This window comes from Streptomyces sp. WAC 01529 (assembly GCF_003945545.1).
Classification (GTDB): domain Bacteria; phylum Actinomycetota; class Actinomycetes; order Streptomycetales; family Streptomycetaceae; genus Streptomyces; species Streptomyces anatolicus.
On sequence record NZ_CP029617.1, the window covers coordinates 285621 to 339819 of the forward strand.

57 protein-coding genes and 1 riboswitch (2 of these 58 only partly in view) are annotated in these 54199 nt (G+C 71.5%); of the genes, 31 read left to right on the forward strand and 26 right to left on the reverse strand.

The features are described 5' to 3' along the window. Positions 1-1545, reverse strand: the 5' portion of a protein-coding gene (locus tag DMA15_RS01240; RefSeq protein ID WP_240659643.1) for a hypothetical protein. Its footprint begins 1236 nt before the window's first position; the window shows 1545 of its 2781 coding nt (coding positions 1-1545); its start codon is at positions 1543-1545; the stop codon falls past the left edge of the window. 150 nt (positions 1546-1695) lie between these two features. Here DMA15_RS01240 and DMA15_RS01245 point away from each other — a divergent pair, with 150 nt between their 5' ends. From DMA15_RS01245 to DMA15_RS01255, 3 genes are all read left to right on the forward strand, one after another. Then, positions 1696-2139, forward strand: coding sequence for a DUF3093 domain-containing protein (locus tag DMA15_RS01245; RefSeq protein ID WP_125510807.1), 444 nt, complete (start codon positions 1696-1698; stop codon positions 2137-2139). A 4-nt stretch (positions 2140-2143) separates the two neighbouring features. Then, on the forward strand, positions 2144-3289 hold the full coding sequence (locus DMA15_RS01250; protein ID WP_125510808.1) for a diaminopropionate ammonia-lyase: 1146 nt from the start codon (positions 2144-2146) through the stop codon (positions 3287-3289). 289 nt (positions 3290-3578) lie between these two features. Next, complete coding sequence (locus DMA15_RS01255) at positions 3579-4019, forward strand: subtilase-type protease inhibitor (RefSeq protein WP_125510809.1); 441 nt, start codon at positions 3579-3581, stop codon at positions 4017-4019. A 148-nt stretch (positions 4020-4167) separates the two neighbouring features. Here DMA15_RS01255 and DMA15_RS01260 read toward each other — a convergent pair whose 3' ends face one another. From DMA15_RS01260 to DMA15_RS01270, 3 genes are read right to left on the reverse strand one after another with little or no spacing between them, the layout of a single operon-like run. After that, positions 4168-4950: an aminoglycoside phosphotransferase family protein gene (locus DMA15_RS01260; protein ID WP_125510810.1), complete on the reverse strand. Its 783-nt coding sequence runs from the start codon at positions 4948-4950 to the stop codon at positions 4168-4170. After that, on the reverse strand, positions 4937-5386 hold the full coding sequence (locus DMA15_RS01265; RefSeq protein WP_240660148.1) for a hypothetical protein: 450 nt from the start codon (positions 5384-5386) through the stop codon (positions 4937-4939). The genes DMA15_RS01260 and DMA15_RS01265 overlap by 14 nt, the downstream gene beginning before the upstream one ends. Positions 5387-5433: 47 nt before the next feature. Next, positions 5434-6654 (reverse strand): CoA transferase, encoded by a 1221-nt coding sequence (locus DMA15_RS01270; RefSeq protein ID WP_125510811.1) that lies wholly within the window; start codon positions 6652-6654, stop codon positions 5434-5436. Positions 6655-6810: 156 nt separating this feature from the next. Between DMA15_RS01270 and DMA15_RS01275 the strand changes: the two genes are divergently transcribed. Next, positions 6811-7332 (forward strand): GNAT family N-acetyltransferase, encoded by a 522-nt coding sequence (locus tag DMA15_RS01275; protein ID WP_125510812.1) that lies wholly within the window; start codon positions 6811-6813, stop codon positions 7330-7332. Between the two features lie 83 nt (positions 7333-7415). On the opposite strand, the gene DMA15_RS01280 is transcribed toward DMA15_RS01275, so the two are convergent. Continuing rightward, the gene (locus DMA15_RS01280) at positions 7416-8291 is read right to left on the reverse strand and encodes a TauD/TfdA family dioxygenase (RefSeq protein WP_125517167.1); all 876 of its coding nucleotides are present in this window, start codon (positions 8289-8291) and stop codon (positions 7416-7418) included. Positions 8292-8740: 449 nt separating this feature from the next. Here DMA15_RS01280 and lpdA point away from each other — a divergent pair, with 449 nt between their 5' ends. Next, on the forward strand, positions 8741-10144 hold the full coding sequence (lpdA, locus tag DMA15_RS01285; protein ID WP_125510813.1) for a dihydrolipoyl dehydrogenase: 1404 nt from the start codon (positions 8741-8743) through the stop codon (positions 10142-10144). A 131-nt stretch (positions 10145-10275) separates the two neighbouring features. Beyond that, positions 10276-12441, forward strand: a complete 2166-nt coding sequence (locus DMA15_RS01290; RefSeq protein ID WP_125510814.1) for an MMPL family transporter — start codon at positions 10276-10278, stop codon at positions 12439-12441. 34 nt (positions 12442-12475) lie between these two features. Here the strand turns inward: DMA15_RS01290 and DMA15_RS01295 are convergent, their stop codons facing one another. Continuing rightward, positions 12476-14566, reverse strand: coding sequence for a pectinesterase family protein (locus DMA15_RS01295; RefSeq protein ID WP_125510815.1), 2091 nt, complete (start codon positions 14564-14566; stop codon positions 12476-12478). A gap of 269 nt (positions 14567-14835) precedes the next feature. Between DMA15_RS01295 and DMA15_RS01300 the strand changes: the two genes are divergently transcribed. Both DMA15_RS01300 and DMA15_RS01305 read left to right on the forward strand, forming a co-directional pair. Beyond that, a complete protein-coding gene (locus DMA15_RS01300) occupies positions 14836-15249 on the forward strand; it encodes a YciI family protein (protein WP_125510816.1) in 414 nt (137 codons plus the stop codon). Beyond that, positions 15246-16478: a sigma-70 family RNA polymerase sigma factor gene (locus DMA15_RS01305; protein ID WP_206302904.1), complete on the forward strand. Its 1233-nt coding sequence runs from the start codon at positions 15246-15248 to the stop codon at positions 16476-16478. Before DMA15_RS01300 ends, DMA15_RS01305 begins: the two co-directional genes overlap by 4 nt. Here the strand turns inward: DMA15_RS01305 and DMA15_RS01310 are convergent. Beyond that, a complete protein-coding gene (locus tag DMA15_RS01310; protein WP_125510818.1) occupies positions 16448-17380 on the reverse strand; it encodes a LysR family transcriptional regulator in 933 nt (310 codons plus the stop codon). The genes DMA15_RS01305 and DMA15_RS01310 overlap by 31 nt on opposite strands. 170 nt (positions 17381-17550) lie before the next feature. Between DMA15_RS01310 and DMA15_RS01315 the strand changes: the two genes are divergently transcribed. Then, positions 17551-18306 (forward strand): sulfite exporter TauE/SafE family protein, encoded by a 756-nt coding sequence (locus DMA15_RS01315; protein WP_125510819.1) that lies wholly within the window; start codon positions 17551-17553, stop codon positions 18304-18306. Positions 18307-18539: 233 nt separating this feature from the next. Continuing rightward, a complete protein-coding gene (locus tag DMA15_RS01320) occupies positions 18540-18815 on the forward strand; it encodes a hypothetical protein (RefSeq protein ID WP_125510820.1) in 276 nt (91 codons plus the stop codon). Positions 18816-18830: 15 nt separating this feature from the next. On the opposite strand, the gene asnB is transcribed toward DMA15_RS01320, so the two are convergent. Further along, on the reverse strand, positions 18831-20672 hold the full coding sequence (gene asnB / locus DMA15_RS01325; protein WP_125510821.1) for an asparagine synthase (glutamine-hydrolyzing): 1842 nt from the start codon (positions 20670-20672) through the stop codon (positions 18831-18833). Between the two features lie 268 nt (positions 20673-20940). Continuing rightward, positions 20941-21498, reverse strand: a complete 558-nt coding sequence (locus DMA15_RS01330) for a TetR/AcrR family transcriptional regulator (protein WP_125517169.1) — start codon at positions 21496-21498, stop codon at positions 20941-20943. 312 nt (positions 21499-21810) lie between these two features. Between DMA15_RS01330 and DMA15_RS01340 the strand changes: the two genes are divergently transcribed. Next, positions 21811-22755 (forward strand): DMT family transporter, encoded by a 945-nt coding sequence (locus DMA15_RS01340; RefSeq protein ID WP_125510822.1) that lies wholly within the window; start codon positions 21811-21813, stop codon positions 22753-22755. On the opposite strand, the gene DMA15_RS01345 is transcribed toward DMA15_RS01340, so the two are convergent. Beyond that, entirely contained in the window at positions 22706-23302 is a 597-nt protein-coding gene (locus tag DMA15_RS01345; RefSeq protein WP_240659644.1) for a TetR/AcrR family transcriptional regulator, read from the reverse strand. The two genes, DMA15_RS01340 and DMA15_RS01345, sit on opposite strands and share 50 nt — an antisense overlap. Positions 23303-23487: 185 nt before the next feature. Between DMA15_RS01345 and DMA15_RS01350 the strand changes: the two genes are divergently transcribed. From DMA15_RS01350 to DMA15_RS01365, 4 genes are all read left to right on the forward strand, one after another. Further along, positions 23488-24378, forward strand: a complete 891-nt coding sequence (locus DMA15_RS01350; protein WP_125510823.1) for a Gfo/Idh/MocA family oxidoreductase — start codon at positions 23488-23490, stop codon at positions 24376-24378. A gap of 256 nt (positions 24379-24634) precedes the next feature. Continuing rightward, positions 24635-25621, forward strand: a complete 987-nt coding sequence (locus DMA15_RS01355) for a helix-turn-helix domain-containing protein (protein WP_346428900.1) — start codon at positions 24635-24637, stop codon at positions 25619-25621. A 112-nt stretch (positions 25622-25733) separates the two neighbouring features. Then, a complete protein-coding gene (locus DMA15_RS01360; protein ID WP_125510824.1) occupies positions 25734-26774 on the forward strand; it encodes a PhlD in 1041 nt (346 codons plus the stop codon). Positions 26775-26834: 60 nt separating this feature from the next. Further along, positions 26835-27620, forward strand: a complete 786-nt coding sequence (locus DMA15_RS01365; RefSeq protein WP_125510825.1) for a GNAT family N-acetyltransferase — start codon at positions 26835-26837, stop codon at positions 27618-27620. Between the two features lie 22 nt (positions 27621-27642). Here DMA15_RS01365 and DMA15_RS01370 read toward each other — a convergent pair whose 3' ends face one another. Continuing rightward, a complete protein-coding gene (locus DMA15_RS01370; RefSeq protein WP_125510826.1) occupies positions 27643-28869 on the reverse strand; it encodes an acyl-CoA dehydrogenase family protein in 1227 nt (408 codons plus the stop codon). Positions 28870-29036: 167 nt separating this feature from the next. On the opposite strand from DMA15_RS01370, the gene DMA15_RS01375 reads away from it, so the two are divergent. Continuing rightward, a complete protein-coding gene (locus DMA15_RS01375) occupies positions 29037-29687 on the forward strand; it encodes a TetR family transcriptional regulator (protein WP_125510827.1) in 651 nt (216 codons plus the stop codon). A gap of 59 nt (positions 29688-29746) precedes the next feature. Here DMA15_RS01375 and def read toward each other — a convergent pair whose 3' ends face one another. Further along, positions 29747-30286, reverse strand: a complete 540-nt coding sequence (def, locus tag DMA15_RS01380) for a peptide deformylase (RefSeq protein WP_206302612.1) — start codon at positions 30284-30286, stop codon at positions 29747-29749. Positions 30287-30427: 141 nt separating this feature from the next. Here def and DMA15_RS01385 point away from each other — a divergent pair, with 141 nt between their 5' ends. The 5 genes from DMA15_RS01385 (at position 30428) to DMA15_RS36480 (ending at position 34944) form a co-directional block, all read left to right on the forward strand. After that, complete coding sequence (locus DMA15_RS01385; RefSeq protein WP_030777505.1) at positions 30428-31666, forward strand: MurT ligase domain-containing protein; 1239 nt, start codon at positions 30428-30430, stop codon at positions 31664-31666. 40 nt (positions 31667-31706) lie between these two features. Then, a complete protein-coding gene (locus DMA15_RS01390) occupies positions 31707-32435 on the forward strand; it encodes a glutamine amidotransferase (protein ID WP_125510828.1) in 729 nt (242 codons plus the stop codon). A 178-nt stretch (positions 32436-32613) separates the two neighbouring features. Beyond that, positions 32614-33639, forward strand: coding sequence for a 6-phosphofructokinase (locus DMA15_RS01395; RefSeq protein WP_125510829.1), 1026 nt, complete (start codon positions 32614-32616; stop codon positions 33637-33639). A gap of 108 nt (positions 33640-33747) precedes the next feature. Next, positions 33748-34698 carry a cytochrome c oxidase assembly protein gene (locus DMA15_RS01400; RefSeq protein WP_125510830.1) on the forward strand — a complete coding sequence of 317 codons (951 nt, stop codon included), beginning with the start codon at positions 33748-33750 and terminating at the stop codon, positions 34696-34698. An 87-nt stretch (positions 34699-34785) separates the two neighbouring features. Next, on the forward strand, positions 34786-34944 hold the full coding sequence (locus tag DMA15_RS36480) for a hypothetical protein (RefSeq protein ID WP_164551661.1): 159 nt from the start codon (positions 34786-34788) through the stop codon (positions 34942-34944). A gap of 79 nt (positions 34945-35023) precedes the next feature. Here DMA15_RS36480 and DMA15_RS01405 read toward each other — a convergent pair whose 3' ends face one another. Then, on the reverse strand, positions 35024-35416 hold the full coding sequence (locus DMA15_RS01405; RefSeq protein WP_125510831.1) for an SSI family serine proteinase inhibitor: 393 nt from the start codon (positions 35414-35416) through the stop codon (positions 35024-35026). A 223-nt stretch (positions 35417-35639) separates the two neighbouring features. Here DMA15_RS01405 and DMA15_RS01410 point away from each other — a divergent pair, with 223 nt between their 5' ends. Both DMA15_RS01410 and DMA15_RS01415 read left to right on the forward strand, forming a co-directional pair. Continuing rightward, positions 35640-36434 carry a lysophospholipid acyltransferase family protein gene (locus DMA15_RS01410; protein WP_240659645.1) on the forward strand — a complete coding sequence of 265 codons (795 nt, stop codon included), beginning with the start codon at positions 35640-35642 and terminating at the stop codon, positions 36432-36434. After that, positions 36431-36919 (forward strand): YbaK/EbsC family protein, encoded by a 489-nt coding sequence (locus DMA15_RS01415; protein ID WP_125510832.1) that lies wholly within the window; start codon positions 36431-36433, stop codon positions 36917-36919. The genes DMA15_RS01410 and DMA15_RS01415 overlap by 4 nt, the downstream gene beginning before the upstream one ends. Positions 36920-36937: 18 nt before the next feature. Here the strand turns inward: DMA15_RS01415 and DMA15_RS01420 are convergent, their stop codons facing one another. From DMA15_RS01420 to DMA15_RS01460, 9 genes are all read right to left on the reverse strand, one after another. Next, entirely contained in the window at positions 36938-38587 is a 1650-nt protein-coding gene (locus tag DMA15_RS01420) for an alpha/beta hydrolase (RefSeq protein ID WP_125510833.1), read from the reverse strand. A gap of 129 nt (positions 38588-38716) precedes the next feature. Then, a complete protein-coding gene (locus tag DMA15_RS01425; RefSeq protein ID WP_125510834.1) occupies positions 38717-39178 on the reverse strand; it encodes a hypothetical protein in 462 nt (153 codons plus the stop codon). A 66-nt stretch (positions 39179-39244) separates the two neighbouring features. Beyond that, positions 39245-40042 (reverse strand): urease accessory protein UreD, encoded by a 798-nt coding sequence (locus DMA15_RS01430; RefSeq protein ID WP_125510835.1) that lies wholly within the window; start codon positions 40040-40042, stop codon positions 39245-39247. Continuing rightward, positions 40039-40722, reverse strand: a complete 684-nt coding sequence (gene ureG / locus DMA15_RS01435; protein ID WP_125510836.1) for an urease accessory protein UreG — start codon at positions 40720-40722, stop codon at positions 40039-40041. Before ureG ends, DMA15_RS01430 begins: the two co-directional genes overlap by 4 nt. A gap of 123 nt (positions 40723-40845) precedes the next feature. Further along, positions 40846-41520 (reverse strand): urease accessory UreF family protein, encoded by a 675-nt coding sequence (locus DMA15_RS01440; RefSeq protein ID WP_125510837.1) that lies wholly within the window; start codon positions 41518-41520, stop codon positions 40846-40848. A 29-nt stretch (positions 41521-41549) separates the two neighbouring features. Then, complete coding sequence (locus tag DMA15_RS01445; RefSeq protein WP_125510838.1) at positions 41550-43271, reverse strand: urease subunit alpha; 1722 nt, start codon at positions 43269-43271, stop codon at positions 41550-41552. Continuing rightward, positions 43264-43608 carry an urease subunit beta gene (locus DMA15_RS01450; RefSeq protein ID WP_125510839.1) on the reverse strand — a complete coding sequence of 115 codons (345 nt, stop codon included), beginning with the start codon at positions 43606-43608 and terminating at the stop codon, positions 43264-43266. Before DMA15_RS01450 ends, DMA15_RS01445 begins: the two co-directional genes overlap by 8 nt. Positions 43609-43625: 17 nt before the next feature. Beyond that, positions 43626-43928: an urease subunit gamma gene (locus DMA15_RS01455; RefSeq protein WP_125510840.1), complete on the reverse strand. Its 303-nt coding sequence runs from the start codon at positions 43926-43928 to the stop codon at positions 43626-43628. Positions 43929-44126: 198 nt separating this feature from the next. Next, positions 44127-44747, reverse strand: a complete 621-nt coding sequence (locus tag DMA15_RS01460; protein ID WP_125510841.1) for a TetR/AcrR family transcriptional regulator — start codon at positions 44745-44747, stop codon at positions 44127-44129. A 193-nt stretch (positions 44748-44940) separates the two neighbouring features. Between DMA15_RS01460 and DMA15_RS01465 the strand changes: the two genes are divergently transcribed. Further along, entirely contained in the window at positions 44941-45912 is a 972-nt protein-coding gene (locus DMA15_RS01465) for an ABC transporter permease (protein WP_125510842.1), read from the forward strand. A 115-nt stretch (positions 45913-46027) separates the two neighbouring features. Here DMA15_RS01465 and DMA15_RS01470 read toward each other — a convergent pair whose 3' ends face one another. Continuing rightward, complete coding sequence (locus DMA15_RS01470) at positions 46028-46312, reverse strand: type II toxin-antitoxin system Phd/YefM family antitoxin (protein WP_125510843.1); 285 nt, start codon at positions 46310-46312, stop codon at positions 46028-46030. 115 nt (positions 46313-46427) lie between these two features. Between DMA15_RS01470 and DMA15_RS01475 the strand changes: the two genes are divergently transcribed. From DMA15_RS01475 to DMA15_RS01485, 3 genes are all read left to right on the forward strand, one after another. Next, positions 46428-47081 carry an ATP-dependent Clp protease proteolytic subunit gene (locus DMA15_RS01475; RefSeq protein WP_125510844.1) on the forward strand — a complete coding sequence of 218 codons (654 nt, stop codon included), beginning with the start codon at positions 46428-46430 and terminating at the stop codon, positions 47079-47081. Between the two features lie 7 nt (positions 47082-47088). Continuing rightward, complete coding sequence (locus tag DMA15_RS01480; protein ID WP_125510845.1) at positions 47089-47415, forward strand: hypothetical protein; 327 nt, start codon at positions 47089-47091, stop codon at positions 47413-47415. 347 nt (positions 47416-47762) lie between these two features. Next, a riboswitch (cyclic di-AMP (ydaO/yuaA leader) is annotated at positions 47763-47939 on the forward strand. 3 nt (positions 47940-47942) lie between these two features. Continuing rightward, positions 47943-48416, forward strand: coding sequence for a C40 family peptidase (locus DMA15_RS01485; RefSeq protein ID WP_125510846.1), 474 nt, complete (start codon positions 47943-47945; stop codon positions 48414-48416). A 47-nt stretch (positions 48417-48463) separates the two neighbouring features. Here the strand turns inward: DMA15_RS01485 and DMA15_RS01490 are convergent, their stop codons facing one another. Next, positions 48464-49081, reverse strand: coding sequence for a LysE family translocator (locus DMA15_RS01490; protein ID WP_125510847.1), 618 nt, complete (start codon positions 49079-49081; stop codon positions 48464-48466). Between the two features lie 150 nt (positions 49082-49231). On the opposite strand from DMA15_RS01490, the gene DMA15_RS01495 reads away from it, so the two are divergent. Further along, positions 49232-50149, forward strand: coding sequence for a LysR family transcriptional regulator (locus DMA15_RS01495; RefSeq protein ID WP_125510848.1), 918 nt, complete (start codon positions 49232-49234; stop codon positions 50147-50149). A gap of 18 nt (positions 50150-50167) precedes the next feature. Here the strand turns inward: DMA15_RS01495 and DMA15_RS01500 are convergent, their stop codons facing one another. Next, positions 50168-50620: an ATP-binding protein gene (locus DMA15_RS01500; protein WP_125510849.1), complete on the reverse strand. Its 453-nt coding sequence runs from the start codon at positions 50618-50620 to the stop codon at positions 50168-50170. Positions 50621-50894: 274 nt separating this feature from the next. On the opposite strand from DMA15_RS01500, the gene DMA15_RS01505 reads away from it, so the two are divergent. Beyond that, positions 50895-51761: a helix-turn-helix transcriptional regulator gene (locus DMA15_RS01505; protein ID WP_125510850.1), complete on the forward strand. Its 867-nt coding sequence runs from the start codon at positions 50895-50897 to the stop codon at positions 51759-51761. Between the two features lie 9 nt (positions 51762-51770). Continuing rightward, positions 51771-51995, forward strand: coding sequence for a DUF397 domain-containing protein (locus DMA15_RS01510; protein ID WP_125510851.1), 225 nt, complete (start codon positions 51771-51773; stop codon positions 51993-51995). Between the two features lie 35 nt (positions 51996-52030). Here DMA15_RS01510 and DMA15_RS01515 read toward each other — a convergent pair whose 3' ends face one another. Continuing rightward, positions 52031-53239, reverse strand: coding sequence for an 8-amino-7-oxononanoate synthase (locus DMA15_RS01515; RefSeq protein WP_125510852.1), 1209 nt, complete (start codon positions 53237-53239; stop codon positions 52031-52033). A gap of 120 nt (positions 53240-53359) precedes the next feature. On the opposite strand from DMA15_RS01515, the gene bioB reads away from it, so the two are divergent. Beyond that, on the forward strand, positions 53360-54199 hold the 5' portion of the coding sequence (gene bioB / locus DMA15_RS01520; RefSeq protein WP_125510853.1) for a biotin synthase BioB. It continues 399 nt past the right edge of the window; 840 of the gene's 1239 nt are visible here — the first part of the coding sequence; it begins with the start codon at positions 53360-53362; the stop codon falls past the right edge of the window.

The following is a 54199-nucleotide window of genomic DNA, read 5'->3' on the forward strand; positions in this document are numbered from 1 at the left end:
TCCGCCCTTGACCTTGGTCGAGGCGTCCGGCAGGAAGGCCTCGGTGCGGCGCGCGCCGACGGCGTGGCTCAGCACGCGGGCGGGGTCCGCCGAGGGGGCGCGGCGGTTCGAACCGTCCAGGAGAGGACGCGCCCGGTCGTCGCCCGCGACGAACAGCCGGGCCGCCGCGGCGATGTACGTGGCGCCCGCGGCCTGCTGCTGCTTGGCGGTCAGGCGGGTCCCCTTGCCGGGCGAGCACACGGGGTCCGAGCCCTCGGACGAGAAGTCGTCCTGGGCGGGCGCCTTCGCCTGTCCGGGAGTCCACTCGCTGTTGAAGAAGTTGTGGTTGGCGCCGACCATGTAGAGCGCGCTGTGCAGGGCGGTGCCGCTGCTGACGCGGCGCGTCCCGTCGACGTAGATCTCGCCCTGGAGGTCGGAGACGTCTCCGTCGCAGCCGGGCAGGATCGTCGCGGAGGGGACGTCGGGTGCCGGGTTCTGCCCGAAGATGGTCGGGCCTATCAGGACGTTGCCCCGTATCTTCCAGCGCACCGGACCGCGGTAGCCGTCCTGGTCGGCGGGGGGCGCGTAGAGGCTGTCGAGCGCGGCCCTGTTGACGCCCTCGCCGCCGCGGGAGTGGCCGACGAGGAGCACCCGCTCCAGGTCGGCGGGCGCGATGTCGCGCACGGCCTTCGGGGCGCTCTCCCGCTGCTCGGCCCACTCCGCCCAGCGGGCGAGGTGCAGCCGTACCAGCGAGGAGCGGGCCTGCGCGCCGCCGTCCTCGGCGAGGTGGTCCTGGCCGTTGATGCCGTTGGCGGCTATGGACACCGTGACGTATCCCTGGGAGGCCAGCAGCTTCTGGGCCTTCTTGTAGCCGTCCTGGCTCGGCACCGGCTTCGTGCCCGCCTTGCAGGGCCACCCGCCGCCCTCCGCGTCCCCGGCGCCGTAGCAGGTGTAGTGGCGGCCGTGCAGGAAGAGGGCGAGCGGGCGCTTGCCCGGCGCGTCGGCGGGGCCGACGACGTGGGCCCGCATCTCCACGGGCTCCGGGAAGCCGGGCAGCCGCTCGGACTTGAGGGTGTACGCGCCGCTGACCGTGCGGTAGCGGCCCGCCTTGCCGGGGTCGACCTCGTTGGCGGGAGGCAGGGCCGCGGGGGACACGGGGCGGGGCGCGCTCGACCCGGTGCCGGATCCGGCCTCGTCCAGGCGGCGCCCGCCGGCCAGTACGCGCAGCTTCTTCACGGACCCGAGGCGCGCGCCGTTCAGCGGCAGGCGGAAGGAGCGGCGGTCCTGCGCGGCGTCGGGCCTGCCGAGGAGCTTGTCCCCGGAGTAGAACTCGACGCGGGCGTCTCCCATCGGCACCGGTTCGGGCGAGACCCAGACCAGTTCCTTCCCGCTGCCCTCGCCCGCCAGCCGCCAGCCCTCGGGAAGGCCGTCGTCGCTGCCGGGCGGGGTGGGCGCCGCGGGCGGCGGGGCGTCGGCGGACGGCAGTGCGTGGGCGGCCCCGGGGGCCGCCGCCGCGAGCGCGAGTACCGCGAGCGCCGTGGTCGCCACTCTTGAGACACGTCTCAAAGTGGTCCTCCTCCTGATCATTCGTCACAGGACACAGAAACGAACTCATGTGCCCCTCTTGCCTCTTCGAGGACGGCAACAGAGGCCTTCGCGTTGCCTCTGGGCGAACCCTCTTCTCGCGGTGGCGGGCGCTCCTGCCAGGATTCGGTCATGCACATCTACGAAGAGCGGCTGAGCGTGCCCCGCTCCTGGTGGGCCCTGGTGGTACTGGGCGGAGCCGGACTCGCGGTCGGGGCGATTCCCTTCGGCGTGGTCGCCGCGGCGACCGTGGCCACGCTCGGCATGGCGGTGGCCGCCGCGATCGTGCACGCGCACGGCAGGGTGCGGATCGTCGTGACGCCGGGCTCCCTCGTCGTCGGCAAGCGGACCATTCCGATCGAGGCGCTCGGCATGACGGAGATCCTCGACGAGCGGGAGGCCTTCGAATGGCGCACGGCGAGGGCGAATCCGTACGCCCTGCTGCTCCTGCGCTCCTACGTGCCCACCGCGCTGCGCATCGAGTTGAGGAACTCCTACGGGGGCGCGCCGTACATCTACGTCTCGACCCGGCAGCCGATGAACTTGGCGGCGGTCCTGGCCTTCTCGCGGAGCTGACTGCGTGGCGGAAACCCCCTCCCTTCCCTGGTACGCCCGTCCCGTCGCACGGGAGTGGACCTGCGCGCCGCCTACGGCAAAGGCGCGCTCGTTCCACACCGCCCTGCCTGATTACGCGCCCACGGCCCTGCGTGAACTCCCCGACCTCGCCGCCGAGTTCGGCGTGGAGCGGATCTTCGTCAAGGACGAGTCGGCCCGGCTCGGCCTGCCCGCGTTCAAGGCGCTCGGCGCGTCCTGGGCGATCCACCGGATCCTGGCGGGGCGCGAGAACGGCACGGCGGCGGAATCGGCTCCGGCTCCGCTGTGCCTCATCACCGCCACCGACGGCAATCACGGCCGGGCCGTGGCCAGGATGGCGAGACAACTCGGCCAGCGCGCACACGTCTTCGTGCCCAAGGGCGTCCACCCGGCGGCGGTGGCCGCCATCGAGGGTGAGGGCGCCGAGGTCACGGCCGTGGCCGGTTCCTACGACGCGGCGGTGCGCGGGGCCGCGGACGCGGCCGGGGCCGGGGCGCCGGGTGCGCTGCTGATCCAGGACACGGCGTGGGACGGCTACGAGGAGATCCCCGCACTGATCGTCGAGGGGTACGAGACGCTGTTCGCCGAGGTCGACGCCCAACTGGCCGCGGCGGGCGCCGGGTGGCCCTCCCTGGTAGCCGTCCCCGTGGGGGTGGGGTCGCTCGCCCAGGCCGCCGTGACGCACTACCGCGGCCGACGGGACACCACGGCCGGCCCGCCTCCCGCGCTCCTCACGGTCGAACCCGAGGCGGCCGCCTGCGTGCTGGCCAGCCTCCGCGCGGGGCGCCTCACCAGCGTCACGACCGGCACCACCGTGATGGCCGGCCTCAACTGCGGCACGCCCTCGTCGCTCGCCTGGCCCGTGCTGCGCGACGGCCTGGACGCGGCGGTGGCCGTCAGCGAAGCCGCCGACGCGGCGGCCGAGCGCGACCTGGCCGCCCTGGGCGTCTCGTCCGGACCGTGCGGCGCCGCTTCCCTCGCCGGGGTGCGCGCCGCCCTCAGCGGCCCGGGAAGCGCCGAGCGCCGGGCCGAGTTGGGAGTGGGGCCCGCTTCGACCGTCGTACTGATCAGTACCGAGGGTACGGCGGCCAACCCGCCGCGGGCCGAGCGGACGCGGGAGAGCCCGATTTAACCCCGGTCCAGCGATGATTTCCGGTCGATGCGAGTGGTCGAAGGAAGAACCAATTTCTTATTACCGCAGGTCAGAGCGTAGTTAGCGTTTATACCAATCGCGGAAGTCCACATGCTGGACAGCCCTCGCGCGGCGATTCCACCGCTCCTGAGCTGCCCGAACGCCCGTACGGGCACCGCCCACCGGACGCACACATCCGGAAATCGACCATCCGTTTGGCACTCACTCTCCGCACCGGCAAGACTCCCCACCGCAGTCATCAACCGCATCGAGCGAAGGAGAGTCCACCATGCGTCGCACCCTCAGGACGATAGGGGCAACCGCTGCGGCGGCCACCTGCGTCCTCGCCGCGACATCAGGCACCGCGCAGGCCGAGGCCCCCGGGCCCAAGAGCCTCTACGCGCCGTCTGCCCTGGTGCTCACGGTTGGCCAGGGCGAGGACGCCAACTCCGCGGCGGTCGAGCGCGCCGTGACGCTGACCTGCGCGCCCCGGCCCGCAGGAAGCCACCCCTCGCCGGCCGCCGCTTGTGCCGAACTCACGAAGGTGGGAGGCCAGTTCGCGCAACTCGTGAACGACAGGCCCGACGCCATCTGCACCAAGGAGTGGCGGCCGGTCACGGTGACCATCAACGGCGTCTGGAACGGCAAGCACGTCAGCTGGGCCGCCACCTTCTCCAACCGGTGCACGATGAAGGCGAGTCTCGGGGAGGGTGCCACATTGTCCTTCTGACGAGATCTGAACCCTGATCCACACTCAGGGGAGTCCCGGTGACCTTTCGTGGGGGAAGGCAGCCGGGACGCGGGGCGGCCCCCGGTGTCCTGGACACCGGGGGCCGTAGTGTCTTCTCCTGGATGATCACGGCACCCCACGGACACGCTCAGCCAGCCAGCAGCGCGCGCAGCCACTGGTCTTCGCGTTCCTCGATGTACTCGGAATCGCTTCGCCAGACATCGCCGTGCCCTTCGACCCACAACCCGGCCCAGGGCCGCACGCCACGGGCGGCCTGGTCACGCAGAAAGTCGTGCATGGAACGCGTTCGGCGCCCCAGCATCGGGACCAGCCGCCGACGCTCAGCTTCGTCGAGACCGTAGGCATCGACGAAGCCGCGCACCCGGTCTGCCGCATCGGGGCGCTGCCAGTTCGGATCGGCGGACAGCGGAATGAACCCGTGGAGCGCGTACGCGACGTCCCACAGGCGGGAACCGGGTCCTGCGCCGTCCCAGTCGATGAAGGCCCACTGGTCTTCGTCTCCGACCACGAGGTTCCAGGGAGCCAGGTCGTGATGGGCGATGATGTCGCTGCCCTCGGCGGGGATCAGCCCCTGCCAGCGCGCGTCAGGCGGCGGCGTGAAGTCCTGCACGGCATCGTGGAAGTCCCGGATCAGCCGTGCCACGCGCGCCAGTTGCCGAGCAGGCTCCAACAGTGAGAACTGACCGGGCCACACCACCTGTCCTGGCAGGAAGGACAGGACCTCGCGCCCTTGGTCGTCGACGCCCAGCGGGTGGGGCGCCGCATGGAATCCCACCGCATGCAGGTGAGTGAGCAGGGCATGGACCGCAGGAGTCCACGGCCCCGTGGGACGACGGACGGTGTCACCGACCCGGACAACGCCCTCGTTGACATTGCCCCCGGCCAACGGCTGTTCCTCATCGCGCTGCATCAGGCCAGTGTGCCGAAGCTTCCGTCCGCGAAACCTCACATTCCCGGTCGCGGGCCAGCGCGTCCAGCCGCTTCAGCACACGGCCGCGCAGCAGTTCGTACTCCTCGCGGCAGCGGCGTATCTCCGGTGGCCGGGTCAGGGGGACGCCGTCCGTCAGCGTCTCGCCCGGCAGGAACTGGCCACGGGTGAGGTCGATTTCCATCCCCGAGGCCAAGCGGTTCCACCAGTGATAACCCGTCCGCTCGCCGTCGACATGCACCTCGCCGAGCATCAGATCACCCCCCAGCAGATCGTTCACGACGAGCGCGGTGACGCCGCACTGGTCACGTTCGGGGTTGTCCGGGGGCCATGTCTCGCTGGAGCCGGGATCGGCGGTGTCCGCGCCCCAACTCTCCCGCACAGCCGTCTCGATGTCGCTCAGGAGGACTGGTGTCATGACGCTCACCTTCGCACCCGCCACTGACAATCAGCCGTCCCCCCAGCTCAGGGAGAGTCCGCCGCCCGTACGACACCGGCCTCGACCGCCCTGTCGATGGTCTCGCCGTCGTATCCCGCCGCGTCGAGCACGTCCCGTGTGTCCGCGCCGGCGGCCCGCACCTCGGGGCGTACCCGCGCCGGGGTGCGGGAGAGGGAGACGGGTGAGGCGAGTCCGCGGTAGTCGTCGGCCTCGACGACCAGGCCGCGGTGGCGTACCTGCGGCGAGGTCAGTGCCTCGGCGACGTCGTGCACCGGCGAGGCCGGGACGCCGCGGGCGGTGAGCTGTGCGGCGAGTTCGGCGCGAGGGCGTGCGGCGATGGTCTTCTCCAGGGCGGCGCGCAGGGCCCTTCGGTGGCGTACGCGCTCCAAGTTCGTGCGGAAGCGGGGGTCGGCCGCGAGTTCCGGTGCCCCGAGTACGTCGGTGAGCGCGCCGAACTGCCGGTCGTTGCCGACCGCGATGAAGACCGGCCCGTCGGCGGCGCCGAAGGAGTCGTAGGGGGCGATGGACGGGTGCGCGGAGCCGGTGCGCCGCGGCACGGCGCCGCCCGCGAGCCACGAGGCCGAGTGCGGGTGGAGCAGGCTGACCGCGGTGTCCAGGAGGGTGCAGTCGACGAGCTGGCCGAGGCCCGAGCGGTGGCGTTCGTGCAGGGCGAGCAGGATGCCGGAGAAGGCGAGGATGCCGGTGACCTGGTCGACGACCGGCACGCCCACGCGCAGCGGGGGCCCGTCCGGCTCGCCGTTGACGCTCATCAGCCCGCCGTACGCCTGGAGCACGGCGTCGTAACCGGGCTGCCCGCCGAGCGGACCGTCGGTCCCGAAGCCGGTGACGCGGCAGTGGATGAGCGCGGGGAAGCGGCGGCGCAGCTCCTCGTCGGGGTAGCCCCACTTGGCGAGGGTGCCCGCCTTGAAGTTCTCGACGAGGACGTCGGTGTCGCACAGCAGGGTGTCGAGGATGTCGCGCCCCTCGGGCACGGCCAGGTCGACGACGATGTTCTTCTTGGCGCGGTTGAGGTTCTGGTAGTACGCGGAGGTGTCCGGCGCGACGAACGGCGGCCCCCAGCCCCGGGTCTCGTCACCGGCCGGGGGTTCGACCTTGATGACGTCGGCGCCGTGGTCGGCGAGCATCTGCGCGCAGTAGGGCCCGGCGAGGACCCGGGACAGATCGAGCACCTTGAGCCCGGCGAGAGCCCCGCCGGAGGCGTTCGGTGTGGCGGGCGGGGTCGTCATCAGGGGGCCCACTTCGTCTGCGCGATCGCGGAGTCAGTAAATCGCGGAGTCGGTAATCGGTATCGGTATCGGTGACCCGTGAGGCTAGGAGCCGCATGATCTCCCGGTCAAGGGGTTCCGGGCCCCCGAGCGGCCGGCTCCCCGCACAATGACCCCATGCACCCCACCCCCGCCCCGATCCGCACGGCCCGGCTCGACCTCGTACCGCTCCGCGTCGAGCACACCGACGAGATGGCGGTCGTACTCGGCGACCCGGCCCTGCACACCTTCATCGGCGGCTCCCCCGCCGACGCCGACGCACTGCGCGAGCGCTACCGGCGGATACTCGCGGGCCCGCCCGAACCGGGCGTCTCCTGGTGCAACTGGGTCATCCGGCTCCGCGACGACCGGCCGCCCCGCCTGGCCGGGACCGTACAGGCGACGATCACCCACGAGGCGAACGGGCCCCTCGCCGAGATCGCCTGGGTGGTCGGGACGCCCTGGCAGGGGCGCGGATACGCCTCGGAGGCCACCCGGGGCCTGGTGGAGTGGCTCGCGGGGCAGGGCGCGCGGGCGGTCGTCGCGCATGTCCATCCCGATCACACCGCCTCCGCGGCCGTCGCGGCGGCCGCCGGTCTCGCCGCCACCGACGTGGTCCATGAGGGCGAGACCCGCTGGGAGTTGGCCTTGCGGAGCTGAGACCGGCACGGGCCGGACATCAGCACGGGCCGACGTCAGTACGAGCCGACGTCAGTAGGGGCCGACGTCAGTAGGGGCCGACGTCAGTAAGGGCGGTCGCCCGCGATCGCGACCCGCTCCGCCACCCGGCGATGCGGCGCGTAGTCGTCGACGGCGTAGTGCTGGGTGGCGCGGTTGTCCCAGAACGCGACGTCGCCCGCCTGCCAGTGGAACCGCACCTGGTACTCCGGCACATGGGCCTGCCGCACGAGGAAGCCCAGCAGCCGGTCGCTCTCCTCGCGGTCCATGCCGACGATGTGCGTGGTGAAGGAGGTGTTGACGAAGAGCGTCCGCCGCCCGGTCTCGGGGTGCGTGCGCACCACGGGGTGGGTGACGGGCGGGAAGCGGTCCTGGAGCGGGGCGAGCTTGTCGGGGCCGTAGAAGCGGGCGAAGCCGGGAATGAAGTCGTGCACGGCCCGCGCACCCTCCACGCGCGCCTTCACCTCCTCGGGGAGGTTGTCGTACGCGGCCGCCATGTCGGCCCACATCGTGTCCCCGCCGTACGGCGGCACCTCGCGCAGCTGCAACACCGCGCCGAGGGCCGGGCGTTCGCGGAAGGTGACATCCGCGTGCCAGACGTTCTCGTACGTCGGGACCGCGCTGCCCCCTTTGTCGAACCGGACGACGTCGTCGGCGGAGCCGCGCGCGAGCAGGGGATTCGTCTCCAGCTCGCCCCAGTGGAGGGCGAAGGCGCGCTGCTGCTCGGCCGTGATGCCCGCGCCGCGGAAGAACAGCACCTTCCACTCCAGCAGGGCCCGGTTCAGCTCCTCGCGCAGGGCGGGGGTGAGGGGCTGCGCGAGGTCGACGCCGCGGATCTCGGCGCCGATGAGGCGGCCCTGGGGCACCACGTCGATCAGCTCGTAGGGTCGCTCCTGCCATCCCTCAGGGAGGCGGCGCAGGGTGCGGCGGCCTTCGTACATGCCGTCGGCGGGGACGCGGGCCTCGCGCAGGGCGGCCGGGGAGAGAGGGGTGCGGTCGGTGACAGACACAGGAGGGTGATCCTTCGGGAAGCGAGAACGGGCGGGCGGGAGTGCCCCCGCACCAGGGATGCCGAGCGGACTTCCGCACGGCTAGCGGCCCGATCGCTCGCACCCGCACCGCCACGGGACGTTGAACGTCCGTGCGACGGCGGTCAGGTGCTGGATCATGGTGGTCATTGTGGGGCGCGGGACGCCCTTGGTCAACCGCCCTCGAACTCCGTACGGGGTATGGCGGTTGGGAGGATGGCAAGGCGCGCGTTCGCCGGAGTCCGCCCGGGCTGGCAGTGGCGTGCGCCACCCGCCCGCCGCCCGGGCCTTCGCATGGCGCATGATCGTGGCACAGAGCCATCCGCACCACTGGATCCGTTCCACCCAGAGAGGACCTCCCCATGGAAGACCGCTTCGACGTCGTCGTGCTCGGAGCAGGACCTGGCGGCTATGTGGCCGCCATTCGCGCCGCCCAGCTGGGCAAGCGCGTAGCGGTCGTCGAAGAGAAGTACTGGGGAGGTGTCTGCCTCAACGTCGGCTGCATCCCGACCAAGGCGCTGCTGCGCAACGCCGAGCTGGCCCACCTCTTCACGCACGAGCAGAAGACGTACGGCATCAAGGTCGACGGCACGGTCTCCTTCGACTACGGCGAGGCGTTCAGCCGCAGCCGCACGGTGGCGGACGGCCGCGTCAAGGGCGTCCACTTCCTGATGAAGAAGAACGGCATCACGGAGTTCGACGGCCGCGGCACGTTCCTGGACGCGAACACCCTCCAGGTGGCGAAGTCCGACGGCACCACCGCCACGATCGGCTTCGAGAACTGCATCATCGCCACGGGCGCCACGCCCCGCCTGCTGCCCGGCACCAGCCGCAGCGAGCGCGTGGTGACGTACGAGGAGCAGATCCTCGCCGACTCCCTGCCGGAGTCCATCGTGATCGCGGGCGCGGGTGCGATCGGCATCGAGTTCGCCTACGTCCTGCACAACTACGGCGTGAAGGTCACGATCGTCGAGTTCCTGGACCGTGTCGCCCCGCTGGAGGACGCGGACGTCTCCAAGGAGCTGGCGAAGCAGTACCGCAAGCTCGGCATCGACGTGCTGACCTCGACACGCGTGGAGTCGATCGACGAGTCGGGCGAGCAGGTCAAGGTGACCGTCACCGGCAAGGACGGCAAGCAGCAGGTCCTGGAGGCGGACAAGGTCCTCCAGGCCATCGGCTTCGCGCCGAACGTCTCCGGCTTCGGTCTCGAGGCGACGGGGGTGGCGCTCACCGAGCGCGGCGCGATCGACGTCGACGGCCGCTGCCGTACGAACGTCCCGCACATCTACGCCATCGGTGACGTCACGGCGAAGCTGATGCTGGCGCACACCGCGGAGGCCATGGGCGTGGTCGCCGCGGAGACCCTCGCGGACGCCGAGACGATGGAACTCGACTACCCGATGATCCCGCGCGCCACCTACTCGCAGCCGCAGATCGCGAGCTTCGGCTGGACGGAGGCGCAGGCCAAGGAGAAGGGCTTCGACGTCAAGGTCGCGAAGTTCCCGTTCCAGGCCAACGGCAAGGCGCACGGCCTCGGCGACACCGTCGGTTTCGTCAAGGTCATCAGCGACGCGAAGTACGGCGAGATCATCGGCGCCCACCTGATCGGCCCCGACGTCACCGAGCTGCTGCCCGAGCTGACCCTGGCCCAGCAGTGGGACCTCACCGTCCACGAGGTGGCGCGCAACGTCCACGCCCACCCGACGCTGGGCGAGGCCGTCAAGGAAGCGGTGCACGGTCTGGCCGGGCACATGATCAACTTCTGACGTCCGCCGGGGGCCCCGCCACGAGACGGGTGGCCGAATTCCGGTCGCCCGAGTGGCGGGGCCGCCCGACCCGTCGGATGCTGGGCGGAACACGACTGTGATGCCTCGGGGGCGAGGAGAGGCAGTAGCCGATGTTCTCTGGTCTGGGTCGATTCGTGGTCCGCCGCCCATGGTGGATCATCCTGGCGTGGGTGGTGGTGGCCGGCGCGGTGATCTCGCTGGCGCCGAAGCTCACCTCCAGCAGCGACGAGGCGAGTTTCCTTCCCGGCCATTACGAGTCGATCCGCGCCGCCGAAGTGCAGGAGAAGGAGTTCCCGAAGCAGCAGAACGTCGGCGCCATCATCGTCTTCGAGCGGTCCGACGGCGAGAAGCTGACGGCCGCCGACTCCGCCGACGTCGACCGTGTCTCCAAGGATCTCCAGGCGAAAAAGATCCCGGAAGTGCAGGCCGTCGTGCCCGGCGAGGTCTCGCCCAACAAGCTCGTGAAGACGTCGGTCATCGCCATGCCGAGGCTCACCGACCCCGAGGACACCTCGCAGCAGGACGCGGTGAAGCAGCTGCGGTCCGATCTCGGGCCGGAGCTGAAGGGCACGGACCTGTCGGCCGGGATCACCGGTACTGCGGCCCAGGCGCTCGACGAGAGCGACGCGTCCGAGCGGGCGGGCCTGCTCGTCGGAGTCGGCACGATCGTGATCATCATCGCGCTGCTCCTGGTCATCTTCCGCAGCCCCATCATCGCGCTGCTGCCCGTCGTCCTCATCGGACTGATCTCGCCGATGGCGACCGGCTTGATCGCCTCCGCCAACAAGGCGTTCGACATGAAGGCGGACTCCTCCATCCAGGAGCTGCTGACCGTCGTCCTGTTCGGCGTCGGCACGGACTACATCCTCTTCCTGCTCTTCCGCTACCGGGAGGCGCTGCGGGCGGGCGAGGATCCCAAGAGCGGCATGGTGCACGCCGTGGAGCGGGTCGGCGAGGCCATCACGTCGGCGGCGGGCGCCGTCATCGTCGCCTTCGCCGCGCTCACGCTCTCCTCGCTCGGCATGCTGCGCTCGATGGGGCCGGCGCTCGCCATCGCGGTCTTCGTGACGCTGCTGGCCGGCCTCACCCTCGTACCCGCCGTTGTCTCGCTGCTCGGCACGAAGGTGTTCTGGCCGTCGAAGTCCTGGCAGCGGGAGCCGCACGGCACCGGTTTCGCCCGGCTCGGCACGTCGATCGCGCGCAAGCCCGCGGTGTGGGCGATCGTCTCGGCGGTGTTCATGGGCGCGCTGGCCCTCGGCGCGTTCGGCTACAAGGCCAACTTCGACCTCGCCGGGTCCTCGCTGCCCAAGGACAAGGAGTCGATGGTCGCCATGGAGGACCTCCAGCGGGGGTTCCCGGCGGGCACCACCGACCCGACCTCCGTCTACCTCTCCTCGACGACGGACGCACCGGTGACCGAGCGGCAGGCCGACGCCTTCCGCGAGCGGCTCGCCGATGTCCGGGGCGTGGGCGAGGTGGCGGCGCCGCGGCTGAGCCCGGACCGTACGACGGCCTCGTACTCGGTGATCCTCTCCGACCCGCCGGCCTCCGACAAGGCCCTGTCGACCCTCAAGGACCGGCTGCGGCCCGCCGCCCACGAGGACGCCCCGGACGGCTCGCGGGCGCTGGTCGGCGGCACGACGGCGGTGTACGTCGACATCAACAAGGCGGTGGACCGCGACTATTCGGTGGTCTTCCCGGTGGCGGCCATCGCCATCATGGTGATCCTCGGCCTGCTGCTGCGCTCCCTCGTGGCGCCGTGGTATCTGATGCTGTCGGTCGCGCTCGGCTTCGGCGCGACGCTCGGCGCGACCTCACTCCTCTTCCAACAGCTCGGCAGCCAGCCCGGGTTGATGTTCATGCTGCCGGTGATCATGTACTTGTTCGTCGTCGCGCTCGGCACGGACTACAACATCCTCATGGTGTCGCGGCTCCGCGAGGAGGCCCGCGAGGGCCGAGACCCGCACGACGCGGCGGGCACGGCCGTCCGGCACTCGGGCCCGACGATCGGCTCGGCGGGCGTGATCCTCGCGGGTACGTTCGCGACGCTGATGCTGGCGGGCAACTCCACGCTCTCCCAGATGGGCTTCTCCCTCTCCTTCGGCATCCTCATCGCCGCGTTCATCATGGCGACGGTCTTCACCCCCGCGCTGACGGCACTCATCGGGCACGCGGCCTGGTGGCCGGGGCACGGGGACGAGAGGCGAAACGGCGGCGGGGCGCCGCCGCCGGGTGCCGAGGAGGAGCGGGTGGGGGGTGTGACGGGGAGGCGGTGAGGGGGCGGGACGTGGAGCCCCGGAGCCCGCCGGGTCAGACGGCGGGCTTCCAGTCCCCGAGCCAGTCCGCCCTCTCCTGCCCGGCCGCCTGAGCGTCCGTCAGGTGCGGGCGATCGCCGCTGGCGGCTCCGGCCCCCGGCCCGGTGTTCTTGTACTCGGCGAAGCGGTCGTCCTTCCAGGAGAAGCCGCCCATGTCGGTCCAGGGGGCCGCCTTGACGGCCGCGCCGAGTCTGCTGTCGCGGACGGTGGTCTGCGGATCGAGGCTCGCGTCACCGCCCGCGTGCCAGGGGCGGCCGAGGTGGAAACTCCCGGCGGACACATCGCCGTCGATGGTCGAGCGGGTGAGGAGGAAGCCCTTGCGGCCGGCGGGTGTGCTGGGCGCGGTGACGTATCCGGCCGAGGTGCCGTTCCAGCGCTTCTTCAGGGTCAGGACGGACTTGTCGATGACCGCGGTGGCGCGGCCGAAGACGAAGTCGGTGTTGCCGATGACGTAGGAGTCGCTCAGGTACACCCGACCCGTCTTCTCCTTGGCGGCCGTGTCGAGGAGCAGGGTGTCCTGGTCGCCGCTGATGATGAGCGCGTCCAGGCGGACGCGGTCGGCGGCGGTGCGCAGTGCCACCGCTTGGTGGCCGTTCAACTGCTGGTTGCGCGCCTCGTCGAAGTCGTTGGAGATGGTGAGGTTGCGGGCCCGGAAGTCGTCGGCCTCCACGGCGACGGTCGCGCTGCCGCTGGTGCCGTACGTTCCCGAACCGTCCGGCCTGGCCATGCCGGCGGCGTGCCCCTCGACGATGACGGTGTCCTTGCGGCTGCGGCCGGTGCCCTCGAAGGTGACGTGCGGCTTGTTCGCCGGGACCTTGACCGTCTCGCGGTACGTGCCGGGCGCGATCCGGATCACGACGCGCGAGGTGTTGCCCGCCGGGACGGCGTCGACGGCCTTCTGCACGCTCGTGTACTGGCCGCTGCCGTCCTTGGCCACGGTGAGCGTGCCTCGCGCGGCGGTCGCCGATCCCGCCGTCGTACCCATCGAACTCCTCGGCCCCGCCCCGGACTTGAGGAGGCGCGGCACGTCGGCGGCCTTGTCGAGGCGGTAGTGGTAGTACGCCTTCGGGTCGAACGCCGTGCCGCCGCTCTCGTTGCGCCCGCTGGTGCCGGAGAAGACGTTGCCGCGCTGCACGAGGGCGGCGGTGCCGTCCTTGATGACGGGGTTGCGCACGCCGTGGAAGTAGCTGTTCTCCAGGACCATCTTCGTCCTGCCGCGCGAGTAATTGCCGTACGACGAGGTGATGTCCGTGCCCGGGTCGTCCTGGAGGTAGTTGTTGTAGAGGTGTGCGTGGGCGACGTTGTCCGTCGAGGGGTTGCGCTGTTCCGTCTCGCGGAACCAGTTGTGGTGAATCGTCAGGTCGGCGGTGGTGTTCTCGGTCCAGCCGATGCCGAACGTCTTGTTGTTGTGGCTCAGCTTGTTCCAGGACACGGTCACATAGGTGGTGTCCTTGCGGCTGTCGATCAGGCCGTCGGCCATGTGCCGCAGATCGTTGTGGTCGATCCACACGTGGTGCGCGCCGTCCATCTGGACGGCGTCCCAGTCGTGCTCCTTGTCGTTCCAGATGCCGTGGTACGCGTCCCGGATGGTGAGGTTCCGGATGATGACGTTGTGTACGCCCCGGCCGAGGAAGAAGCCGCCGCCGACGATCTGCCCCGAGGTGCCCGCGCCCACAATCGTCTTGTCGGAGGCGACCTTGATCTCCTTGCCCTTCGGGTCCATCGCGATCGTCGCGGCCACCACGATGACGTACGGCTCCGGGGCGCTCGCGTATCTCTCCAGGTCGGCGAGGGTGCGTACGGTGACCGTCCGCCCGTCCCGGCCGCCGTACGTCCCCTTCTGCCCGAGGGCGTGGACCGAGGCGAAGCCGTCGGCGGTGTCGTCCGCCCAGGCCGGTGCGGTGGCGGGGGCGTCCGCCCGGGCCGGTGCGGCGGCGGCCCTCGGCTGCGCGTCCTCGCCGAACACCCCGAAGGCCGTGCCGTAGGCCAGGGCCCCGGCCGCCGCCAGCGCCGCAGGGACGCCCGCGGCCAGGGCCGTCCTCCTTCTGCGGTGCCGCGCCCTGCCGTGACCGTGCAGCTCACTCATGCGTCGCTTCCCATCTGTACGTACGTGTGGGGGGCGCCCGTGGAAACGGGCCGCTGAGCAGTCGCCGCGGCACCGCGAAAGGTTGCCGCCCTCCCCGCCGCACTCTCCGCCGCCCTCTCCCCCGCCCCCCCCGGCCCGCTCGCCAGGAAGTCGCCGCCGCGGCTCGATAGCATGCTGGGGACAGCCGGTGTAGAGAACGCGCCGCCCGCTCCGACGTCCCCTGTGAGAGTCGCCCACGAGGGGTGACGGCGCAGCCGAGGAGCGAAGTCATGAAGTATCTGGTGATGGTCCAGGGCTCACAGGCCGACTACGAGGCGATGGCGGGCAAGCCCTCCGAGAACAGCCCGGCCTGGAGCGAGCAGGAACTCCAGGCGATGTTCGCGTTCATGACCGAGGTCAGCAACGACCTCGCCGAGTCCGGGGAACTCATCGACGCGCAAGGCCTCACCGAGCCCGCGCGGACCCGCTTCGTCAGCGCGGGCGAGGACGGCCGCCCGGTGATCACCGACGGCCCCTACGGCGAGACGAAGGAAGTCCTCGCCGGGTACTGGCTCGTCGACTGCGAGAGCCTGGAGCGGGTCACCGAGATCGCCGCGCGCATCACCCGGTGCCCCGGCCCCGAGGGCATGGTCGAGCCGCCCGTCGTGATCCGGCCCGTACAGGACGCGGGAGGCGCGTGCTGAGACCCACGACCGAGGTCGAGGACCTGCTGCGCCTGCACGCGCCGCAGGTCCTCGGCGCGCTCGTACGCCGGTACGGACACTTCGACGCGGCCGAGGACGCCGTGCAGGAGGCGCTGCTCGCGGCGGCGCGGCAGTGGCCGGACCAGGGGCTGCCGGACAATCCGCGGGGCTGGCTGATCCGGGTGGCCTCGCGGCGCCTGGTGGACCAGCTGCGCGCGGACGCGGCACGGCGGCGGCGCGAGGAGGACGCGGCGCTGCTCACGCCCCGCGACGCGTTCACCGCTCCCCCGCCGGGCGAGAGCCGCGCCCCGTCGGACGACGACACGCTCACGCTGCTCTTCCTGTGCTGCCACCCGGCGCTGAACCCGGCCGGGCAGGTCGCCCTCACGCTGCGCGCGGTCGGCGGTCTGACCACGGCGGAGATCGCGCGTGCGCACATGGTGCCGGAGGCGACGATGGCCCAGCGGATCAGCCGGGCGAAGGCGAAGGTCAGGGGCACGCCGTTCCGCCAACCGGGGCCCGCGGACCGTGACGCGCGGCTCGGCGTGGTCCTCCAGGTGCTGTACCTGATCTTCAACGAGGGTTACACGGCGACGTCCGGCGCCGCCCTGCACCGCGCGGACCTCGCGCGGGAGGCGATCCGGCTGACCCGTTCCGTGCGGCGCCTGCTCCCCCGCGAGGGCACGGTGACGGGGCTGCTGGCGCTGATGCTGCTCACCGAGGCGCGCAGCGCCGCGAGGACCGGGCCGCACGGCGAGCTGATCCCGCTGGACGAGCAGGACCGCACCCGATGGGACCGGCGGGCGATCGCCGAGGGCACCGCGCTCGTCGAGGAGGCTCTCTCCCAAGGCCCGCCCGGCGCCTACCAGTTGCAGGCGGCGATCGCGGCGCTGCACGACGAGGCGGAGAGCGCGGATGCCACCGACTGGCCGCAGATCCTCGCCCTGTACGACGTTCTCGTGCGCCGCACTCCCGAACCCATGGCCGAACTGGGACGCGCGGTGGCGTACGCGATGGTGCACGGTCCGCGGGCCGGGATCGCCGAACTCACCGCTCTGGAGGACAGGTTGAAGGGGCACTACCGCCTCGACGCCGTACGGGCCCACCTGCTGGAGAGAGCGGGCGACACCGAAGAAGCGCTCGCCGCCTACCGGTTGGCGGCCAAGGGCACCCTCAGCCGGCCCGAGGCGCGCTACCTTCAGACGCGCGCCGCCAGGCTGCTGCCCTGAGCCGGGACCGGTCCGAGCGGCGCGCAGTGTTCGGCCACGGTGTCGGCGAAGGCGCGGGCCAGCGGAGTGAGCGCCTCCCAGCGGCGCACCGCCCAGCCGACCGAGAGCGGCGGCAGGTCCGGGACCGGGATCAGGCGCAGCCCGGCGGGAGCGCGGCCCCGCCAGCCGGGCAGCGCGGGCACGACGGCCTGGCCGAGGCCCAGCTCCGCGAGGAGCAGCGCCGTGTCCCAGTCCGCGACGCTGGTGCCGGCGGGAAGTACCACGCCCCGCTCGTCCAGGTGGGCGTCGAGTTGTGCGCGGGAGGTCGAGTTCACCGGTGGCGTGATGAGCTGCCCCCCGGCCAGTTCGGCGGGCTCGATGCGCGGCCGGTCGGCGAGCGGGTCGTCGGCGCGGACCGCGAGGACCCAGGGCAGGGCCACGACGGGCCGCTGCTCGATGCCCCGTACGGGCTCTCCGAGGGTGATCCAGGCGAGGTCGAGGTCGGCGGCGGCGAGCGCGTCGAAGCATCCGCTGCTTGAACTCACCGTCTGGAACTCCAGGCTGACGCGCGGATACCGTCCCCGGAAGCCGACGACGGCCTCGGCCATGAAGTGCCGCACGGTGGTGGCGCCGGTGGTGATCCGCACGGTGCCGCCGTCGCCCCGCGCCTGCTCCCGCAGGCGCCGCACGGCGAGGTCGATGCCGCCGATGCCCTCGGACGCGGCATCGCGCAGGACGCGCCCGGCCGCGGTGGGCACCACGCCGCGGGCGTGCCGTTCGAGGAGGCTCACGCCCAGCTCCCGCTCCAGGCGTTTGACGTGCTGGCTCACGGCCGACTGCGTACAGGTGAGGTCGCGTGCCACCGCGCTGAGGCTGCCCGCTCGGCACACGGCCACGAAGACACGGAGATCGTCGAAGGTCACAAGGGGTGAAGGTATCTCTTGGGGAGATGCAAGGAAACCCGAGGATTGACTTGGGTTTTCGCCATGACCCAAGATCGTTCATGGCCCGGGCGGCGACCCGGCGACGGGCGTCGACCCGGGGTCGGGACCACCCCCGGGGACGGGCCATGACCGTGTGGGAAAGGTGACGTGTGGAAGCGCTCGAGATGGTGGCCGTCGGGGCCGCCGGTGTCGCGGCCGGCGGGATCAACGCGGTGGTGGGGTCCGGCACGCTCATCACGTTCCCCACGCTGCTGGCGTTCGGCTTCCCGCCGGTGCTCGCCAATGTGTCGAACAACCTCGGCCTGGTGCCGGGCACCCTCAGTGCCGCGTACGGCTACCGCCGGGAGATGAAGGGGCAGTCGGGCCGCCTGGTGCGGTTCGGCACGGCCTCCCTCGTCGGGGGCGCCATCGGCGCGCTGCTGCTCCTGAAGCTGCCCGCGGACGCCTTCCAGGCGGTGGTGCCGGTGCTGATCCTGACCGCCTGCGTCCTGGTGCTCCTGCAGCCCTGGCTCAACCGGCGGCTCAAGGAGCGCGAGAACCCGGGCAGGCGGGACGGCGGGGCGCCGATGTGGTGCGGCATCCTCGCCGCCGGCGTCTACGGCGGTTACTTCGGAGCGGCCCAAGGCGTGCTGCTCATGGGCCTGTTCGGTGTCTTCCTCCTGGACGACCTGCAACGCCTGAACGCCGTGAAGAACGTCCTCGCCTCGCTCGTCAACGGCGTCGCGGCCCTCATCTTCATCGCGGTCTCGGACGTCGACTGGACGGCGGCCGGGCTGATCGCCGCGGGTTCCACGGTCGGCGGGCTCGTGGGCGCGCGCTACGGCCGCCGCCTGCCGCCGGCCGCGATGCGCGCCTTCATCGTCGTGGTCGGCGTCACGGCCTCGACGATCATGATCGTGAGCTAGGCCGAGCGGGCACCGCGAGCCCCGGAGGGCGCCCGTACGGCTCCCCCCACCCCCTGCCGCCAGGGAAACCAACCAGTGGTTTATCATTGAACATGAAGTGGCCCCGACCGCGATTCCCCCGTCCGGTCGGGGTCACTTCACGTTCACGGCGCACCTTCCGCCGTTTTCACGCCTTCGTGGGCGAATATGCCAACCGCACCGCGTCGCACCCGCCCGGGCGTCATCATGCGTCCATGGACGGTGCCAAGCCTGTGCAGGTCTTGTTCACGCCCGAGGAGTACGCCGCGGTCACGCTCCACGCGGACCGGCTCGGGATGCCGGTGGCGGAGTTCATACGCCGCGCGGTGACCGTCCGCGCCGAGGAGCAGCACCCCGACCCCGGCCAGGCCCCCGAGCCCCGGCGCGGGGCGAGCGTGCCGCCCGTGCAGCGGGACCTCGGCAAGGACGGCAAGCCGGCGCTCCAGCGGTTCCTCGACACCCTCGCTGCCTCGGCCGAGCCCAGGGAGTGAGCGCGAGGCCGGCGGTCAGGACAGGACGATCTCCGGCTGGTAGAGGTCCAGCCAGAGCGCGAGATCCAGGGTGCGCTCCAGGCCGCGCCGGGACGCCTGGGTGATCTGCGGCGCCTCCCGCCCGGCGGCCCGCGCCGCCCGCTCCCGGTCGACGAGATCGAAGACCGGGTGGCCGGGCCGGGCGAGCAGATCCTTGACGTGCCCTTGCAGGGCGACCGCGTACTTGGGGTCCTGCGTGGAGGGGTACGGGCTCTTCACCCGGTCATAGACGGACCGGGGCAGCACATCGGCGGTCGCCTCGCGCAGCAGGCTCTTCTCCCTGCCGTCGAAGGACTTCAGCGCCCAGGGGGTGTTGTAGACGTACTCGACGAGGCGGTGGTCGCAGAACGGGACGCGCACTTCGAGCCCGACGGCCATGCTCGCGCGGTCCTTGCGGTCGAGCAGGACCCGGACGAAGCGGGTCAGGTGCAGGTGGGAGATCTTGCGCATCCGGTACTCGAAGTCGCTCTCGCCGTCCAGGCGCCGGATGCCGTCGACGGCCGTCGCGTAACCGTCCTTGACGTACGCGGGCAGATCGAGCGCCGCGGTCAGGTCGGGGCGCAGCACGCCGGAGTCGTCCCCGAAGTGGTCGGCGAACCGCACCAGCCAGGGGAACGTGTCGGCCGTGCGCGCCTCCTCGTCGAAGAACTGCAGATAGCCGCCGAACACCTCGTCCGCCGACTCCCCGGAGAGCGCGACGGTGGAGTGCTCGCGGATGGCGCGGAAGAGGAGGTAGAGGGAGGCGTCCATGTCACCGAAGCCCATGGGGATGTCCCGGGCGCGGATCATCTTCGCGCGCACGTCGGGGTCGGCCAGGGCGTGCGAGTCCAGGACGATGTCGCGGTGGTCGGTGCCCGCCGCCTTCGCCACGTCGTGCACGAAGGGGGTGTCGGGCGTGCCGCGCAGCTCGTCGGCGACGAAGTTGTCGGTCTGGCCGACGAAGTCGACGGCGAAACTCCGTACGGTCTCGCCCGCCTCCGCCAGCCGGCGCGCGGCGAGCGCCGTCATCGCCGAGGAGTCCAGGCCGCCGGAGAGCAGGGTGCAGCGCGGCACGTCCGAGACGAGCTGGCGGCGCACGATGTCCTCCAGAAGCTCGCGCACCTTGGCGATGGTCGCGTCACGGTCGTCGGTGTGCGGCCTTGTCTCCAGCGACCAGTAGACGTGCCGCCGCAGCCCCGAGCGGTCGACGGTCACCACGGTGCCCGGCTCGACCTCGCGCATGCCGTCCCAGACGGCGTGGCCGGGCGTCTTGACGACGGTGAACAGCTCGCGCAGGCCGTCGACGCCGACGCGGCGGCGGGCCAGCGGGTTGGCGAGGATCGCCTTGGGCTCGGAGCCGAACAGGACGCCGTCCGGCGTCTCGTAGTAGTAGAAGGGCTTGATGCCCATGCGGTCGCGGACCATGACGAGCTTGTCGTGCCGGGCGTCCCAGATCGCGAAGGCGTACATGCCGTTCAGCCGCTCCGCGAGGGCCTCGCCCCACTCCAGATAGCCGCGCAGGACGACCTCGGTGTCGGAGTCGGTGGTGAACCGGTGGCCGCGGCCCGCCAGTTCGCGCCGCAGCTCGGGGAAGTTGTAGGTCTCCCCCGAGTAGACGAGGGCGACGGTGCCGCTCGGCGTCTCGGCCGTCATCGGCTGGCGCCCGCCGGGCAGATCGATGATCGCGAGCCTGCGGTGTCCGAGTCCGGCGGGGCCCCCGGTCCACGTGCCGCGGTCGTCGGGGCCGCGGCAGGACATCGTCTCCGTCATGGCGTCCAGGGTGGTCGACTCGGCCGTGAGGTCACGGTCGAAGGAGACCCAGCCGGTGATTCCGCACATGTGATTCCTCCCGCTCGCAAACTAGATGCATCTAGCACCTATGCGGGAATCCTGCGCCTCCGCTCGCATACGGTCAATGCGCCGGCCACCCGGCCGAGGGCCGCCGCCCCCACGGTTCCGGCCGCGTTTTACCAAGGCCAGAGGGTCCCTCAGGACGGGCACCGCCTCCTTGGCCCGTCAGAACGGGTCCACCGGAGATCGCGGAGGGATCACGGAAGGAAACATTCCGGCCACGGGCAAAGACTTGTCCACGATCCGCCGCCGAAGCTCACTGCCCGACCGATGCCACCAGCCGCTCCGCGTCGTCCCGGGCCTGCTCGATGACGCCGGGGAAGATGTGCAGACCGTGCGCGACGAGGCCGCCTTCGTGCAGCAGCATCAGGGTCCGCGCCAGGCGCTCGGCCTCGCGCGGGGCGATCTTTGCGGCCAGGTCCGTGAAGAGCGCGAGCATCCACGCCTTCTGGCCGGTGATGATCGGGTACGCCGGGTGGGCGGGGTCGCTGATCTCGGCATGCGCGTTGATCATGCTGCACCCCTTGCCGGAGAACTCCGCCGCCCAGTCGCGCGAGGCGTCGAAGACGGCCAGGATCCGGGCGCGCGGCGTGGGCGCGCCCGCCAGATACCCGGCGAGGAAGGCCCGCCAGCGCTCGTCCCGGTCGGCGAGATACTCCACGACAATCTGCTCCTTGGAGCCGAACCGGTCGTAGAGGGTCTTCTTCGTCACCCCGGCCTCGGCGGCGATCAGATCCACGCCGACCGCGTGGATGCCGCGCTCATAGAAGAGCCGCCCGGCCGCCTCCAGGGCGCGGCGCGCGGCGGGCGTCATGGCGACACGCCTGGGGGCGGCGGCCGCGTCGGCGCCCTGCTTCTCGTGCGGGTGCCCGCTCCCTTCGTGCGGGTGCCCGCTCCCCTCGTACGCCTGCCCGCTCTTCTCGTCCGCCCGCACGTTCTTCTCGTCCGTCCGCACGTTCTTCTCGTCCGTCCGCACGCTCTTGTCGTACGCCTGCTCGCCCATGACGCCATAGTAGACCGCTCTGTATACTCGACCTCCTCAGGTAAACAGATCGGTCTACTCTCCCTTCATCCCGGGCCGCCGCGTCGATCCGCTCGGTGCCGCGCGGCGGGAAGGAGCAGCACCATGAATGTCCTGCTGTCCCTCGCGTTCGTGCTGACCTGGAGCTCCGGCTTCATCGGGGCCAAGCTCGGCGCGGGCAGCGCCTCTGCGGTCACGGTGCTCATGTGGCGGTTCCTGCCGCTGGCCCTCGTCCTCGCGGTCGTCGCCCTCACCCTGGCCCGCGCCTCCTGGCGGGGTCTCACGGCACGGGACATCGGGCGGCAGGCGGCCGTGGGCGCGCTGTCGCAGAGCGGCTACCTCCTCACCGTGTACTACGCCATCCAGCTCGGCGTCTCCAGCGGCACCACCGCGCTGATCGACGGCACCCAGCCGCTGGTGGCGGGCGCCCTCGCCGGGCCGCTGCTCGGGCAGTTCGTCTCCCGCACCCAGTGGATCGGCCTCGGGCTGGGCGTGAGCGGTGTCGTCATCGTGACCGCGGCGGACTTCGCGGGCGGCGGCGACACCGCCTGGTGGGCCTATCTCGTGCCGTTCCTCGGCATGCTGTCGCTGGTCGCGGCGACGTTCCTGGACCGGCGCTCGGACCGTCCGGTGCGGCCCGCGGTGTCCATGACCGTCCACTGCGCCACCAGTGCCGTCATCTTCACCGCGCTCGCGCTCGCCGCCCGGGCCGCGACACCCCCGGCCGAGCAGTCCTTCTGGGTGGCGATCGGCTGGCTCGTGACGCTCTCCACCTTCGGCGGGTACGGCCTGTACTGGCTGATCCTGCGGCGCTCCGGGGTCACGCAGGTCAATACGCTCATGTTCCTCATGGCCCCGGTGACCGCCCTGTGGGGTGCGCTGATGTTCGGTGAACCCTTCGGCCCGCAGACGGCGCTCGGTCTGGCGATCGGGCTCGCGGCGGTGGTCGTCGTGCGGCGCGGCGAACGTCCGCGCGGGGCCGCCGTACCGGCGGGGCGGGTCACCGCGGAGTCAGAAAGGACTGCACCGCGGGCGCGTACCGCTCGGTGATCTCGGTGATCGCCGCGGCGCGCAGAGACGGGCCGCGGGCGATGCCGTACATCACGCCGAGGCCGAGCAGCATGCCCACGGCAAGCTCGGCCCGCAGCCCCGCGTCCGGCCCCGCGAGGCGCGCGCTCAGCCGCTGGATGACCTGGGCGCGGAAGTTGGCGCGCAGGACATCGCCCCGCTCTCCGTGGAGCGGGGCGAAGACGATGCGCAGGACGGGGTCGGCGCCCCGCTCGGCCTGGCCGGTCAGCAGATGGTGGACCATATGGCGGCCGAGACGGGCGAGCGGCGCGTCGAGGAACGCCTCCGCGTCCGCCTCGAAGGACATGACGTGCGCGAACAGGGCGTCCTTGTTGCCGAAGTACTTCAGGACGAGCGGCGCGCTCACCCCGGCGCGCTCGGCCACCGCCTTGAGGGTGATGTCACCGTGCGCGTGCCGGGCGAGGAGATATCTGGTGGCGCGGGTGATGGCGCCTTTGGTGGCCTCGGCATCTCTGCGGCAGCGGGGCGGGATGGAGGGACTGGTGATGTGCCTTCTCCCTACTTTCACATTCCCTACACGGCAAGGAATATTCACGATAGCGGGTGAATGGTTATTCACCCTCAGGGAGTTGGCACGTGCCCTGGACCCATGCCGAACACACCCCCCTCAATGGGGCCACCAACTGCCCACAACGGTCGAGGGCTTCCGGTGCGCCCGTCGCCTCTCGAACCACGTCGGTCATACTGCCGCCCATGAACCGACTCCGCATCGGCCTGGTCGGCACCGGCCCCTGGGCCACCGCCACCCACGCCCCCGCCCTCGCCGCCCACCCGGACATCGACTTCAGCGGTGTCTGGGGGCGCCGTCCGGAGGCCGCGGCCACGCTCGCCGCCACGCATGGGACGGCGGCCCACGCGGACGTGGAGGAACTCTTCGCGGCCAGTGACGCCGTGGCGTTCGCGGTGCCGCCGGACGTCCAGGCACCGCTGGCGGCGCGGGCCGCGGCGGCGGGCTGCCATCTGCTCCTCGACAAACCGGTGGCCACGACGCCGGAGGCCGCGCGCGCTCTGGGGCGGGCGGTCGAGCGGGCGCGGGTGGCGTCCGTGGTCTTCTTCACCCTGCGCTTCGCCACCCTCAGCTCGGCATGGGTCCGCGAACAGGCCGCCACCGGCGGCTGGTTCACCGGCCGCGCCGACTGGTACGGCTCGTTCTACACCCCGGACGGGAGCGCCGCGTTCCCCTCGCCCTGGCGCGAGAGCCACGGTGGCCTGTGGGATGTGGGCCCGCACGCCCTGTCGATGCTGCTGCCGGTCCTCGGCGACGTGAGCGACGTGACGGCCGCCGCCCACGGCCCCGGGGACACGGTCCACCTGATCCTGCGCCACACCGGCGGCGCCTCCAGCACGGCGGCGCTGAGCCTGACGGCACCGGCGAAGTGCGCCGGCCTGGCCGTGGAGTTGCGGGGTGAGAACGGCGTCGCGGTGCTGCCGCCGTGGGAGGGTGCCGACGAGGCCTTCGCCACCGCGGTCGACGAACTCGTCGTGGCCGCGCGCACCGGCACGCCACACCCCTGCGACGTCCGTTTCGGACTGCGGGTGACGGAGATCCTGGCGCGGGCGGAGGAACGGCTCTCGGCCGTATGAAGCGCCCGGGAACAACCACGGGCGGCCGGTACCGTGGCCGCTACGTAATGGCGAGTGACGGCACCGACCGCAGCCGGTGGACCCACGGAACCGGACGGGGACCGCGAGGTCCGGCGCTGCCCCGTTTCCGACCACACGGATCAGAATACGAACAGCCGTCCCACACGCTTCCCGCAACGGCCCGATGGGCCTAGGGGGTACCCGATGCCGGGGAATTTCAGCCATTCTCAGGCGCCCCGGACAAGATGCCCCACAGTTGTACCCACGCACTCGCCGACGATCAAAGCTGCAGGTCGACGAGGTCGCGCACTCCATGATGCCGCAGTGGCTGATCGTTTTCTTCGGGCAATGTTTATTACCAAAGAAGTTGCGAATATTTAGACTGATCACGCTCCAACTCGGCGTGAACCAAGAGGGATTACCCACCATGAACAAGACGGCGCTCCGCGCACTGCTCCGCGAACGACGCGCCCTCATTGCCCCCGAATCGCATGGCTTCTCCCGGCCCAGCGGTCAGGGGCGGCGTGCTCGGGGCCTCTCCCAGCATCAGGTCGACCAGCTCCTGCACCGGACGCTCGGTACGTACCACCGCCTGGAGTCCGGCAATTACCCCAACCCGCCGACCACGCTGCTTCGCGACGTCGCCCGCCTCTTCGGCCTCAATGAGCAGGAGTGGGTCTCCCTTTGCCGGTACGCGCTGCTTCAGGATCCCCCCGGTCCGCTCCACCCGACGTCGGGCAAGGAGATCCCCGGCGTGTGGCAGGAGGCCGTCGAGGGGATCCGGCACATCGCGTACGTATCCGACGCGTCCTGGGACCTGCTCGCCCACAATGAGCCCTTCGCCGCCCTGTTCCCCGGGAGGAACGTTCCGGCCAACACCATGCGCTGGATGCTGCTCGACGGCCGCGAGGTCCTGACGAACTGGCACACCGCCTGGGCTCCGCTGGTCCTGCCGCAGCTGCGGGCCGCGCTCGCGACCCGGCCCGAGGACGAGGTGCTGCGGCAGATCGAGAAGGAGATCCTCGCCGACCCCGAGGTGGCGCCGCTCTACACCGCCGGTGCCGCCTTCCCGCACCCGGACGGGGACGAGCGCCCCCTGCTGCACGCCGAGTTCGGTCCTGGCTGGGTCACCATGTGCGCCGCACAGCCCATGACGGCCCCCGGGGCGCGCCTCATCATCCTCGTCTTCCATCCGGGTGAGAAGCGGTCGCACGTACGGGCGCCGATGCTGCGGGCCTTCTGACCCCCACCCCTCACGGTCTCCACGCCCTCCCTACACGAGAGGCGACGGGCTCAGCGCGGTGAAGTACGTTGTGCCGCACCCCCCACCCGAACGAGCCCGTGGGAGCCTCAGCGTGCCTGCCTATGTATCAAGACCTCATACCGTCTTCGGCGACCACAAGGTCACCACCGGCGACATAGCCGACGATATCCGTGCCCACCACCCCGGCCATCCGCGTCTCGGCGCCATCCTCCGGGTCGTACGCGGCTGCGGTGTGGACACGCGCCATTTCAGCCGCCCCATCGACGCACCCACGGTCTCCGGGCCCGCGGGCATCGAGGACCGTGCGGGCGCCGCCTTCGCGGACGCGCTCAGCATGGCCGAGCGCGCGGCCACCGCCGCACTGCACGCCTCGGGCCTGGCCGGCGAGGACATCGACGCGATCGTCACGGCGCACTGCACCGGCTGGGCCCTGCCCAACCTCGACGTCGGGCTCATGGACCGGCTGGCCCTGCGGCCTACGGCACGGCATCTCGCGCTCACCACACTGGCCTGCGCGGGAGGTGCGCAGGCACTCATCCGCGCCGCCGACATGGTGGCGGCACGGCCGGGCAGCAAGGTGCTCGTGGTGGCAGCGGAGGTCATCTCCAGCGTCTACAACCACAACGACACCAGCATCGAATCGATGATCTACAAAGCGTTGTTCGGGGATTCCGCCGCCGCGACGATCGTCACCGGCACCCCCCTGGGCCCCGGGATCGCGATCGAGGACTCCCTCGAATACGTGCTGCCGGACAGCCTCGACCGCTACCGCGGACGCATCGCCCCGGACGGCTTCCACTTCGACTCCACGAAGAAGGCGCTCAGCGCGGCCGACGACGTGCTCCCCACCGTCCTGGACTGGCTCGGCCCCTACCGCGCCGACTTCGCGGTCGTCCACCCCGGCAGTCCGCGCATCATCCAGGACACGGCGGCCGCTCTCGGCCTCGACGCCCACGCCGCCCGCCACTCCACCGCCACGCTCGCCGCGGAGGGGAACCTCGGCGGCGTCAGCGTGTTCCGCGTCCTCGAACGCACCCACGACGAACCACCCGCCGACCACGCGCGAGGCGTCGCCGTGGCCTACGGCCCGGGCTTCACCACCGCCGCCCTCCGCTGCCACTGGCAGTCCTGAGCGCCGGCCCCCCGTCTTATTCACTTGCCGCCCCCTGCCGCCCCTGCTGGAGTGACCCGCATGGATCACGCAGCGGTACTGGCCGCGTTCGACCGGCAGATCAGGCGGAACACGCTGAGCGAGAAGGGCACGGTCGTCGAGCGCGTCGGCGGCGTGGTGCGGCAGACCGGCTCGGAGAGCGACTGGAACGGCGTCCTGTGGGCGGACATCGACGCGGCGACGGCGGACGGTGTCATCGCGGAGCAGGTACGCCACTACACCGCCGCGGGACGCGAGTTCGAGTGGAAGCTGCATTCCTACGACCGCCCCGCCGACCTGGCCGAGCGGCTCCTCGCGGCCGGTTTCGTGGCCGAGCCCGAAGAGGCCGTGATGGTCGCCGAGGCCGAAGCCCTGCCCGCGGGACCGGAGTTGCCCGAGGGCGTCAGGCTCGTCCCGGTGAGGGACGCGGCGGGCGTCGCGCTGATGGCCGAGGCGCACCTGGCGGCGTTCGGCGAGGACGACGCCGCGCTGAGCGAGCGGCTCGGCAAGCGGGTGCTCGCCCAGCTGACCGAGGCGCCGGACGAGATCGTCGCGGTCGTGGCCATGGCCGGTGAGCGGCCGGTGTGCGGTGCCCGGATGGAGTTCCGCCCGGGCACCGGTTTCGCCGGCCTGTGGGGTGGCGGCACCGCTCCCGACTGGCGCGGCAAGGGCATCTACCGCGCGACGGTGGCCTACCGCGCCCGCATCGCCGCCGAGCGCGGATACCGCTATCTCCAGGTCGACGCCTCCGACGACAGCCGCCCGATCCTGGACCGCCTCGGCTTCGCGACGCTGTGCACGACCACTCCGTACGTGTATCAGCCCTGAGGCAGTACTGGCTCCGCCGCGGTCAGCGGATCGGCATGCCCGACAGCGTCCTCGCGATGACCAGGCGCTGGATCTCGCTCGTGCCCTCGAAGATCGTGTAGATGGCGGCGTCGCGGTGCATGCGCTCCACCGGGTACTCGCGGGTGTAGCCGTTGCCGCCGAGGATCTGCACGGCCTGGGCGGTGACCTTCTTGGCGACCTCGCTCGCGTAGAGCTTCGACATGGAGCCCTCGGCCGACTCGAACTTCTTGCCCGTGCTCGCCATCCACGAGGCGCGCCACACCAGGAGGCGGGCCGCGTCGATCTGGGTGCGCATGTCGGCGAGCTGGAAGGCGATGCCCTGGTTGTCGATGATCGGGCGGCCGAACTGCGTGCGCGTCTTGGCGTACTCCAGCGCCTCCTCGTACGCGGCACGGGCGGTCCCCACCGCCATCGCGCCGACCGCGGGGCGCGACGCCTCGAAGGTGGCCATCGCGGCGTTCTTCACGCGCTCCCCACCGGCCTTGGCGCGCTCCCGCGCGCGGGCGAGGCGCTCGTCCAGCTTCTCCTTGCCGCCGAGCAGGCAGTGGCCCGGGACCCGTACGTCCTCGAGGACGACCTCGGCGGTGTGCGAGGCGCGGATGCCGTGCTTCTTGAACTTCTGCCCCTGGGAGAGGCCGGGCGTGTTCGGCGGGACGATGAAGGAGGCGTGCCCCTTCGAGCCCAGCTCGGCATCGACGACCGCGACGACGACGTGGACGTTGGCTATGCCGCCGTTGGTCGCCCAGGTCTTGGTGCCGTTGAGGACCCACTCGTCCTTGGCCTGGTCGTAGACGGCGCGGGTGCGCATGGCTGCCACATCGGATCCGGCGTCGGGCTCGGAGGAGCAGAAGGCGGCGACCTTGACGTCGTTCGCGTCGCCGTACATCTGCGGGATCCAGGTGCCGACCTGCTCCTCGGTGCCGTTGGCGAGCACGCCGACGGCGGCCAGACCCGTGCCCATGATGGACAGGCCGATGCCCGCGTCGCCCCAGAAGATCTCCTCGGTGGCCATCGGGATGCCGAGCCCGGTGGGGTCGAAGAACTGCTGCGCGTAGAAGTCGAGGGAGTAGATCCCGAGCTTCGCCGCCTCCTGGATGATGGGCCAGGGCGTCTCCTCGCGCTCGTCCCACTCGGCGGCCGCGGGGCGGATCACGTCGGCGGCGAACCCGTGGAGCCACTCCTGGACCTCCTTCTGCTCGTCGTTGAGCTCCATGGTGAACTCGGCCATGACCCCTCCAGGACCTGCGATCAACTGCGGCGTTACTAGCGGTAACGGAAGTCTGTTACCGGCCAGTAGTCCGTGTCAACTCCCGGCAGCCCGTTCGATGCCCGCCACACGCCGGGTGTTACGTTGCGCGTGCGTCACGCAATCGCACGGGCGGGGAGAGAACGCTTATGGAGACCACGCACCACGCGGATCAGCAGAGATCCGCGGACCATCGACGTCGCCGGCGCGAGCTGCTCGAGGCAGCGGACCGGGTGGTGCTCCGCGACGGCCCCGGCGCCTCCATGAACGCCATCGCCGCCGAGGCGGGCATCACCAAGCCGATCCTCTACCGCCACTTCGGCGACAAGGGCGGCCTCTACGCCGCGCTCGCCAAGCGGCACACGGACGCGCTGCTCGAAGCCCTGCGCGCCGCCCTGGACGCCCCCGCCGAGCGCAGGGAGCGCGTCGAGGCGACGCTCGACACCTACCTCGCGGCGATCGAGGCCCGCCCGCAGGTCTACCGGTTCCTGATGCACCCCTCCGAGGCCCCCTCCCCCGGTGAGCAGGGCTTCGACGTCGGCCTGCACTCCGCTCCCCTCCTGCGCCGCCTCGGCGAAGAGCTGGCGGAGGTCATCGAGGAGCGCGTCGACCTCGGACCCGAGAGCGCCCAGCTCGCCCGCGTATGGGGGCACGGCATCGTCGGCATGATGCACGCGGCGGGCGACTGGTGGCTCGGTGAACGGCCCTGCTCGCGCGAGCAGTTGGTCCGCAGCCTGGCCGACCTGCTGTGGGGGCGGCTCGCCGCGGCGGGCAACCGCGTCGGCGGCCCCGGCTTTTGACCCCCGGAGAGCGGCTCGCGCCCCCCGGAGAGTTCTCCGGGGGTCCTCCCGGGGGACCCTCAGACGTTCCAGGAGGCCCTGGCGGCGGCCCGCAGCACCCTGCGGCGCCGCCAGCCGGTGACGCGGTCGGTGTAGACGCCGCCCTCCAGGTGGTCGCACTCATGCTGGAGACAGCGGGCGAACCAGCCCGAACCGTGCACCCTCACGGGCTCACCGCGCAGATCGACCCCCTCGACCACCGCGTGGTCGAAGCGGGGCGTGCCCGCTTCGAGGCCCGGCAGCGAGAGGCAGCCCTCGGGTCCGCGCACGGTGACGCCGTCCGCCTCCACGAGCCGCGGATTGACCACGTGCCCGAGGTGACGGACGTCCTCGTCGTCCGGGCAGTCGTAGACGAACACCCGCTTGCTCACGCCGATCTGATTCGCGGCCAGGCCCACGCCCTGGGCCGCGTACATCGTCGCGAACATGTCCTCGATGAGGCGCCCCAGTTCGGGGCCGAAGTCGGTGACCTCCTCACAGGCCGTGTGCAGCACGGGGTCACCGAGCAGGGTCAGAGTTCGTACGCGCCCCGAGGCGCCCGGGATCGAGCCGTGTCGCATGACGGCAAGAGTACGGTCCATGGAGTGCAGCGGCACCGAGGTGGTGCCGTGGTTCGGGCTTGTCAGCGGATCTCGATAGGCTGAGCAGAGAAACGATGCCGGGGGCAGGCGCGGCGCCGTACGCAAGGAGGATCTCGACAGATGTCAGGCAACACGGACCCGCTGTCGCCGCGGGCCAAGCTGGCCGTGACGGCGGGCAAGGCGGCCGCGGCGGTGTCGCGCGCGGCGGGCCGCGGCAGCGGATCGGTGATCGGCGGCAAGGTCGCGCTCAGGCTCGACCCCGAGCTGCTCGGTCGGCTCGCCACACACCTGGACGTGGTCCTCGTGTCGGCCACCAACGGCAAGACGACCACCACGCGCCTGATCGCGGAGGCCCTGCGGGCCAGCGGCCCGGTTGTGTCCAACGCCCTCGGCGCGAACATGCCTGCGGGAATCACCTCGGCCCTCGCCGGCGGCTCCGACGCCAAGTACGGCGTGATCGAGGTCGACGAGAAGTACCTCGCGGGCGTGGCCCGTGACGTGGACCCCAAGGCGATCGCGCTGCTGAACCTCTCGCGCGACCAGCTGGACCGGGCCGCCGAGACCCGCATGCTCGCCGAGAAGTGGCGCGAGGGCCTGGCCGGTTCGAAGGCCGTCGTCATCGCCAACGCCGACGACCCGCTGGTCGTCTGGGCGGCCTCCTCCTCGCCGAACGTGGTGTGGGTCGCGGCCGGCCAGGAGTGGAAGGACGACGCCTGGTCGTGCCCGTCCTGCGGCGGCGTCATGCAGCGCCCCGGGGACGACTGGTTCTGCGGCGAGTGCGGCTTCCGCCGCCCCGCGCCCAGCTGGGTGCTCTCCGGCGACCACGTCCTGGACCCGCACGGCTCGGCCTGGCCGATCCACCTCCAGCTCCCGGGCCGGGCGAACAAGGCCAACGCCACGTCCTCGGCCGCCGTCGCCGCCGTCTTCGGGGTGCCGCCGCAGGTCGCCCTGGAGCGCATGTACCAGGTGCAGGCCGTCGCCGGACGCTATGACGTCGTGCAGTTCCAGGGCCGCGACCTGCGTCTGCTGCTCGCGAAGAACCCCGCGGGCTGGCTGGAGACGTTCTCGCTGATCGACCCGCCGCCGACCCCGGTGATCCTCTCCGTCAACGCCCGGGGCGCGGACGGCACGGACACCTCCTGGCTGTGGGACGTCGACTACACCCGGCTCGCCGGTCACCCGATCTTCGTGCTCGGCGACCGCAAGCTGGACCTGGCCGTGCGCCTGGAGGTCGCGGGCCTGGACTTCCGGGTCTGCGAGAGCGTCGACGAGGCGGTGCAGCTCGCCCCGCCGGGACGCATCGAGACGATCGCGAACTACACCGCGTTCCAGGACCTGCGCCGCCGCGTCGGCAACTGACCCCACCGGCCCCTCTAGACCTTCGTAGGGACACATGAGCATGAGCGACAACAGCCTGCGGCTGGTGTGGGTCTACCCCGACCTGCTCAGCACGTACGGGGACCAGGGCAACGCCCTGGTGGTGGAGCGGCGCGCCCGACAGCGCGGCCTCCAGGTCGAGCGCTACGACGTGCGCAGCGACCAGCCGGTCCCCACCTCCGGCGACATCTATCTGATCGGCGGCGGCGAGGACCGCCCGCAGCGGCTCGCGGCCGAGCGGCTGCGCCGCGACGGCGGCCTCCAGCGGGCCGTGGGCAACGGCGCGATCGTCTTCTCGGTCTGCGCCGGCTACCAGATCATCGGCAACGAGTTCATCAACGACCTCGGTCAGCGCGAGCCGGGCCTCGGCCTGCTCGACGTGGTCTCCACGCGCGGCGAGGGCGAGCGGTGCGTCGGCGACGTCCTCGCCGACCTGGACCCGCAGCTCGGTCTGCCCCCGCTGACCGGCTTCGAGAACCACCAGGGCGTCACGCACATCGGCCCGTCCGCGCGGCCGCTGGCCCACGTCAAGATCGGCCGGGGCAACGGCACGGGCGACGGCACCGAGGGCGCGTACAACGGCACGGTCTTCGGCACGTACATGCACGGCCCGGTCCTCGCCCGCAACCCGCTCATCGCGGACCTGCTGCTCAAGCTGGCCCTCGATGTGAACGCGCTGCCGCCGACGGACGACCGCTGGTACGAGGCGCTGCGCGCCGAGCGCATCAACGCCGCCCAGCAGCCCGCGTAGCAGCTGTCCGGCCCCGCCTCGGCAGCCCGCTTGACGCCCCGCCCGCACATGTGAGCGGGGGCGTCCAGCCCTCGGACGCCTGATGCGGCCCCGCCCCCCGCCGCCTATAGGGTGGCGGGGATCCAGCCGGACGACGTGGTCCGGCCATTCGGCCCACGTTGCAAAGGTATTTTGCGCCATGCGCATTGGTGTCCTGACCTCCGGCGGCGACTGCCCCGGCCTGAACGCCGTCATCCGCTCCGTCGTGCACCGTGCGGTGGCGGACCACGGTGACGAGGTCATCGGCTTCCACGACGGCTGGCGAGGCCTCCTGGAATGCGATTACCGCAAGCTCGACCTCGACGCGGTGGGCGGCATCCTCGCCCGCGGCGGCACGATCCTCGGCTCCTCGCGCGTCCAGCCCGCACAGCTGCGCGGCGGGGTGGAGCGCGCCAGGGGCCATCTCGCGGAGCTGGGTCTCGACGCGATCATCCCGATCGGCGGCGAGGGCACGCTGAAGGCGGCCCGGCTCCTGTCGGACGCGGGCCTGCCGATCGTGGGCGTACCCAAGACCATCGACAACGACATCGCGGTCACCGACGTCACCTTCGGTTTCGACACCGCGGTGGGCGTCGCGACGGAGGCGCTCGACCGCCTCAAGACCACCGCCGAGTCCCACCAGCGCGTGCTCATCGTCGAGGTCATGGGCCGCCACACGGGGTGGATCGCCCTGCACTCCGGCATGGCGGCGGGCGCGCACGCCATCGTCGTCCCCGAGCGCCCCTTCGACATCGAGGAACTGACCGCGAAGGTCGCCGAGCGCTTCTCGGCGGGCAAGAAGTTCGCGATCGTCGTGGCCGCCGAGGGCGCCAAGCCCCGCCCGGGCACCATGGAGTTCGACGAGGGCATCAAGGACGTCTACGGCCATGAGCGGTTCGCCGGCATCGCCCGGCAGCTCTCCCTCGAACTGGAGCAGCGCCTCGGCAAGGAGGCGCGTCCGGTCATCCTCGGGCACGTGCAGCGCGGCGGCACCCCGACCGCGTACGACCGCGTGCTCGCGACGCGTTTCGGCTGGCATGCCGTGGAGGCCGTGCACCGCGGCGAGTTCGGCAAGATGACGGCGCTGCGCGGCACGGACATCACGATGGTGCCGCTCGCCGAGGCCGTCGAGACGCTGAAGACGGTGCCGGACGAGCGGTACGCCGAAGCGGAGTGCGTCCTCTAGTTCCGTTGCCTTTTGTACTATCCGCCCCCGGTCGCCTCAGCGGCCGGGGGCGGTTCTACTCTGGTGCGGACACACGTCGCACAATCCGCACGAATCAGGAGCCACTGGATGGATCACAGCGGGCACGGCATGAACATGGATCTGCCGCCGTTCACGCTGGGGCGAGGCCTGGAACTCTCCGCCGACCCCTTCTTCCTCATCAGCTGCCTGGTGGCCCTCGCCCTGTACGGGTGGGGCGTGGCGCGGCTCGTGCGGCGCGGTGACAAGTGGCCGGTGGGCCGCACGGTCTCCTTCGTGCTCGGCGTCCTCACCATCCTGCTCGTGATGTGCACCAAGCTCAACGACTACGGCATGGTCATGTTCAGCGTGCACATGGTGCAGCACATGGTGATCAGCATGCTGTCGCCGATCCTGCTGCTGCTCGGCGCGCCGATCACGCTGGCGCTGCGGGCGCTGCCGGTCGCGGCGCGCGGCCACAAGGGGCCCCGCGAGTGGCTGCTGTGGCTGCTGCACAGCCGGTACATGCGGATCGTCACGCACCCGGCGTTCACGATCCCGCTCTTCATCGCGAGCCTGTACGGGCTCTACTTCACGCCGCTCTTCGACACGCTGATGGGTTCCAAGGCCGGCCACATCGGCATGATGGTGCACTTCCTCGCCGTCGGCCTGGTCTTCTTCTGGCCGATCATGGGCGTCGACCCGGGGCCGCACCGCCCCGGCTATGTGATGCGGATGCTGGAGCTGTTCGCGGGCATGCCGTTCCACGCGTTCTTCGGGATCGCGCTGATGATGGCGACCCAGCCGATGATCGGCACGTACATGCATCCGCCGGCCTCGCTGGGCATCGACGCGCTGGCCGATCAGGAGGCGGCGGGCGGCATCGCCTGGGCGTTCAGCGAGATCCCCTCCGTGGTGGTCCTGGTGGCCCTGCTCTTCCAGTGGCGGCGCTCGGAGGACCGTGAGTCGCGGCGCAAGGACCGGGCCGCGGACCGTGACGGTGACAAGGAGCTGGCGGCGTACAACGCCTATCTGGCCTCACTGGCCGCACGCGGCCGCTAGCGCCGGAGGGGCTTCGGGGGTGACGATGGTCTTCGGACCGCGGTCCCGGCGTGCGGACGCCGGAGGCTGCCGGGAGGAGGCTGAGCGATGCCCGGTTCCACGAAGACCATGGGTGGGTTCACCATCGGAGGCCTGGTCATGGTGACGGCCTACTCGGTGGGGCTCGGAAGCAACGGCTGGCTGTGGTTCGGCTGGGTCGTGCTCGGACTGATCACGCTCGGGATGGTGGTTTCGCGCGCCACGTGAGCGGGGTGCCGGTGGTGCTGTCGCGCTCCACGGGGGCGCCGTGCCGCGCGACAGCCGGGTCCGCGTGAGGCCGTCGTCCTCAGAACCGGAAGACGTAACCGGTGTCCGCGTCCATCTCGCAGGCGTTCGCGTACGTCTTGTGCCAGCTGACCGACCGGTTGCGGTGGGTCCCGGTCGCGCTGACGGTGACCGGGTCGTACTGCTTGGTGCACAGGTGCGGGTCGTCGGGGAGCCTGTCGAAGTTCCCCTTGGCCCGGTCGATCGCCGCGCACGCCTCGGCCGCGTGCGGGTGGGGTCCCATGGGCTCGGGGCGACAGCGCAGCAGGACGCCGCGGATCCAGGTGTCCTCGGAGCCCGAGACGGTGAGGATGAGCCCGCGCTTCTTGGGGGTGAGGGCCTCGTCAGCGGCGTGGGCGGGGACGGCCGCGCCGAGGGCGATCAGGGCGGCGGCTGCGACGGTGAACGGGCGCATGCGAAACCTCCGGAGGGGGTGACGGTGACGTGCTGTGGCGTCGGTCCGTGGCGTCGGGGACGCCGGGCAGAGGCCAGCGGACCTTCCGCGCGCGGAGCGCGTCGAGCCGCCTCGCCGGTGTGTCGCCCGCCCGGCGGTGCGCAAGGGCCCGAACGGCCTCTCGCGTCCGCGTCGCCGATTGGCTACTGTGCGTCGGCACCTGGATCAGGGGAAGGCGGCCGCCATGTTCTATCTACTGCTCAAGTACGTGCTCCTCGGCCCACTGCTCCGGCTGATGTTCCGGCCCAGAATCGAGGGTCTTGAACACGTGCCCGAGTCGGGCGCCGCGATCGTCGCGGGCAACCATCTGTCGTTCTCCGATCATTTCCTGATGCCGGCGATCATCAAGCGCCGCATCACCTTCCTCGCGAAGGCCGAGTACTTCACGGGGCCCGGGCTCAAGGGCCGGCTGACCGCCGCCTTCTTCCGCAGCGCGGGGCAGATCCCGGTGGACCGCTCGGGCAAGGAGGCGGGCCAGGCCGCGATCCGCGAGGGCCTCGGCGTCCTGCGCAAGGGCGAACTGCTCGGCATCTACCCGGAGGGCACGCGCTCGCACGACGGGCGGCTGTACAAGGGCAAGGTGGGCGTCGCGGCGATGGCGCTCAAGGCGGAGGTCCCGGTGATCCCCTGCGCGATGATCGGCACCTTCGAGGCGCAGCCGCCGGGCCAGAAGATGCCGAACTTCCGGCGCGTGACGATCCGCTTCGGCGAGCCCCTCGACTTCTCCCGCTATGTCGGCATGGACAACGAGAAGGCGGTCCTGCGGGCCGTCACCGACGAGATCATGTACGCGATCCTCGGGCTCTCCGGGCAGGAGTACGTCGACAAGTACGCGGCCGTCGTGAAGGCGGAGGAGGCCGAGCGCCAGGGCGCGGCGGGACGGTCCGGACCGTGGCGTTCCCGAACTATGATCGCGAAGTCGATCTCTTCGACGACTGAGCGGAAGGCGCCTGATCGGCGCGACGGGAGGGCCAAGTGAGCGAAGAGCACGCCCAGTACACCAAGTTGGTGGGACTGCTGGATGAGCGCGGGGCGGCGTACCGGGTCATCGAGCATGAGCCGCAGGGCGCCACGGAAGCGGTGAGCGCGCTGCGCGGCAACACCTTGGAGCAGGCGGCCAAGTGCATCGTGGTGATGGTGAAGATCGGCAAGAAGACGAAGCGGTACGTCCTCGCCGTGGTGCCGGGTGACCGGCGCGTCGATCTGAACGCGCTCAAGGCGCTGCTCGGCGGGACGTACGCCGGGTTCGCGACGCAGGAGGTGGCGGAGCGGCTCTCGGGGAGCGTGAGCGGGACCATCCTGCCGTTCTCGTTCGACCCGGAGCTGGAACTCGTCGTGGATCCGGCCCTGTTGGAGCACGAGGAGATCTTCTTCAACGCGGCGCGGCTGGACCGGTCGCTTGCGCTGCGGACGGCGGACTACCGGGAGATCGCCCGGCCTCGGACCGAGGCGATCTCCCAGTAGCGGGGGGCCGAGGGGCCGTTACGGCTTCGGCGTGGCGTGCGGGGCGCACGTCACGTCGGAGGCGTCCAGCTTCCCGGTCAACAGGTAGGCGTCGACGCGGTCGTTGAGGCACGGGTTGGGGATGTTGGTGATCCCGTGCGAACCGGCGTCCTCCTCGGTGACCAGGCGCGATCCCTTGAGGCGCTTGTGCAGTTCGACGGCGCCGGGGTAGGGCGTGGCGGCGTCACGGGCGGACTGGACGAGCAGCGTGGGCGGCAGTCCCTTGCGGCTCTCGATCTCCAGCGGGCGCTGCTGCTTGCTCGACCAGGTCGCGCAGGGCAGGTTCATCCAGGCGTTGCCCCAGGTGAAGAAGGGGCTCGTCCGGTGGATGCGGGTGTTGTCGCGGTCCCACTTGCGCCAGCTGCGCGGCCACTTGGCGTCGGCGCACTCGACGGCGGTGTAGACGGCGTTGCCGTTCTCCTGGGCTGCGTTGCCCGCCTTGTCGTCCATGTCGGGGCTCGCCGCCTCGATGAGGGGCCCCGGGTCACCGGCGACGTACTTGCTCCAGTGGGTGGCGATCTGGACCCAGTAGGAGTCGTAGTAGGGCGCGTTCTGGAAGTACGAGTGGAGTTCGGCCGGGCCGACGACGCCGCCCAGGGGCTGCTTCTTCGCGGTGGCGCGCAGCTTGTCCCACTGGGCGCGGACCTCGCCGTAGGTGTCGCCGAGGTGGAAGACGGCGTCGTTCTTCGCGACCCACGTCATCCAGTCGATGAGGCGCTTCTCGAAGGCGACGTCCTGGTCGAGGTTGACCTCGTACCAGATCTTGTCGGTGCGGGGGTTGACCACGGAGTCGAAGACCATACGGCGTACGTGGGCCGGGAAGAGGGTGCTGTAGACCGCGCCCAGGTAGGTGCCGTAGGAGACGCCGAGGAAGTTCAGCTTCCTCTCGCCGAGTGCCGCGCGGATGACGTCCAGGTCGCGGGCGGTGTTCGGCGTGGTCATGTGCGGCAGGAGTGCGCCGCTGCGCTCCTGGCAGCCGTCCGCGTACTCGGCGGCGAGCTTGCGCTGGACGCGCTTGTCGGCCTCGCTGTCGGGGATCGGGTCGAGCTTGGGCGCCTTCACGAACTCCTGCGGGTCGACGCAGGAGACGGGGGCCGAGTGGCCGACGCCGCGCGGCTCGAAGCCCACGAAGTCGTATGCCTTCGCGGTCTTCTCCCACAGCTTGTTCTTGGTGACGACGCGGCGCGGGAAGCGCAGGCCGGAGGCGCCGGGTCCGCCCGGGTTGTAGACGAGGGCGCCCTGGCGCTCGTCCTTGGTGCCGGTGTTGCCGATGCGGTCGACGGCGAGCTTGATCTTCTTGCCGTCGGGCCGCGCGTAGTCGAGGGGGACGGTGACCCAGCCGCACTGGATGGGCTTCTCCAGGCCCCAGTCGGCCGGGCAGTCCTTCCACTCGATGCCGGCCTTGGCGGCGCGCCGGGCGGCGAGCGCGACGCCGCGGGCCTCGCGGTCCTTGCCGGAGTGGGCACGCACGCCGGCCTCCGCACCTGCCCCCGTGCCGGCCTTCTCCCCCGCCTCCGTGCCGGCGCTCGCCGTCGGGGCGGCCATCGCCCCCGCTATGAGCGTCGCCGCGACGAGCGTGCCCGCCGAACCGAGCACCGCCGTCCGCCTGGTCCCTCGGGTCCGTCTCAAGTGGGGCCTCCCGCACATCGATTCGAGCAGATTCGATCAGTACGGGGGATCCTTGCGTCTGTAGGGTCCCTGACAACAGGCGGGGCGCTTTTTCTTTACCGATCCGATAAACGGTGCGCTCCGCACCGCTCAACGGCCTTGTGCCGAGTCCTCGCCGGAGGAGGGGTCGGCGGTGTCATCGTTCAGGGCCTGGATGGTGCCGTGGACCAGGAGCGCCACGAAGGTCGCCAGCGCGAGGCAGGTCGCGCCCAGAGCGGTGCCTCCCGCACGGGTGGGGTCGGAGTCCGTCTGGCCGAGCCCGACGACCGGGGCCAGGGCCGCGTCCAGCGCGGCGGCGAAGTCGCGGTCCGCCAGGACCGCGGCGTCCAACTCGTCGCGCAGCCCCGCGAGGGCGGCCGGGTCGGTGGGCCGCGCGGACACCGCCGCCAGGGCCGCCGCTCCCGACGGCGTGCCGCCGAGCCGCTTCCGTACGAGGTCCAGGACGCCTTGCCGGGCGGCGGTGGCCGCCGCGGTCCGGGGGTCCGAGGCGGGCTCCGTCACCACCCGCACGGCCTGTGACACCAACTCCGTCAGTTCCATCGGCTCCCCCATGAGTCTGCTAGGTACATCCCGAGGAGGGCGGAGGCCCAAACGGTTCGGCCCCTCGCGATGAGCGGTTCAGGTCAAGTCGCGCAAGGCCTCATCCAGCATGCGGCGTACCCGTAGCGCGTCCGGAGCGACGACGGTGACCAGAACGCCGGGCCCGGCCAAGGGGGTGAGCGCGCCCCACTCCCCCAGTGGCGCGGCTTGCGGCTTGTGGCGCTCGAACTCCGGTCGTACGACGATGAGTTGACCGAGTGCACCATACCCCGCGAGCACGGCGGGGCCGTCCCAGCCGCCGGGGGCGCCGGGTCCGCACGACAACTCCTGGTCGAGCAGCGGCGCCTGCGCGTAGCGCACGGTGAGACGGCTGGTCAGGCGGCCTGGGGCTTCGCCGGTGCGGCCGAGCACCTGCTCCTCGCGCAGCACCAGGCGGCCTCCCGCGGCGACCTCCGCGCGCGTCGTGACCCGCAGGTCGCTGTCGCACACCGAGATCAACTGCTCGGGCAGCCAGTGCAGTTCGGCGCCCTCGGCGACGGTGAGGCGTACGTCGTAGCGTGCCGTCTCCCTGGCCTGGCCGGGCAGTGCGAGGGTCGCCGCCGCGGAGCCGATGCGCAGGGCAGCGCCTTCGCGTGCGGCGACCTCGACCGTGAGGTGGTCGCCGCCGAGGGGGCCACTCATCGCGCCGACCAGCGTGACGCGCGCCGCCGGCCCGGTCGAGCGGGTGCGGCGCAGCGCGAGAGGCCCTTCGCCGTCGAGTACGGGCAGGGCGGTGCCGCCGCGCCCGTCGGCGCACGCCACGGCGCGGGCGGTGGCCCGAAGGCCCGCGCCGCTTCCCGGCCGCGTACGGCCGCGGGGGGCGAGGTCGACAGTCACGCCGACGCGGTCCAGGCGGCGTACTGCTCACGCACCCAGGCGGCGACCGGGCCGACACCCTCCTCGGAGCGCAACGACTGGAAGATGACGGGGAGTTCGGCGCGCTGCGCCTTGGCGTCGGCGGCCATCCGGGCGAGGTCGGAGCCGACGTGCGGGGCGAGGTCGGTCTTGTTGACGACGAGCAGGTCGGCCGTGGTGACGCCGGGGCCGCCCTTGCGCGGGATGTCGTCGCCTCCCGCCACGTCGATGACGAAGATCTGCGCGTCGACGAGCCCCTTGGAGAAGGTCGCGGTGAGGTTGTCGCCGCCGGACTCGACGAGGATCAGGTCGAGCGGCCCGACCTCGTCCTCCAGATCCTCCACGGCCTCCAGGTTGGCGGAGATGTCGTCGCGGATCGCGGTGTGCGGGCAGGCGCCGGTCTCCACGGCGGTGATCCGCTCGGTCGGCAGGACGGCCTCGCGGAGCAGGAACTCGGCGTCCTCGCGGGTGTAGATGTCGTTGGTGACGACGGCGAGGGACAGCTCGGCGCGCAGCGCGTGGCACAGGGCGGCGACGGTCGCGGTCTTGCCCGAGCCGACGGGTCCGCCGAGCCCGATGCGCAGCGCGCGGCGGCGCCCGTCGGGCCGGACGGCGTCGGCGCTGACGGCGGCGGGCCCGTCGTGGGAGTGGTCGAGGTGCATAAGGGCTCCAATGATGATCCGGGTCGAGTCAGCCCGTCCGGCGTTTGAGGACGAGGCCGTTCAGGCCGATAGGGGGTCTCGGGGGCGAAGCCCCCAGGTCGGGTACGGAAAGTCGGCGCGCCGCTAAGAGGCGAACAACCGCACGGGCCACGCCGCATGCGCCTCCGCACCGATCTCCAGCAGCGGAGCCGAGGCCGCGGGCAGCGCCTCCGGGCCCTCCTCGGCGGCGCGTCTCGCCGCCGCCACCGCCTCCCGTGCGACCCGGTCGAGATCGGGGACGAGTCGCGCGAGGACCGCCGTGGCGTCGAAGGGGTCGAGGCTCAGCAGCCGCACGGTGGCGGTCGCCGGGCCACTGATCCCTTCGTACGCCGAGCAGTACGCGGCGTCTTCGGCCGCGAGCCCGGCGGCGCGGGCGGTGAGGCCGAGGACGACCGGCTGGTGGGCGCCCTTGGGGAACCGCCGGGCCAGCGCGTCGAGTTCGGGGTGCGGCCAGGTGGCGCGGGCGGCCCGCATCATCTGCCGCCCGAGCCGGCGCGCCGCGATCCGCAGGGCGGGCGAGGGGGTGCGGGCATCGGCCGCCTCGTCCAGGGCGGCGGGGTCGACGCCGAGGGCGGCCGCCGCCGCGAGGGCGGCCGCCACCAGGCCGCTGGTGTGCAGCCGCCCCCGGCAGAAGGCCTCCAGGCTCGCGGCCCCGGTGACACGGCCCGCCTTGACGGCCGCTTCGGCGCCGCCGGAGTGGGCGTGCCCACCGGCGGGGAAGCGGCCGTCTGCCAGGACGAGGAGTGCTGCGCGTGACATGTGATCGTCGCCAGGGGTCTTCGGGGCCGTCAGAAGAGGAAGTACCGCTGGGCGAGCGGCAGTTGGGAGGCGGGTGACGGCTCGACGAGTTCGCCGTCGATGGTGACGGCGAAGCTGTCGGGGGCGACCTCGACGCGGGGCAGCGCGTCGTTCTCGCGCATGTCCGCCTTGGTGCGGCCGCGGGTGGAGCGGATGGCCATGAAGGGCTTGTCCAGGCCGAGGCGTTCGGGAAGGCCGTCGTCCAGGGCCGAGTGGGTGACGAAGTTGACCGAGTTGAGGGCGGGGGCCTTGCCGTGCGCGCCGAACATGCGGCGCGGCAGGACCGGCTGCGGGGTGGGGATGGACGCGTTGGCGTCGCCCATCTGCGCGTACGCGATCTGTCCGCCCTTGAGGACGAGCTGCGGCTTGACGCCGAAGAACGCCGGGTCCCACAGCACGAGGTCGGCGAGCTTGCCGCTCTCGACCGAGCCGAGTTCGTGGTCGATGCCCTGCGCGACGGCGGCGTTGATCGTGTACTTGGCGACATAGCGACGTGCGCGACGGTTGTCGGCGCGGGTGTCGCCGGGCAGGAGGCCGCGGCGCCGCTTCATCACGTGCGCGGTCTGCCAGGTGCGCATGATGACCTCGCCGACGCGCCCCATCGCCTGGGAGTCGGAGGACATGATCGAGATGGCGCCGAGGTCGTGGAGGATGTCCTCCGCGCCGATGGTGGTGGGCCGGATGCGGGACTCGGCGAAGGCCAGGTCCTCGGGGACGGCCGGGTTGAGGTGGTGGCAGACCATCAGCATGTCGAGGTGTTCCTCGACGGTGTTGACGGTGTGCGGCCGGGTCGGGTTGGTCGAGCTGGGCAGCATGTTCGGCAGCGAGACCGCGGTGATCATGTCGGGGGCGTGTCCGCCGCCCGCGCCCTCGACGTGGAAGGCGTGCAGGGTGCGGCCCGCGACCGCGTCGAAGGTGGCGTCGATGAAGCCCGCCTCGTTCAACGTGTCGGTGTGGACGGCGAGTTGGGCGCCGGTCTCCTCGCAGACGTTCAGACAGGCGTCGATGGCGGCGGGCGTCGCGCCCCAGTCCTCGTGGATCTTGAAGCTGACGGCGCCGGCGCGGAGCTGGGCGTGCATGGAGTCGGCGTTGACGGTGTTGCCCTTGCCGAGGAAGCCGATGTTGACCGGGCTGGACTCCATGGCGGCGAACATCCGCGCCAAGTGCCAGGCGCCCGGGGTGATCGTGGTCGCCTTGCTGCCCTCGGCGGGGCCCGTGCCGCCGCCGAAGAGCGTGGTGACGCCGGAGGCGAGCGCCTCGTCGACGATGGTCGGCGAGATGAAGTGGATGTGGGTGTCGATGCCCCCGGCGGTGAGGATCTTGCCGTTGCCCGCGATGACCTCGGTCTCCGGGCCGATGACGAGGTCGGGGTGGACGCCGTCCATCGTGTCGGGGTTGCCGGACTTGCCGATGCCGGTGATGCGGCCGTCCCGGACGCCGATGTCGGCCTTGACGATCCCCCAGTGGTCGATGATCACCGCGCCCGTGATGACGGTGTCCGGGGCTCCTTCGGCGCGGGTGGTGCGGGACTGGCCCATCGACTCGCGGATGACCTTGCCGCCGCCGAACACCGACTCGTCGCCGGACCGGCCGGGGCCGCCCGAGCGGTCCTCCTCGATCTCGACGAGCAGATCGGTGTCGGCGAGCCGGATCCGGTCGCCGGTCGTGGGGCCGAACAGGTCGGCGTAGGCGGCGCGGGACAGCTCAGGCATCGAGGGCACCTCCGGTCTCGCCGCGCAGGCCGGGCACGATGCGCTTGCCTGCCAGCGGGACGAGTTCGACGTCGACGGGGATTCCGGGCTCGAAGCGCACGGCTGTCCCCGCGGCGATGTTGAGCCGCTTCCCGTGCGCGGCGCCGCGGTCGAAGTCCAGACCCGGGTTGGCCTCGGCGAAGTGGTAGTGGGAGCCGACCTGGACGGGGCGGTCGGCGGCGTTGAGGACCATGAGGCGGGTGACCTCGCGGCCCTCGTTGAAGGGGACGGGCTCGTCCGCGAAGAGGATCTCCCCGGGGACGAGGCCGTGGCCCGTGCCGTGCGTCGCGGCATGCATGAGGCGCGCGACCCCCGTCAGACGATCGGGTCGTGGACGGTGACGAGTTTCGTGCCGTCCGGGAAGGTGGCCTCGACCTGGACGTCGTGGATCATCTCGGGGATGCCCTCCATCACGTCGTCGCGGGTGAGGACCCTGCGCCCCGACGACATCAGCTCGGCGACCGTGCGGCCGTCCCTGGCGCCTTCGAGGATGTGGGAGGTGATGAGGGCGATCGACTCGGGGTGGTTGAGCAGCAGCCCCCGCGCCCTTCGCTTCTCGGCCACGTCCGCCGCCACATGGATGAGCAGTCTCTCCTGCTCGTGCGGGGTCAGTTGCACGCGTCCCACCTCACAGTCCTCGTCCGAACCGTGCGGGGTCCGGCTGCCGCGGCCACCGCGACGGGTATAGATGTAACACACAGCGAATGCGCGCGATCTTGCGCACCCTCGCTACGAAAACCCCTGGTGGCGTGGGAGGGGAGGGTAGTTGGGAGGAGTTTCAACGAGGTTAACCAGCCGTTGACCGCCCCATGACCGTCAGCTGGGACGCGCCATACTCGTCAGCGCCCGCAGGCCGTCCTGGAGCGCCTCGACGCGCACCTCCTCGAAGAGGGCGTACTGCGCGGCGAACCCCTGCACCACGGCGATCATGGTCCGCGCGACGTGGTCGGCGGGTACGTCCGTGCGCATCATGCCCGCTTCCTGGTACGCCTCGACGACGCTCACCCAGGCGGCGCGCACCTCGGCGTAGACATGGGTCATGACCGCCGACAGCTCCTTGCTGCGCAGGGTCTCCGTCCAGACCTGGACCATCAGCCGCGGGAAGTACGAGATGCCGTCCTGCCGCATGCCGGGGCGCAGGTCGAGCACCTCCCCGATCACCTGGCCCAGCAGCACGTCCGGCGGCGGCGGAGGGCTCTGGCGGGCCGCGGTCTCGAAGATGCCCCTGATCTCCGTGAGCACTTCGGAGGCGATGGCGGCGATCAGCTCCTCCTTGCCCGGGAAGTAGCGGTAGACGGCGCCCGCCGAGAGGCCCACCTCCTTCAGGACGTCCTGCATCGACGTGGCGTGAAAGCCGTTGCGTGCGAAGCAGAGCGCGGCGCCGTCGAGGATCTGGCGACGGCGGGCGTCGAGGTGTTCCTGGGATACGCGGGCCATGGCTCCCAAAGTAAAACGAACATTCCTTCTTGACAAGCGATCCCCACGGCAGGACAGTGTCCGCACTCCGTAAAACGAACGATCCTTCTCTTTAAATTCCACGTCGGCGTTCAAGGCAGCGCAGTGAGGAACCCGTGTCCACCTCACCCCTCACCCCACCCCCACCTCACCCCTGTCACCGGACGGCCGCCGCATGGCGAGGGTGGCTCTCCTGGTCCCCGCGCTCGTGGCCCTGGCGCTCTGGGCCTTCGCGTGGCCCGCGGCGCGCGCCGCGCCGCGCGATCTGCCCATCGGCGTCGCGGGGCCTGCCGCCGCCGCGGGCCCGGTCGTCCAGCAACTCGAGCGGCACGAGGGCGCGTTCGAGGTCCACCGTTACGCCGATGAGGCCGCCGCGCGGTCCGCCATCGGGGAGCGGACCGTATACGGCGCGATCGTCGCCACGCAGCGCGGACCCAAGCTGCTGACGGCGACGGCCGCGAGCCCGGTCGTGGCGCAGCTTCTGGAGCAGGCCGTCCGCGAACAGGCACCCAAGGGCGCGGCGGAGGTGCCGACAGTGGATGTGGTGCCCGCCCCCGCCGCCGATCCCAGAGGGTCGGCGCTCGGGTCGAGCGTGCTGCCGCTGGCGATCGCGGGGGTGGCCGCCGGGGCGCTCGTCACCCTGCGCGGGCCGCGCGGCATCCGCGCCGTCGCCGCACTGGTCGCCGCCGCCGCGCTCGGCGGCGTGGTCGCGGCGGCGCTCGCGCACAGCTGGCTGGGAGTCCTCACCGGCAACTGGTGGGCGGAGGCAGCGGTGTTGGGGCTCTTCCACCTCGCGGTGAGCGCCGCGGTCGCAGGTCTCGGAGCACTGCTCGGCCCGGCGGGCATCGGGGGCGGCGCCCTGCTGATGGTGCTGCTCGGCAACCCGTTCTCCGGCGTCACCTCGGCGCCGCGACTGCTGCCCGAACCGCTCGGGCTCATCGGGCAGTTGCTCCCGCCGGGCGCCGGGGGCTCCCTGCTGCGCTCGGTCTCCTTCTTCGACGGCGCGGGGGCCGCGGCGCCCGCTCTGACGCTGGGCGGCTGGGTGGCGCTCGGGCTGGCGGCGGTCCTTCTCGGCGGGGCGGTGCGGGGGCGGCGCTCGGCGGCAGCGGGGTCCTCGGCGCGGAGGGAGACCGCGGCGGTGGGCTGAGACGGTGCCGGGCGCGGGACACGCCCGAGAGGGCCCCCTGCACACCGCCAACTCCCGCGCGGGCGGCGCTCGTCGGCCGCCAGAGAGCCCTCGGCCCGGCGCCGGGCCCGCGCGCCTACGTCACCTGGGGCCCGCGGTGTTCGGCCGCGATGCCGAAGCGGCGGGGTTCCGGCTCGCCGCCCGCGGGCGGTGCGGAGCCGATGGAGGTGACCGTGGTGACCGTCCGCTCCTCGGGGGCGTCGGCGGCCTCTTCGAGGCGTTCCAGGTCGGCCGCGGAGACGAGCGCCACGAGGGGCTTGCCGTGGCGCGTGACGACGACCCGCTCGCCGCCGTAGACGACGCGGTTGATCAGCTCGGCTAGCTCTGCCCGGGCTTGCGTCACGGGAATCTCGTAGGCCATGCCCTCCAGCTTAGACGTCGCACGCCACGAAACCCCCGGCGAGCGGTACGTACGTCCTGTACATTTTTTACAGATAGCCGGACCGCTCCGCCGACCGGAAGAGAAGAGGCGTGCCATGAATCGTCCGTCCGCCCGCCATATCCCGTCCGCCCGTCATGTCCTGCCCGAGTTCACCGAGCGCACCAGCTCGGGGACGCGGACCATGGATCCGTACTCGCGGCTCCTCGAGGAACGGATCGTCTTCCTCGGGACGCCCATCGACGACACGTCGGCGAACGACGTGATGGCGCAGTTCATGCACCTCGAATATCTGGCGCCGGACCGCGACATCTCGCTCTACATCAACTCCCCCGGCGGCTCGTTCAGCGCGATGACCGCCCTCTACGACACGATGCGGTTCGTCAGCTGCGACGTGGAGACGACATGCCTGGGCCAGGCCGCGTCGGCCGCCGCCGTGCTCCTCGCGGCGGGTACGCCCGGCAAGCGGCACGCGCTGCCCGGGGCGCGGGTGTTGATCCACCAGCCCTCCGTCGCCGAGCCGATGCGGGGCCAGGCCGGCGATCTGGCGATCCAGGCCGACGAGGTCCTGCGGACCCGGCGCCTCCTTGAGGAACTCCTCGTACGGCACACGGGACAGAGCCCGGAGCGGATCACCGCGGACATCGAGCGCGACAAGATCCTCGACGCGCCGGCCGCGGTCGAGTACGGGCTCGTGGACCGGATCATTCCGAGCCGCAAGGCCTCGCTCGCCACGCGTGCGGCGAGGTGACCCGCGGATGCTGCCACCCGAACTGCCGCCGCTGCCCGCACTGACGCGCGCCGAGGCCGAGTTGATCGACCGATACCTCGAAGTCGTCGACCTTGTCGGCCGGATCAACCCCGCCCGCGCCGAGCACACCTACGGCGGACTGCGCGCCGCCCAGGCGCTGGTCGGCCGGGCGACCGCCCTGCGGGACGCGCTGGACCTGATGCACCAGCGGGGCGAGAGCGAGGTGCATGCCGTCACGCTCGCCCGGGCGTTGCGCGTCCTCGACGGCGAGCGGCGGGCCCGGCGTGTCGGCGTGCCGCCCCCGACACACCCATGGCCCCCGACACGCCCGTGAGCGAGCCGCTCCGGCACTTCGGAACGTCCGGGTCCGTTTTGAAACGGACCAGACGGGCTACCCCAGTTGGCGTACTCAAAGGCCCTTCATCTCGGGGTCGAGAGTTGCGTACGAGGTGTACGGAGACGGCGGAATGAAGCGTTCCGCTGCTGGTGGAGACCTCGTCAGACCCGGTGCCGCCGAGTCGGATTCGGCAGTGTCCACCCGAACAGGTCAGTCGTGAGTAGCCTCACAAAACGCCGTTTCGACTCGGTTTTCGAGTCGTTTTCGGGTCAAGATCCCTTCCGACGACAAGCCTCCGCCACAGCGGCGGGGCGATCCGGGCGGACGCCGAGTCCTGCCGCCGCCCGGATGACCGGTCGACATCGGTGCACCGGCAGGAGTGGAGGACCCAAGCACGGCGGGCCCGTCCGGGAAGTTGGGACGACGCCCTTGGGGTGAAGCCGCAGAGCACGACGCGGCCGGGCATCTTCGCCTGCCCGAACCCGACAGGTCATCCTTCACAGGCGGCTGACGAAGGGTTACGCATGACCGCGCTGAATCACGTTCCGTCGCTGCTCAGCAGGACGGGTGCCGCATCGGCTCTCACGCTCGCCGTCGTAGGCGGCACCCTCGTGGCCCCCGGGCTCACGTCGGAAGCGGAGGCAGCCACCCACGGGACGAAGGCGCTCAAGATCGCGGCGTCCAAGAAGGGCTCCCCGTACAGCTACGGCGCCGCCGGGCCCAACCGGTTCGACTGCTCGGGCCTGACGCTGTACTCGTTCAAGCGCACGGGCAAGAAGCTGCCGCGCACCGCCGCCGCGCAGTACAACAAGACCCGGCACATCACCAAGTCCCAGCGGACCCGCGGCGACCTCGTGTTCTTCCACTCGGGCCGCAACGTCTACCACGTCGGTATCTACGCGGGTAACGGCCGTATCTGGCACTCGCCCAAGAAGGGGGCCGTGGTGCGCCTGGAGAAGATCTGGACCAAGAGCGTCTGGTACGGCCGGGTCCGCTAAGCCTGGCCGCCATGCCGTACGGCCGCGTCCCGAGCGGCCGTACGGCCTCACGCCACATGGGGTTCGAGCAGGAGCACCACACCCAGTGCGCCGAGCGCGGCGCCGGTGACCGCTTCGATGGCGCGGGCCACCGGCGGTCTGCGCAGCCGGCTGCCGAGGCGGTCGACCAGGAAGGCCACCGCCGGGAACCACAGCAGGGCGAACGCCACGACGATGGCCGCCAGCAGCAGGGTCCTCGGCATCGCGGGACTGCCGTCGGGCACGAACTGCGGCAGCACGCTGAGGAACGTGATCGACGCCTTCGGGTTCAGGGCGTTGGTGAGGAAGCCCTCGCGCAGGCCGCCGCCCCGCACCACGGGCTCCTCGCCCGGCGTGGTGCGCGCCCGCGCCGCGGAGAGCAGCGCGCGGAAGGCGAGGTACAGCACATAGGCCCCACCGGCCACTTGCAGCGCCTTGAAGAGCGCGGGCACCGCAGCGAGGACCGCCGCGACCCCCGCGACCGCCAGCGCCGTGTGCACGACGAGCCCGGCGGCGATGCCGACCGCGCAGGCGACTCCGGCCCGCCGTGAGGCGAGGGCGTTGCGTACGACGACGGTGAAGTCGGCGCCCGGCATCACGACCATGCCCGCGGCGACGCCGGTGAAGGCGACCAGTTGTGCGTCCATGCGAGCCAGCCTGCCGGGCGGAGGCCTTCAGCGGGTATGTGGAATATCCTGGGTCTGCCTTAAGCAGACGTTTAAGCAGACATCTACGCAGACGTTCAGGTGCACGCTCAGGCAGCCGTTGAGGCGCACGCCGCAGGGAGGACGGTCTCCATGTACGACCCCACGCGGCTCGCCGCGCTCGTCGCGGTCTCCGAGGCCGGTTCGATCACCCGCGCCGCCGAGCGTCTCGGCTACACCGTGCCCGCCCTCTCCCAGCAGCTGGCCAAGTTGGAGCGGGAGGCCGGCACCGCCCTCCTCGTACGCCACCACCGCGGCGCCCGCCTGACCGGCGCGGGTGAGCTGCTCGTGGGCCACGCCCGCCGGGTGCTCGACGAGATGGAGCGGGCCCGGCACGAGCTGGCACGGATCGCCGGGCTCTCCGGAGGCCGGCTGCGCGTGGGCACCTTCCAGACGGCGGGCATCCACCTGCTGCCGCCGGTCCTGTCGGCCTTCCGCAGGGCCCATCCGGAGGTGGAGCTGACCGTCACGGACCACGAACCGCCGTTCGGCGTGGCGGCCGTGGCGGCGGGCGAGATCGACCTGGCCCTCACCCACACCTACGCGCCCGCCGAGCCGGTGCCGCTACCCGCCGCCGTGTCGGCCGAGCCGGTCCTGGTGGAGGAGCTGGTCCTGGTGACCCAGCCGGGGCACGCGCTCACCAGCGGCACCTCACGGCTCGCGCCGGCCGAGCTGGCCGGGCAGCCGCTGATCAGCATGGCGCCCGACCACCCGCCCCGGCTGGCCGTGGAGCGGGCCCTCGCGCGGGCCGGGGCGACGCCCTCCGTGGTGGTCGGCACGCCGGGCTACGCCTTGGTCTGTGCCCTGGTCAGCGCGGGGCTCGGGGTCGCCGTGGTGCCGGAGATGGTGGCGCGCACCGCGGCGACACCCGTAGGGATGCGGCTCCTCGACCCCGGCGACCTGCGCCGGACCATCTCCATGGTGCACCGCACGGATGAGCCGAACGCGGCCGCGGACTCCTTCCGGGCGCTGCTGCGCGGGGCGTTCGGGCGCTCGGCGGGGACGAACTGAGCCCGGGGCGCCCCTCGGTCAGTGCGCGGGGTCGCGGTGCCGGTGCTTGATGGGGGCCGTCCAGGGCAGGGCGATCCACACGGTCTTGCCGCCCTCCTCGGTGGGGCAGACCGAGAGCCTGCCGCCGCACTCGGCGGTCAGCCAGCGGATGATGACCATGCCGCGGCCGTTGTCCTGCTGGACGGCGGCCGGAAGGCGCTTGGGATAGCGCGGGTGGCTGTCGGTGACGCCGATCCGCAGCTGCTCGTCCCGGTTGAGTTCGACGTCCACGGTGAAGGTGGGCGACTGCCCGCGGGTGTGCTGCACGGCGTTGGTCGCCAGTTCGGAGACGATGAGTCTGATGGTGTCCGCCACCTCGGCGTCGCCGGGCAGGCCCCATTCCGTGAGGACGTTCGCCACGTATTTCCGGGCGGCGGAGACCGAGGCGGGATCGCTCGGCAGAGTGACGGATGCTTCCTGGTGGTCTGCCATGGCGACGCTGTCCCTTTCCCACCGGGGCCGGTCTCCGAACTCGTAGCGGATGACCCGAGGACGGCCCCGGACTGGTGCTTCAGGCCAGCGTCCCACTCCTTTGCCGGTCACGGGTGGCGATCCACCGAGATGTGCATATATCTGTCGCTCGAAGCGGTGAACTCTGCTACGGCCGACCGTATTTGGGCGCGGGGACTGTACTTCCTCTACTGTCGCCCCTGTCCCCCGCTCTGCCGCCGGGAGACCCGACGGTTCGGTCCGGAAGGAGACGGACATGCAGCACGGCCCCGCGGTGCGCCGCCGCCGGCTCGGCGCCGAACTGCGTGCGCTGCGCGACCTCGCGGGTCTCACCAGCAGCCAGGCAGCCGCGAAGGTAGGCTGGCACCAGTCGAAGGTGAGCCGGATCGAGACGGGCCGCAGCGGCGTGAAGGCCGCCGACGTACGCCTTCTGCTCGACGCGTACGAGGTGCGGGACCCCCACCTCAGCGAGCTGCTCGTGGCGCTGGCCGGGACCGACGAGACCGGCAGTTCGGGGCGTCACCACTGGTGGCGGGCCTATCGCGACCTGCTGCCCGCCGCCTACCGCGACTACATCAGCCTGGAGGCGCAGGCCGGCTGGGTGCGCACCCTGGAGACCTCGGTGGTCCCCGGACTTCTGCAGACTCCCGAGTACGCGCGTGCGGTGACCCGGGCCGCGCTGCGCGGGCTCTCCGAGGAGCAGGTCGACTCGCTGGTCGAGGTGCGTCTGGCCCGGCAGGACGTGCTGCGCGCGGACCCGCCGCTGCGCCTGAGCGCGGTCCTGGACGAGGCGGTTTTGCGCCGTCCGGTGGGCGGGCCGGGGGTCTTCGCCCGGCAGCTCGCTCGGTTGCGGGAGGTGACGCTGTTGCCGCAGGTGCGACTTCAGGTGCTGCCGTTCGCCTCCGGAGAGCATGTGGGTCTCATCGGGCCTTTCGTTATTTTCTCTTTTCGGAACATTGCTGATCTGGATGTGGTCGTTCTCGACCACTTGACGAGTAGCCTCTACCTGGAGCGGAAAGAAGACCTCCAGGCGTACGCGGAGGCCTTCAACTCCCTTCAGGAACAGGCGCTTTCTCCCGAGGACTCAAAGGATTTCATCGCCGGGCTAAGCGACGGCGCGTAAGGAGGCACCATGACCGCAATGCCTCGGTACGTACCTTCAAGCACCACCCTTCAGAGCGCGCGGTGGCAGCGCAGCAGCCGCAGCAATGGAATGAACAACTGTGTCGAGACAGCCACGCTCGACTCCGGAGCGCCGGCCGGCCTGCTGGCCGTGCGCGACTCGAAGAACACCGCGGGGCCCGCCCTGCTCTTCTCCCCCGGCCCCTGGGAGACGTTCGTCAACAGCCTGCGGTGAGCGAAGTCCGGCCCCCGCGCGGGGGCCGGACCCTCTCATCGGGGCGCGGTGCGGCTGATCACTCGTACGGCATCGGCGATCTGTGCGTCGGTGAGATCCGCGCGAGCGGTCAGCCGCAACCGTGAGATTCCGTCCGGCACCGACGGCGGCCGGAAGCAGCCGACCGCCAGGCCCGCGGCCCGGCAGTCGGCGGCCCAGCGCACGGCCGACTCCGGTGACGGCGCGCGCACGGAGACGACGGCGGCGTCGGGACGCACCGCCGAAAGCCCCTCGGCCGTGAGGCGCCGGTGCAACTCGGCGGCGACCTGACGGGCCCGCGCGGCGCGTTCGGGCTCGCGGCGCAGCAGCCGCAGGGCCGCGAGCGCGGCGCCCACCGCGGCGGGCGCGAGCCCCGTGTCGAAGATGAAGGTCCGCGCCGCGTTCACCAGGTGGTCGATGACCTTGGCGGGCCCGAGCACCGCGCCGCCCTGGCTGCCGAAGGACTTCGAGAGGGTGAGGGTGACCACCGTGTCGGCGGTCCCCGCGAGCCCCGCGGCGTGCGGGGCGCCCCGGCCGCCGTCGCCCAGCACACCGAGGCCGTGGGCGTCGTCGACGATGAGTCCCGCACCGAACTCCCGGCATACGTTCGCCAGTTCGGCCAGTGGCGCGGCGTCGCCGTCCACCGAGAACACCGTGTCGGAGACCATGACGGCGGGCCCGTCGTGGGCGTCCAGGGTCTTGCGCACCGCCGCGGGGTCGGCGTGCGCCACCACGTGGGTCGTGGCGCGCGCGAGGCGGCAGCCGTCGATCAGGGAGGCGTGGTTGCCCGCGTCGGAGACGATCAGCGAGCCGTGCGGGGCGAGGGCGGTGACCGCGGCGAGGTTGGCCGCGTAGCCCGAGGAGAGCACGAGCGCCGCCTCGAAGCCGCAGAACTCGGCGAGTTCCCGCTCCAGCTCGGCGTGGAGTTCCGTGGAGCCCGTGACGAGCCGGGAGCCGGTGGCGCCGCCGCCCCACCGCCGGGCCGCCGCGGCGGCGCCCTCGATGATCTCCGGGTGCCTGGTCAGACCCAGGTAGTCGTTGCTCGCCAGGTCCATCAGGCCGCCCGCGTCGGCGGCGCGCGGGCGCAGGGTGCGCACGAGTCCGGCGTCGGCGCGGAGCCGTGCCTGCTCGTCGATCCAGTCGAACGGCGCGCGCGCCGAGGGCGGCGGGCACACGGCGCCGGATGGACTCGGCGCCTGTGTCGCGGGGTGCCTGTTTGTAGACATTGCACAGACCCTAGCCGTCCTGCCACCTGGCCAGTATGTGGCAATACCCACACCTCAAACCGGTTCTGTTGTGCGAAGTCTCCTTGGCCGGGGCGCCTGCCGTACGTAAGGATCAGCGCCATGGATCTGCTGAACACGCTGGTGGACAAGGGGCTTCGGCGCGAACTGCCGACCCGTGAAGAGGCGCTGGCCGTACTGGCCACCTCCGACGACGATCTCCTGGACGTAGTGGCCGCCGCCGGGAAGGTACGGCGGCAGTGGTTCGGGCGACGGGTGAAACTCAACTATCTGGTCAACCTCAAGTCGGGCCTGTGCCCCGAGGACTGCTCGTACTGTTCGCAGCGGCTCGGGTCGAAGGCCGAGATCCTCAAGTACACGTGGCTGAAGCCCGACGAGGCCTCGCAGGCCGCGGCGGCCGGTGTCGCGGGGGGCGCCAAGCGGGTCTGCCTGGTGGCCAGCGGGCGCGGGCCGACCGACCGTGACGTCGACCGGGTGGCGCAGACCATCGCGGCGGTCAAGGAGGCGAACGAGGGCGTCGAGGTGTGCGCGTGCCTCGGCCTGCTCTCGGACGGCCAGGCGGAGCGGCTGCGGGGTGCGGGCGCGGACGCGTACAACCACAACCTCAACACGTCCGAGGCGACGTACGCGGGCATCACCAAGACGCACACCTACGCCGACCGCGTGGACACCGTCCAGAAGGCGCACGCGGCGGGGCTCTCGGCCTGCTCGGGGCTGATCGCGGGCATGGGCGAGAGCGACGAGGACCTGGTGGACGTGGTCTTCTCGCTGCGCGAGCTCGACCCGGACTCGGTGCCGGTGAACTTCCTCATCCCGATGGAGGGCACGCCGCTGGCCAAGGAGTGGAACCTCACGCCGCAGCGCTGTCTGCGCATCCTCGCGATGGTCCGCTTCGTCTGCCCGGACGCCGAGGTGCGCATCGCGGGCGGCCGCGAGGTCCAT

Coding starts and splice junctions, on each gene's coding strand:
- DMA15_RS01245 (WP_125510807.1), top strand. CDS start 1,696: ATGCACATCTACGAAGAGCGGCTGAGCGTGCCCCGCTCCTGGTGGGCC.
- DMA15_RS01255 (WP_125510809.1), top strand. CDS start 3,579: ATGCGTCGCACCCTCAGGACGATAGGGGCAACCGCTGCGGCGGCCACC.
- DMA15_RS01260 (WP_125510810.1), bottom strand. CDS start 4,950: ATGCAGCGCGATGAGGAACAGCCGTTGGCCGGGGGCAATGTCAACGAG.
- DMA15_RS01265 (WP_240660148.1), bottom strand. CDS start 5,386: ATGACACCAGTCCTCCTGAGCGACATCGAGACGGCTGTGCGGGAGAGT.
- DMA15_RS01270 (WP_125510811.1), bottom strand. CDS start 6,654: ATGACGACCCCGCCCGCCACACCGAACGCCTCCGGCGGGGCTCTCGCC.
- DMA15_RS01275 (WP_125510812.1), top strand. CDS start 6,811: ATGCACCCCACCCCCGCCCCGATCCGCACGGCCCGGCTCGACCTCGTA.
- DMA15_RS01280 (WP_125517167.1), bottom strand. CDS start 8,291: ATGTACGAAGGCCGCCGCACCCTGCGCCGCCTCCCTGAGGGATGGCAG.
- lpdA (WP_125510813.1), top strand. CDS start 8,741: ATGGAAGACCGCTTCGACGTCGTCGTGCTCGGAGCAGGACCTGGCGGC.
- DMA15_RS01290 (WP_125510814.1), top strand. CDS start 10,276: ATGTTCTCTGGTCTGGGTCGATTCGTGGTCCGCCGCCCATGGTGGATC.
- DMA15_RS01295 (WP_125510815.1), bottom strand. CDS start 14,566: ATGAGTGAGCTGCACGGTCACGGCAGGGCGCGGCACCGCAGAAGGAGG.
- DMA15_RS01300 (WP_125510816.1), top strand. CDS start 14,836: ATGAAGTATCTGGTGATGGTCCAGGGCTCACAGGCCGACTACGAGGCG.
- DMA15_RS01320 (WP_125510820.1), top strand. CDS start 18,540: ATGGACGGTGCCAAGCCTGTGCAGGTCTTGTTCACGCCCGAGGAGTAC.
- asnB (WP_125510821.1), bottom strand. CDS start 20,672: ATGTGCGGAATCACCGGCTGGGTCTCCTTCGACCGTGACCTCACGGCC.
- DMA15_RS01330 (WP_125517169.1), bottom strand. CDS start 21,498: ATGACGCCCGCCGCGCGCCGCGCCCTGGAGGCGGCCGGGCGGCTCTTC.
- DMA15_RS01340 (WP_125510822.1), top strand. CDS start 21,811: ATGAATGTCCTGCTGTCCCTCGCGTTCGTGCTGACCTGGAGCTCCGGC.
- DMA15_RS01350 (WP_125510823.1), top strand. CDS start 23,488: ATGAACCGACTCCGCATCGGCCTGGTCGGCACCGGCCCCTGGGCCACC.
- DMA15_RS01365 (WP_125510825.1), top strand. CDS start 26,835: ATGGATCACGCAGCGGTACTGGCCGCGTTCGACCGGCAGATCAGGCGG.
- DMA15_RS01370 (WP_125510826.1), bottom strand. CDS start 28,869: ATGGCCGAGTTCACCATGGAGCTCAACGACGAGCAGAAGGAGGTCCAG.
- DMA15_RS01375 (WP_125510827.1), top strand. CDS start 29,037: ATGGAGACCACGCACCACGCGGATCAGCAGAGATCCGCGGACCATCGA.
- def (WP_206302612.1), bottom strand. CDS start 30,286: ATGCGACACGGCTCGATCCCGGGCGCCTCGGGGCGCGTACGAACTCTG.
- DMA15_RS01385 (WP_030777505.1), top strand. CDS start 30,428: ATGTCAGGCAACACGGACCCGCTGTCGCCGCGGGCCAAGCTGGCCGTG.
- DMA15_RS01390 (WP_125510828.1), top strand. CDS start 31,707: ATGAGCGACAACAGCCTGCGGCTGGTGTGGGTCTACCCCGACCTGCTC.
- DMA15_RS01395 (WP_125510829.1), top strand. CDS start 32,614: ATGCGCATTGGTGTCCTGACCTCCGGCGGCGACTGCCCCGGCCTGAAC.
- DMA15_RS01400 (WP_125510830.1), top strand. CDS start 33,748: ATGGATCACAGCGGGCACGGCATGAACATGGATCTGCCGCCGTTCACG.
- DMA15_RS36480 (WP_164551661.1), top strand. CDS start 34,786: ATGCCCGGTTCCACGAAGACCATGGGTGGGTTCACCATCGGAGGCCTG.
- DMA15_RS01405 (WP_125510831.1), bottom strand. CDS start 35,416: ATGCGCCCGTTCACCGTCGCAGCCGCCGCCCTGATCGCCCTCGGCGCG.
- DMA15_RS01410 (WP_240659645.1), top strand. CDS start 35,640: ATGTTCTATCTACTGCTCAAGTACGTGCTCCTCGGCCCACTGCTCCGG.
- DMA15_RS01425 (WP_125510834.1), bottom strand. CDS start 39,178: ATGGGGGAGCCGATGGAACTGACGGAGTTGGTGTCACAGGCCGTGCGG.
- ureG (WP_125510836.1), bottom strand. CDS start 40,722: ATGCACCTCGACCACTCCCACGACGGGCCCGCCGCCGTCAGCGCCGAC.
- DMA15_RS01440 (WP_125510837.1), bottom strand. CDS start 41,520: ATGTCACGCGCAGCACTCCTCGTCCTGGCAGACGGCCGCTTCCCCGCC.
- DMA15_RS01445 (WP_125510838.1), bottom strand. CDS start 43,271: ATGCCTGAGCTGTCCCGCGCCGCCTACGCCGACCTGTTCGGCCCCACG.
- DMA15_RS01450 (WP_125510839.1), bottom strand. CDS start 43,608: ATGCATGCCGCGACGCACGGCACGGGCCACGGCCTCGTCCCCGGGGAG.
- DMA15_RS01460 (WP_125510841.1), bottom strand. CDS start 44,747: ATGGCCCGCGTATCCCAGGAACACCTCGACGCCCGCCGTCGCCAGATC.
- DMA15_RS01465 (WP_125510842.1), top strand. CDS start 44,941: ATGGCGAGGGTGGCTCTCCTGGTCCCCGCGCTCGTGGCCCTGGCGCTC.
- DMA15_RS01470 (WP_125510843.1), bottom strand. CDS start 46,312: ATGGCCTACGAGATTCCCGTGACGCAAGCCCGGGCAGAGCTAGCCGAG.
- DMA15_RS01475 (WP_125510844.1), top strand. CDS start 46,428: ATGAATCGTCCGTCCGCCCGCCATATCCCGTCCGCCCGTCATGTCCTG.
- DMA15_RS01480 (WP_125510845.1), top strand. CDS start 47,089: ATGCTGCCACCCGAACTGCCGCCGCTGCCCGCACTGACGCGCGCCGAG.
- DMA15_RS01485 (WP_125510846.1), top strand. CDS start 47,943: ATGACCGCGCTGAATCACGTTCCGTCGCTGCTCAGCAGGACGGGTGCC.
- DMA15_RS01490 (WP_125510847.1), bottom strand. CDS start 49,081: ATGGACGCACAACTGGTCGCCTTCACCGGCGTCGCCGCGGGCATGGTC.
- DMA15_RS01495 (WP_125510848.1), top strand. CDS start 49,232: ATGTACGACCCCACGCGGCTCGCCGCGCTCGTCGCGGTCTCCGAGGCC.
- DMA15_RS01500 (WP_125510849.1), bottom strand. CDS start 50,620: ATGGCAGACCACCAGGAAGCATCCGTCACTCTGCCGAGCGATCCCGCC.
- DMA15_RS01505 (WP_125510850.1), top strand. CDS start 50,895: ATGCAGCACGGCCCCGCGGTGCGCCGCCGCCGGCTCGGCGCCGAACTG.
- DMA15_RS01510 (WP_125510851.1), top strand. CDS start 51,771: ATGACCGCAATGCCTCGGTACGTACCTTCAAGCACCACCCTTCAGAGC.
- DMA15_RS01515 (WP_125510852.1), bottom strand. CDS start 53,239: ATGTCTACAAACAGGCACCCCGCGACACAGGCGCCGAGTCCATCCGGC.